General features: G+C 38.3%; 41 protein-coding genes and 3 tRNA genes (1 of these 44 running past the window's edge). 11 read left to right on the top strand and 33 right to left on the bottom strand.

Annotated features, from left to right (window positions below):
• The coding region (locus RM541_RS00005) for a hypothetical protein (RefSeq protein ID WP_311498209.1) at positions 1–180 on the top strand (180 nt) is incomplete at its 5' end.
• A gap of 196 nt (positions 181–376) precedes the next feature.
• Here RM541_RS00005 and RM541_RS00010 read toward each other — a convergent pair.
• From RM541_RS00010 to RM541_RS00125, 24 genes are all read right to left on the bottom strand, one after another.
• The gene (locus RM541_RS00010) at positions 377–1,138 is read right to left on the bottom strand and encodes an SDR family NAD(P)-dependent oxidoreductase (protein WP_311498210.1); all 762 of its coding nucleotides are present in this window, start codon (positions 1,136–1,138) and stop codon (positions 377–379) included.
• Between the two features lie 7 nt (positions 1,139–1,145).
• Positions 1,146–1,982 carry a 5-dehydro-4-deoxy-D-glucuronate isomerase gene (gene kduI, locus RM541_RS00015; RefSeq protein ID WP_311498211.1) on the bottom strand — a complete coding sequence of 279 codons (837 nt, stop codon included), beginning with the start codon at positions 1,980–1,982 and terminating at the stop codon, positions 1,146–1,148.
• Positions 1,983–2,186: 204 nt separating this feature from the next.
• Complete coding sequence (locus RM541_RS00020) at positions 2,187–3,512, bottom strand: sugar porter family MFS transporter (RefSeq protein ID WP_311498212.1); 1,326 nt, start codon at positions 3,510–3,512, stop codon at positions 2,187–2,189.
• 31 nt (positions 3,513–3,543) lie between these two features.
• Entirely contained in the window at positions 3,544–4,806 is a 1,263-nt protein-coding gene (locus RM541_RS00025; RefSeq protein WP_311498213.1) for a glycoside hydrolase family 88 protein, read from the bottom strand.
• Positions 4,807–4,850: 44 nt separating this feature from the next.
• Complete coding sequence (locus tag RM541_RS00030; RefSeq protein ID WP_311498214.1) at positions 4,851–6,779, bottom strand: glycoside hydrolase family 127 protein; 1,929 nt, start codon at positions 6,777–6,779, stop codon at positions 4,851–4,853.
• 6 nt (positions 6,780–6,785) lie between these two features.
• Positions 6,786–8,150 (bottom strand): right-handed parallel beta-helix repeat-containing protein, encoded by a 1,365-nt coding sequence (locus tag RM541_RS00035; protein WP_311498215.1) that lies wholly within the window; start codon positions 8,148–8,150, stop codon positions 6,786–6,788.
• Between the two features lie 60 nt (positions 8,151–8,210).
• On the bottom strand, positions 8,211–10,217 hold the full coding sequence (locus tag RM541_RS00040) for a glycoside hydrolase family 97 protein (protein ID WP_311498216.1): 2,007 nt from the start codon (positions 10,215–10,217) through the stop codon (positions 8,211–8,213).
• Entirely contained in the window at positions 10,214–11,848 is a 1,635-nt protein-coding gene (locus RM541_RS00045) for a hypothetical protein (protein WP_311498217.1), read from the bottom strand. The genes RM541_RS00040 and RM541_RS00045 overlap by 4 nt, the downstream gene beginning before the upstream one ends.
• Positions 11,841–13,460 (bottom strand): glycoside hydrolase family 43 protein, encoded by a 1,620-nt coding sequence (locus RM541_RS00050; protein ID WP_311498218.1) that lies wholly within the window; start codon positions 13,458–13,460, stop codon positions 11,841–11,843. The genes RM541_RS00045 and RM541_RS00050 overlap by 8 nt, the downstream gene beginning before the upstream one ends.
• A gap of 21 nt (positions 13,461–13,481) precedes the next feature.
• Positions 13,482–14,675 (bottom strand): BT3233 family polysaccharide utilization protein, encoded by a 1,194-nt coding sequence (locus tag RM541_RS00055; RefSeq protein ID WP_311498219.1) that lies wholly within the window; start codon positions 14,673–14,675, stop codon positions 13,482–13,484.
• 3 nt (positions 14,676–14,678) lie between these two features.
• Positions 14,679–16,091: a glycosyl hydrolase family 28 protein gene (locus RM541_RS00060; RefSeq protein ID WP_311498220.1), complete on the bottom strand. Its 1,413-nt coding sequence runs from the start codon at positions 16,089–16,091 to the stop codon at positions 14,679–14,681.
• Positions 16,092–16,219: 128 nt separating this feature from the next.
• On the bottom strand, positions 16,220–18,964 hold the full coding sequence (locus RM541_RS00065) for an endo-acting ulvan lysase-like protein (RefSeq protein WP_311498221.1): 2,745 nt from the start codon (positions 18,962–18,964) through the stop codon (positions 16,220–16,222).
• A gap of 247 nt (positions 18,965–19,211) precedes the next feature.
• A complete protein-coding gene (locus RM541_RS00070) occupies positions 19,212–19,538 on the bottom strand; it encodes a hypothetical protein (protein WP_311498222.1) in 327 nt (108 codons plus the stop codon).
• Positions 19,539–19,701: 163 nt separating this feature from the next.
• The gene (locus RM541_RS00075) at positions 19,702–20,979 is read right to left on the bottom strand and encodes an alginate lyase family protein (RefSeq protein ID WP_311498223.1); all 1,278 of its coding nucleotides are present in this window, start codon (positions 20,977–20,979) and stop codon (positions 19,702–19,704) included.
• A 55-nt stretch (positions 20,980–21,034) separates the two neighbouring features.
• On the bottom strand, positions 21,035–22,648 hold the full coding sequence (locus RM541_RS00080) for a DUF4979 domain-containing protein (RefSeq protein ID WP_311498224.1): 1,614 nt from the start codon (positions 22,646–22,648) through the stop codon (positions 21,035–21,037).
• A 12-nt stretch (positions 22,649–22,660) separates the two neighbouring features.
• A complete protein-coding gene (locus RM541_RS00085; protein ID WP_311498225.1) occupies positions 22,661–24,415 on the bottom strand; it encodes a RagB/SusD family nutrient uptake outer membrane protein in 1,755 nt (584 codons plus the stop codon).
• A gap of 29 nt (positions 24,416–24,444) precedes the next feature.
• The gene (locus RM541_RS00090; protein WP_311498226.1) at positions 24,445–27,651 is read right to left on the bottom strand and encodes a SusC/RagA family TonB-linked outer membrane protein; all 3,207 of its coding nucleotides are present in this window, start codon (positions 27,649–27,651) and stop codon (positions 24,445–24,447) included.
• A gap of 263 nt (positions 27,652–27,914) precedes the next feature.
• Positions 27,915–32,009, bottom strand: coding sequence for a hybrid sensor histidine kinase/response regulator transcription factor (locus RM541_RS00095; protein ID WP_311498227.1), 4,095 nt, complete (start codon positions 32,007–32,009; stop codon positions 27,915–27,917).
• A gap of 1,014 nt (positions 32,010–33,023) precedes the next feature.
• A tRNA-Arg gene (locus RM541_RS00100) sits at positions 33,024–33,097 on the bottom strand.
• Between the two features lie 65 nt (positions 33,098–33,162).
• Entirely contained in the window at positions 33,163–33,438 is a 276-nt protein-coding gene (locus RM541_RS00105) for an ATP-dependent Clp protease adaptor ClpS (RefSeq protein WP_311498228.1), read from the bottom strand.
• Between the two features lie 53 nt (positions 33,439–33,491).
• On the bottom strand, positions 33,492–34,334 hold the full coding sequence (gene prmA, locus RM541_RS00110; protein ID WP_311498229.1) for a 50S ribosomal protein L11 methyltransferase: 843 nt from the start codon (positions 34,332–34,334) through the stop codon (positions 33,492–33,494).
• Positions 34,335–35,087 carry a triose-phosphate isomerase gene (gene tpiA / locus RM541_RS00115; RefSeq protein ID WP_311498230.1) on the bottom strand — a complete coding sequence of 251 codons (753 nt, stop codon included), beginning with the start codon at positions 35,085–35,087 and terminating at the stop codon, positions 34,335–34,337. It abuts the gene before it with no gap.
• Positions 35,088–35,242: 155 nt separating this feature from the next.
• Positions 35,243–36,337: a BT_3928 family protein gene (locus RM541_RS00120; RefSeq protein ID WP_311498231.1), complete on the bottom strand. Its 1,095-nt coding sequence runs from the start codon at positions 36,335–36,337 to the stop codon at positions 35,243–35,245.
• A gap of 16 nt (positions 36,338–36,353) precedes the next feature.
• A complete protein-coding gene (locus tag RM541_RS00125; protein WP_311498649.1) occupies positions 36,354–36,896 on the bottom strand; it encodes a DUF1599 domain-containing protein in 543 nt (180 codons plus the stop codon).
• 91 nt (positions 36,897–36,987) lie between these two features.
• On the opposite strand from RM541_RS00125, the gene folP reads away from it, so the two are divergent.
• Both folP and cdaA read left to right on the top strand, forming a co-directional pair.
• Positions 36,988–37,812: a dihydropteroate synthase gene (gene folP, locus RM541_RS00130; RefSeq protein ID WP_311498232.1), complete on the top strand. Its 825-nt coding sequence runs from the start codon at positions 36,988–36,990 to the stop codon at positions 37,810–37,812.
• A 37-nt stretch (positions 37,813–37,849) separates the two neighbouring features.
• Entirely contained in the window at positions 37,850–38,623 is a 774-nt protein-coding gene (gene cdaA / locus RM541_RS00135) for a diadenylate cyclase CdaA (RefSeq protein WP_311498233.1), read from the top strand.
• Between the two features lie 78 nt (positions 38,624–38,701).
• Here the strand turns inward: cdaA and RM541_RS00140 are convergent, their stop codons facing one another.
• Together RM541_RS00140 and truA are read right to left on the bottom strand one after the other, a co-directional pair.
• Positions 38,702–40,468 (bottom strand): ABC transporter ATP-binding protein, encoded by a 1,767-nt coding sequence (locus RM541_RS00140; protein ID WP_311498234.1) that lies wholly within the window; start codon positions 40,466–40,468, stop codon positions 38,702–38,704.
• Entirely contained in the window at positions 40,469–41,212 is a 744-nt protein-coding gene (gene truA, locus RM541_RS00145) for a tRNA pseudouridine(38-40) synthase TruA (protein ID WP_311498235.1), read from the bottom strand. It lies immediately after the preceding gene.
• A 115-nt stretch (positions 41,213–41,327) separates the two neighbouring features.
• Here truA and RM541_RS00150 point away from each other — a divergent pair, with 115 nt between their 5' ends.
• On the top strand, positions 41,328–41,816 hold the full coding sequence (locus RM541_RS00150; protein ID WP_311498236.1) for a metallophosphoesterase family protein: 489 nt from the start codon (positions 41,328–41,330) through the stop codon (positions 41,814–41,816).
• A 260-nt stretch (positions 41,817–42,076) separates the two neighbouring features.
• On the opposite strand, the gene rpsT is transcribed toward RM541_RS00150, so the two are convergent.
• The 4 genes from rpsT to proS form a co-directional block, all read right to left on the bottom strand.
• Positions 42,077–42,325: a 30S ribosomal protein S20 gene (gene rpsT / locus RM541_RS00155; protein WP_311498237.1), complete on the bottom strand. Its 249-nt coding sequence runs from the start codon at positions 42,323–42,325 to the stop codon at positions 42,077–42,079.
• Between the two features lie 32 nt (positions 42,326–42,357).
• A tRNA-Glu gene (locus RM541_RS00160) sits at positions 42,358–42,429 on the bottom strand.
• A 68-nt stretch (positions 42,430–42,497) separates the two neighbouring features.
• Positions 42,498–42,569 (bottom strand) — tRNA-Glu (locus RM541_RS00165).
• A gap of 77 nt (positions 42,570–42,646) precedes the next feature.
• Positions 42,647–44,125 (bottom strand): proline--tRNA ligase, encoded by a 1,479-nt coding sequence (proS, locus tag RM541_RS00170; RefSeq protein WP_311498238.1) that lies wholly within the window; start codon positions 44,123–44,125, stop codon positions 42,647–42,649.
• 111 nt (positions 44,126–44,236) lie between these two features.
• Here proS and RM541_RS00175 point away from each other — a divergent pair, with 111 nt between their 5' ends.
• Both RM541_RS00175 and RM541_RS00180 read left to right on the top strand, forming a co-directional pair.
• On the top strand, positions 44,237–45,400 hold the full coding sequence (locus tag RM541_RS00175; protein ID WP_311498239.1) for a hypothetical protein: 1,164 nt from the start codon (positions 44,237–44,239) through the stop codon (positions 45,398–45,400).
• 93 nt (positions 45,401–45,493) lie between these two features.
• A complete protein-coding gene (locus tag RM541_RS00180; protein ID WP_311498240.1) occupies positions 45,494–46,981 on the top strand; it encodes an OmpP1/FadL family transporter in 1,488 nt (495 codons plus the stop codon).
• Positions 46,982–47,047: 66 nt separating this feature from the next.
• Here RM541_RS00180 and RM541_RS00185 read toward each other — a convergent pair whose 3' ends face one another.
• Positions 47,048–48,850, bottom strand: coding sequence for a T9SS type B sorting domain-containing protein (locus RM541_RS00185; protein WP_311498241.1), 1,803 nt, complete (start codon positions 48,848–48,850; stop codon positions 47,048–47,050).
• 191 nt (positions 48,851–49,041) lie between these two features.
• Between RM541_RS00185 and folE the strand changes: the two genes are divergently transcribed.
• Genes folE through RM541_RS00210 form a run of 5 tightly spaced genes read left to right on the top strand, consistent with a single transcriptional unit; the run spans position 49,042 to position 52,857 of the window.
• Positions 49,042–49,719, top strand: a complete 678-nt coding sequence (gene folE / locus RM541_RS00190) for a GTP cyclohydrolase I FolE (RefSeq protein WP_311498242.1) — start codon at positions 49,042–49,044, stop codon at positions 49,717–49,719.
• Positions 49,720–49,756: 37 nt separating this feature from the next.
• Positions 49,757–51,241, top strand: coding sequence for a cysteine--tRNA ligase (gene cysS / locus RM541_RS00195; protein ID WP_311498243.1), 1,485 nt, complete (start codon positions 49,757–49,759; stop codon positions 51,239–51,241).
• 4 nt (positions 51,242–51,245) lie between these two features.
• Positions 51,246–51,485 (top strand): membrane protein insertion efficiency factor YidD, encoded by a 240-nt coding sequence (yidD, locus tag RM541_RS00200; protein ID WP_311498244.1) that lies wholly within the window; start codon positions 51,246–51,248, stop codon positions 51,483–51,485.
• 56 nt (positions 51,486–51,541) lie between these two features.
• On the top strand, positions 51,542–52,363 hold the full coding sequence (gene lgt / locus RM541_RS00205) for a prolipoprotein diacylglyceryl transferase (protein ID WP_311498245.1): 822 nt from the start codon (positions 51,542–51,544) through the stop codon (positions 52,361–52,363).
• A complete protein-coding gene (locus RM541_RS00210) occupies positions 52,360–52,857 on the top strand; it encodes a DUF192 domain-containing protein (RefSeq protein WP_311498246.1) in 498 nt (165 codons plus the stop codon). Before lgt ends, RM541_RS00210 begins: the two co-directional genes overlap by 4 nt.
• 759 nt (positions 52,858–53,616) lie before the next feature.
• Here the strand turns inward: RM541_RS00210 and secDF are convergent.
• Complete coding sequence (gene secDF, locus RM541_RS00215; protein ID WP_311498247.1) at positions 53,617–56,646, bottom strand: protein translocase subunit SecDF; 3,030 nt, start codon at positions 56,644–56,646, stop codon at positions 53,617–53,619.
• Positions 56,647–56,812: 166 nt separating this feature from the next.
• Positions 56,813–57,671 carry the 3' portion of a malate dehydrogenase gene (gene mdh / locus RM541_RS00220; protein WP_311498248.1) on the bottom strand. The gene runs 68 nt beyond the window's last position, so the window shows 859 of its 927 coding nt (coding positions 69–927); its start codon lies off the right edge, out of view — the gene reads right to left on this strand; the stop codon is at positions 56,813–56,815.

Here is a 57,671-nt window from a genome sequence, read left to right on the forward strand (position 1 = left end):
CTTTTAGTTCCCATTTTAAATCAAATCGAATCAAATAAAAGGATTCCCCAAAACCTAAAAAACCGCGCTAATCATAAGATTTGCGCGGTTTTGGTGCTAATTGACATTAGCTTTAGTGACCTTGCCAGGATTCAAACTTCCTTCTGTTTTTCTAATTGCGGCAGGGGAAACAGCTGCTAATGATTTAAAGGTAACCTTTCAATTATCTTTAAATTTGAACTTTTTTGGTCCTGATTGACTTCATTTCAATAAAAGTACGCATTTTTATAATGACAAAATATTGGTTTCATAAAAGGATTAGACTTTTCCAAAAGAAACTGAATTTTACGTCATTGACAGCTTTATAACTTGTTTAAAACTTGTTCTTCTAAAATATTTATCTACCCATCCAGCCACCATCTACGGTAAGGATCGCTCCGCTCATATAATCGCTGGCTTTGGAAGCCAGAAAAATAATAGGGCCGTGAAAATCTTCCGGCTCTCCCCATCTTCCTGCAGGAATCCGCGATAAAATAGTTTCGCTCCGCTCTTCATTATCGCGCAAAGCCTGGGTATTATCGGTAGCGATATATCCGGGCGCAATAGCATTTACCTGCACGCCTTTGGACGCCCATTCGTTGGAAAAAGCCATGGTAAGCTGCCCGATGGCACCCTTGGAAGCGGCATAGCCGGGAACGGTAATCCCACCCTGGAAGGTAAGTAATGAGGCCGTAAATATTACTTTCCCACTACCCCTTTTAATCATTTCCTTTCCAAACTCCCGGGTGAGGATAAATTGAGAATTTTGATTCACCTCTATCACTTTATCCCAATATTCATCGGGATGCTCTGCAGCAGGTTTGCGCATAATGGTTCCCGCATTGTTGACTAAAATATCAATTTTCGGATGTTCCGATTTTACTTTTTCTGTAAAGGCGTAGAGGGACTTCCTATCGGAAAAATCACATTGGTAGCCCTGGAATTTGCGGCCTTTAGCCTGTACCGCTTTTTCGATTTCTGAACCTTCGGTTTCTAAACTTGCTGAGACGCCTAAAATATCAGCTCCGGCTTCTGCCAAAGCTTCGGCCATCGCAAATCCGATTCCGCGCTTACAACCGGTAACCAGTGCTGTTTTTCCCTCTAAATTAAATAAATCCATATATGTTTTATTTCAATTCGTCAACCGCTACTTTATCCATATCGCCATAGTCCAGGTTCTCCCCGGCCATACCCCAGATAAAAATATAATTAGAAGTTCCCGCCCCGGCGTGAATAGACCATTCCGGTGACAGCACTGCCTGGTGGTTTTTCATAAAAATATGCCTGGTTTCATCAGGTTGCCCCATATAATGGCTGATGGTTTGCCCTTCTTCCAGATCGAAATAAAAATAGGCCTCCATTCTCCTGGTATGGGTATGTGGTGGCATGGTATTCCAAATGTTTCCTTCCACAAGCTCGGTCATTCCCATTTGCAGTTGGCAGGTTTCCACAATACTGTTTACAATCAGTTTATTTAAAATCCGCTTATTAGCATATTTCGCATCCCCAAGCTCAATGACCTCAGCATCTTCCTTACCTACTTTCTTCGTAGGATAGGCATGGTGCGCGGGAGCGGAATTGAGGTAGAAATAAGGCTGCTCGTTTCCTGATTTCTCAAAAACAACTTCTTTCTTCCCCTGCCCTACATAAAGAGCTTCCTTATAGGCCAGCTCATAAACTTCTCCATCCACAGTCACTTTTCCGGCACCACCAACATTGATGATCCCGAGTTCCCTGCGGTCCAGGAAATTTTCTGATTTTAAATCGTCTATAGTCTCCAATTTTACAGCTTTATCTAGGGGGAAAGCTCCTCCAACAATAAAGCGGTCGTACATGGAATAAGTAAGGTTAATCTTGTTATTTCTGAAGAGTTCCGGGATTAAAAAATGCTCCCGTAGCTCTTTTGTAGTATATCTTTTTACATCCTCCGGATGGTGTGCGTATCTAAATTCTGAATTGGTCATAATAGATTATTTATCGTCTAAGGACTAAGTTGGCCAAATATGTTTAATAACGGTATAATTTATATGGCTAAGGCTATAAAATATAGTTAACTCTTTTATGCCTTAAACTTCAAGTATTCCTGTTTAAGTACCCTATTTCTAAAAAGGATACTATTTAGTATCTTCTTTATTAAATTTTGCTATCCAATTTTATCATTATTATATTCATTTAAGCATTTGATATTCAATCTCTTCCAAAGATTTCCCTTTAGTTTCGGGCATCATAAGGTGAACAAATAATAATTGCAGAATCATAACACCTGCAAAAATGAAAAACAGCATCCATGGCTGCATGACGTCAAGTAAAACGGAACCAAAGAGAGTTACTAATGCCGCAAAAACCCAATGGGTGCCGCTTCCCCATGCTTGTCCGAATGCACGTATTTTGTTGGGAAAAATTTCTGAAATAAATACCCAGATTACCGCCCCCTGTCCAACTGCATGAGAAGCAATAAATGTGAGGATAAATATTAATTTAAGAATAGCGGAAGAATCTGTAAAAAATAGATAGCTTACCATCCCGAGACTAATGATATAACCAAAAGAACCAATATACATTAACTGCTTTCTACCAACCCGGTCTATTAGATAAACTCCTACAAAAGTAAAAAAAAGATTTACTACTCCAATAGCAATGGAGCTAAAGAGGGAATCCTCTGTTCCAAACCCTGCTTTTTCAAGAATTTCCGGCGCATAATATAGAATGAAATTAATACCCGACAATTGATTGAAGAATGCTATTAGAAATGCCAAAATTAGGGGAAATTTATACCGCTTAGAAAATAGAACTGCTTTTTTATCTTTATTGGATTCATAATCTTTTTCTATACTCTTTAATGTTTGCCGGGCCATTTCCAAAGAGGTTGTCTTTGTCAATACTTCCAGAGCTTCCTTTGGTTTATTTTGATGCAGGTAAAGCCATCGTGGACTTTTTGGAACGCCGAAAACCAAAATTGTATAAAGAATTGCCGGTATAGCCTCCACACCAAGCATCCACCTCCAATCATTATCCCCGCCTACTCCTTCCAGTAAATAATTACTTAAATAAGCGATTAATATTCCAAATACAATATTGAACTGGTATAAAGATCCAAGGGTTCCCCTATTTTTTGGGTTGGAGATTTCAGATATATAAGTAGGTGCCGCAATCGAAGAAATCCCAACCCCGAGTCCTCCAATAAATCGGAAAAAAGAGAAAGTGTAAGGATCAGGGGCCACTCCAGAGCCCATTGCCGAAACAAAGTAAAGAATTCCAATGGCGATTAAGGTATTTTTTCTGCCGAATTTATCTGTAGGGATCCCGGCAAACAAAGCCCCCACAACTGTTCCCCATAGAGCCATTGACATTATAAAGGTCCCATGAAACCAACTGGAAGTATTCCACAATTCTTTAATAGGTAAATTTGCACCCGATATAACTACGGTGTCAAAACCAAACAGAAACCCGGCCATCGCCACGGTAATCGAATAATATAATAGTCGCTTGTTCACTCTTTCAGATTCTTTGTTAAATTAAAAAATTTTATCCGTTACTGTGCTGAACCACTTCATTTTGAGCGGCCATTTTAGCATTAATCTTTTTTAGCCTGCTCACGGCTTCTGCATAATAATAATCGGCATAAATAATAGAATAATCTATCTCACTGCCGCTTGGAAAATGCCCTGTAGAATGAAGAAGTGCAGCGGAATTTTCTTGTCCGCTCTGATAATTTTTTGAAAGTTCTGCCATTATAGCCTTCGCTTTGGACAAATATTCTGAAGATTTTTTCGGATCTTCCACATATTGTGATAATTCCAATAAGGCTGAAGCTACTACAGCTGCTGCTGAAGCGTCCCTTGGCGCATCCGGAATTTGAGGTGAATCAAAATCCCAATAAGGAATCAAGTCCTCAGGCAATCTTTCTAGATAAACATTAGTAACCTTTTTGGCAAAATCAAGATACTTTTTATCCCTGGTTTCACGGTACACCATCGTATAACCATAAATAGCCCAAGCCTGCCCCCGGGCCCAAAGACTATTATCAGCATAGCCCTGGTGTGTTACCTTTTTTATAGGCTCACCGGTTTCCCTATCATATACCACCACATGATAAGAGGTATAATCCGACCTGAAATGATTGGCCATAGTCACATCTGCATGGCTGACCGCCATATCATACAGGCTGCGCTCTCCACCATTTTTAGACGCCCAGAACAACAGCTCCAGGTTGATCATATTATCCATTATAGTATTATGTTGCGGCCATTCCATATTCGGAACTTCACGTGGCCAGGATAAAATGGTACCCACGTTGGGATTAAATAGAGTGGCCAGTGTATCTGCTGCTTTCAGGATCACATTTTTGTATTCCGGATTTTTTGTTAGCCTGTATCCATTCCCAAAGCTGTTAAAAACCTGAAACCCCAGATCGTGGTCTAATGCCTGTTCTACAGAAAGCGGGGTCAAATAGCCCGTATATTTATCTGCTGCCTTTTTCCACTTTTCATCCCCGGTTAATTCATAAATATACCAAAGTTCTCCAGGCCAGAATCCGCTAGTCCAATCCTTATAATTGACATATTGCCATTCTTTACTCCCTGAGGCAATATTTCTGGGAATTGATTTATTATCATCCGGAATGAGATTTAAAGCTTTTTCAGCCTGCTCTGCACAATAATTTATCTGCATCTGAATATCTATTTCGTTTGAAGAAGCCATTTTATCAGCATTCCTATTAGATCCACATGACATGGCAAAGGCAGCTATACCTACTACCGCTATTAGATTTACAACTCTTTTTTTCATACTTTAATTTTTAAATGATCCTTTTGATATATAAGCCTGCAGAGTTATTTGTTATCCCAATAGATTATGTATCTCTCCCCATGTATGTTGGCTATTGGAGACAGCGTAATACCTTGGTCTTTAATTAAAAAATTTAATTTATTTTCGCTGATACGTTCAATCTCCCTGGATAATCTGTTAATATTCAGATCTACCTTATTAGTCAGCTCAGTTGGTACTTTATAATCGTAGGTGTAATAATCGTTTCTCACGTCAGGATTGGAATATGGCGCCGGCTCAGTCATATTTTTAGTACCCATTCTACCTGCCAAAACAACCGGACCATATGTAAAGGCTAGTATATCGGGATCATTTGGTGTAGGAACAGCTTCTAACTCCATTCCAAAACTAATTTCAATTTTATCTCCATCTTTCCATTCTTCAGAAATTTGAATAAAACTTCCTTTTTTAGCATGAGAAGATTTCTTTTTACCGTTGATTCTAACAGTAGCGTCAGTAGCCCAACTAGGATAACGAACCTTTAAATTGATTTTTTTTGGTTCATTAGTTTCGATGGTTAATTGCGTAGTGTTTTCTCGTGGAAAATTATTCTCCTGTATAAGAGAGATTCCCTTTTCCTCCCAGTTTAATATGGAAGGTATAAACAGATTGACATACAAGCTTTCATCATCATGACTATAGATGAATTCACCATATTTGGCATGATTTTCAAATCCGGTACCAACGCAACACCAAAAAGATTCGTCCCGAGTACTATACACCTTATGCGCACCAGGAAGCATTGGTAAAAAATAGGCTGTATATCCTGTTACAGGATCCTGCTGTCCTAATATGTGGTTATACAGAGCTTTTTCATAATAATCCAAATACTTCACGGTAGGATTTTGAGCAAATAAATGCCTTGTTAACTTAAGCATATTATACACATTGCAGGACTCTCCCGTATAGCCAGTTAAATGTTCTGAAATTTTGTCTGATTCGAAGAATTTCTCTTTATCGCTATTACTTCCTGTAACAAAAGAATGATGTTCTACTACAGTATTCCAGAAGAAATCAGCAACTTCTAAATATTCATCATTGCCTCCTAATTCCGTAGCGCGTGCAAGACCAATAAGTTTTGGAATATAAGTATTGGCATGCATTTTATTGAGATTATCCTCCTTAGCTTTAAGAGGATCCAATACTTTGTCATCATAAAAATACTCTGCCAGCCATTTATGGTCCGGATTTTTTGTAATAGAGTACAAGGTGTAGAAAGAATCATTCATTCCTCCAAATTCATTGCGCAACATCAAAGCTCGCTGTTCTTCACTTAATGGCTTTAGTTTATTGTAAGCCCAGTTAGCCATACCTTTTACCACTTCTAATGCTTCCTTATTTCCGCTGTACAGGTATTGATCAATTAAGCCTGCAAATAACTTATGAAGTGTATACCAAGGTGCCCAAACTCTTTCACCACGAATATTTCGATTGATCAAATTTTCCGGGTAAGCGCTTAGATAACCAGTGTCTCCCAAAGTAATCTGAACTTCATGTAAGCCAGCGATCAGACTGTCTCCTTTTTTCTTAAAGTCTTCATTACCTGTTGAAGCATAAAATAAACCTAGACTGGAAAGCATGTGTCCTATGGCATGCCCTCTTAATTCACAATCCATCGATTCCCAGCCCCCTAATGGTTGGATTTCATAATGTCCTCCTTCATATCCACTATATACTCCGGCATTTGTCCGAAAACTGTGAAGTAATCGTTGAACCGGAAAAGACATAATCCACTCACTTTCCCTTTTCATGTTTTCCTTAAATCGGCTCTCTTTCAGCACCACATCAGATAAATCAAAAGCCTCGACTTCTACATTTTTGGTATCATTAAGCTGAAGTAATTTTTCATGTTGTCCTGGATAGTGGGATTGGCCAAATATTTGTAGTGAATTAAATATCAGCAATAATTGAAGTACCTTAAAAACTCTGTTCATAATCTCTTAATTAAAATTTAATATTTTATTTTTTCCCATATTACCTTCAACTTTTCCAATTGAATGAATACTGGTTTCTTTTGTTTGAGCACCAATAATAACAGGCATAGATGTTGCATTTATAAGCTCCAAGTTCTCAGTTAAAGCCTCTCCATATGGGGACATTGCTTCCCCGTGTTCAGGATGTTTATATCCAATAAGAATGGGCAATAGCTTCTCATATTTCTCATCATCTTTTTTCCTTAATCTTACCTTATTATTTTTTCCCTGTATGGTAGCGAGAGCATGAACTTTTTTGTCAGATTCTGATGGCATTACTGTAAGATCTACAGAAACGTTGCTTCCTTCCAGAAAAAGCAAAGGACCATATTTAGCGTCTCCCTTACAATTTTTAATTACGGCATCATCTCCCACCCAATAGGCACGCTCAGTTCCAATAGTGGTACAATTTTCCAGGTATACTCCATTATCAGTTCTTAATTCGAAACCACCTCTCATATTTTTGACCGTGCAGTTTTTAAACGTTACGTTCTTTATTCCTCCATAGGTTCTAAAACCATCTTCGGAAAGAGATTTCATATAGCCTGGGGTAACTACATATTCCCCTTCCCGGTTTGGAGTCCAGGTACGAAACTTTACATCATAGGCCGGCCCTGAAGTTTCTTCCAAAATATCATCAGTAGCACGCATTACCCCCTCTACATAGCAGTTTTCAAAATGAATGTTTTTCGCGTCTTTTTGAATGTAATAGCCGTGCCCAAAGGACCGCATATAAAGTTTACAGTCAAATAGCTTTGTATTACTACCTGTAATAAGAATACCGCTATGCTTCTGGTGACTAATTACATCTGGACCTCCCTTTCCAAAAAGATCACCATATCCATAGGGAAAGGAACCTTTCACCACTAACATAGCTTCCTTTAAGGTGTTACCTTCACCTGCAATAGTAAAGGCTGATCCACCAGGAGAAGTTCCTTCTCCTTTATAGACCAAGTTTAAGCCTTCAATAAAGTTGCTATTCCCTAAAACTAAAAATTCACTATTATGAATAGGAGCATTGTACATGGTCCGGATTTCGGTATCTATCTCAATAGTGACCCCGCTGAGATCGAATACATTGTTGTCTCCCGAAAAGGTCAAAAACTGAAAATTCCCTGCCTTCTTCCTTTTTTGAATTGAATCGGTCGTTAGATAATCACCTAGTTTATACAAGCCAGGTTCCATCCGCACAGTATTACCACTTTTCCCCGCATAATGGGTCAGTTCCTGAAGGCTGGAGATCTCGATCTCCTGAGCTTCCAGTAAAAAGGGAAAAAATAAAAACACGATTAAAAATTGGAATATTGACCATGGTTTATTTGAATCTTTCATTTTAATTATCTTTTCATAATTTTATTTCAACTTCCTGCAGGTATTGAGAATTCTCATTTTCTACAATATCTTTTTTGGTAGTTTTTTAAAATTTTTCTGATTATTTCGGCTGAGTTTTTCTAAATGTACTGCTGCACCACCACTTGCTTTTAGATCAAATTTTAACACATCATCAGCACTAACTTTATATCTGAGAATATTCACCGCTGTTCGGCTTTTTACCTTCTCATCATCTACATAGATATGTGCTATATAATCCTGTTCTTTCTCGATAAAATCCAAAGGAATTTCCATCCTTCGACCATCATTATTGGTTATAGTCCCAATAAACCAGTCAGAACCAGACCTTCTTGCAACAGTAGCATATTCTCCAATCTTACCATTTATAACTTTGGTTTCATCCCATACCGTTTTTACCTTGTCAAAAAATTCTATTTCCTTTTCTCCCTGATAGTGCGATGGTGTATCATACCAGTACATATATTGAATTGGACTGTAGTAAACCGCAGCCAGTGCAAGCTGATGCGCATGAGTGGTTTGAATTCTATTATTGTAATAAGCGATAGTATAATCACCAGCTCCTGCAAGGTACCTCGTAAAGGGAAGTATAGTATTATGAGTGGCATCAGGCATTTCTTCATTCCCTCTAATTCCCTCCTGTGTCATTAAATTGGGATATGTACGGCTAAAGCCGGTAGGACGATATTCATCATGGATATCCACCATTAATTCATATTCCGCAGCTTTTTTAACCGCATCGTGCATCCAACGAGTCCAGTGATTAGATCCAACCTGGACAAAGCCGAATTTTATTCCTTTAAGTCCCCATTTCCTATAAATGGAAAAAAGAGTATCCAGATTCTGTTTGGCAAGGGCCCTTTGGTTAACATAGACAAATACACCTATACCTTTCTGAGCACCATAGTATATAACTTCCTCTAAATCAAGATCTCTGTTTTCATCGATAGTAGTAGCATCAGAGCTAACCTTCATTTCTGGACCATACCATCCGGCATCAAAATGCACGTATTGCAAGTTCCTTACAGCTGCAAAATCAACAGCTGCTTTACCTTCCCCTGTTGTTAGATTTGATCTAAATGCCTTACCCGGCTTGATCCACCAGGTATCTTCAATTTGATTTTCAGGATTAAGATTCAGAATGATTTCATTATTCTCAAGCAGTTGTGCGGGATTTTCGGCAGCCATGAAGACACGCCAGGGGGTCGAGTATGGTGTAATTACATCAACCACATCATACATTGACGTTTCAAGGGTATTTGGCTCTTCTTCACTCAATTTAAATTTTGTTCGTGAATAGTCTACCATTCTGGCTTCTGTTAGAGATGCCACTAGCCCGTTTTCAAGTTTAAGGGTTAAGGGCCTTTCACTTTCATCCGGCCAGTTCTTTAAAGGTAAATATTCATATGGCCCCTGCGCCCAACGCTCATACCAGGCCATTGTTCCTTCAGGCAGAGCGAAATTAGTCTGCTCTCCGGTAATATGAAGGAAAAGTCCATTATTGGTTTCGGGAAAATGGTAACGGAAAGCGATTCCTTCATCATACGCTCTTACCACAATATCCATCTCATAAGTTCTTCTACGATCATATGATGTTCCTGCATGTCCCTCTTCTTCCTCAGATTCATCTTTTCCGTATTTCTCAAGGTGAAGAATCAATTCATTATAATTATTCCTAATCTGACTGTTTTCACCATACACAGGCTTCCAAATAGTATCCGTTTTAGATTTTGTTACATTTTTAAATTCGAGGTTGAAACTCCATATTTGGGTTGTATCATTGGTTATTGCTAAAGCAGATTCAAAAAGCTGATTTTCAATAAATACACCTAATTCAGACTCTAATATTACCGGCTTATTATTGTAATTAATCTGGTAATACATTTGTTTTTTATTAGGAGCAATTTCTTTTTGATAGAATTTAAAGTTAAAAGACCCATCCGGAGAACTAAGCTCCTGCTGGGAATCAGGAAGTATTTCCTGAGCCTTTAAGGGCATGCCGCATATCAGAAAAAATAAGACAGATTTAGTGAATATTGATAATTTCATATTTTCTTAATTAATTGGAATTTTCTGGACACAGGTTTTGCAGAGTTCCACTCTCCTTTTACTCCATATTGCCAGGCTATCACTTCCACTTCAACAGGAAATTGTGTTCTGGGAGGTAATTGGGTAAATATTAATTTACCATCAACCACATAAGCAGGTCCTTTCTTTACATAAAATTGTACAGGTAGTCCTGAACTTGCGAAAGCATTTAAAGCTATTGATTTTACACTCTCAAGCTGATCTGGAATTTCTGTAAATTCGATTTTCTGTGAGTTTCCTGTATCGTTTATAAGCGGAAAACGTACTTGAATTTGTTGAACGGCACTTTTATAAATACTATCACCTTCGTTATTGGCCAGGAGCCAAATATCATTGCTTCGCTTTTTATTACTGAATCCCAATTTGTCAAAATGAATTTGAAAAATAGAGTCATTAATTTTCTTTACCGGCCCTGTAATCTTATCTATTTTAATTTTTGTTGAAGCATGATTGAAGACTTCAGAAGTTCTGGTTGAATCTGAAAAAAAAGCATTTATTCCAAAACTAATTCCATCTTCCATTGGAATAAATTCTAATTGATAATTAGCATGAGACTCTTTTGGTTTAATGATTTCACCATTGTACTTAATGCCCAGAAACTGCTTTTTTTTACCTCTTGCCTTATTATAATATTTTTCAGTTTCATTGGCCATTTCTTTATCAAAAGCCCAGGAAGCAGTTGCTTTATTTCCTTTGAATTGAGCGTAAGTGGCCGATTTTGCTATCGGGAGACTGTCCTTTCGCCACCGGTCCATTAGCCATCCATCCTCAGGATTAATCGATTTTAATTCTTCATTTCCCAATCGATATTCTGAAGCTTTCTCAATATAATCTGCAACATAATTTACGAGCATATCTGAATAATCAAAATGCCCATGACCGGCATCTGCAAACCAGGTGATCACACTTCCAGGATTTTCCTGCTGAAACCTAAATCCGGGTTTTATTCGATCTTCCCACCATTCAAATTCACCCATAATAAACAGCCCGGGAATCCCATCAATATTTTTATTTTCCCAGTCAACATTTTCACCTCCGTAGCCTGTTAATGTTGTTTGAGGAGCATCTCCGTGAATTGAAATTATCGTCAGGGTTCTTTCAGGAAATGCTACGGCAAAATTCCAGGGAAAGGTCGCCAGTGCTGAATGTCCCAGGGGAATGACAGGAACCGATTCAAGCTCGGTATAACCAGATTTTCTAGCCAATTTCCTCATAAGCTTTTTAAACAAGTCGGGATCTTGTGAATGGAAATCGAACTTTTGAGAAAAGATAGGCGTAACCCATATTTCAGCAAAATCCAGTTCCCTCATTTTATTTCGAAAATCAGGATGCTCCAGAACTCCTTCTTCAATCATATTATTCTGAGCAAGTACAACTCCTTTCACTTTTTCACATCCTTGAGGAATATATAAGAAAGCTTCGGGCGGTTCATTAGTTTCAGGAGAAATAAATCCGTCCAGGGTAACACTCCACTGCCAGACTCTGTTGTTAATATTTTTATTATCTGATGATGCAGTATTTTTAACTGATTGCCCCCCCTGGCAAGACAACAGAAAAAGAAAACTAATATATTTAAAGATAAAACTACTCATTGGCTGTAACTTTAAACCAGTTAAAATCTGCATATCCTCCCATTCGTACATCTTCTTCACTTACGCTGAAGATTCCCATTTTGGCACCAATCCAAAGATCCCGTTCGGCTTTAAAAGATTCTCCTATTGAGGTGAAATCCTCACCATTTTCACTGTAGCTAAAATGGCAAATAGCATCGGGAGCATTTACTTTCATCTGCAAATAAACATCATTGGACTCCAGGATTTTTTCTTCAATTATTTTCTCAGGATTCCCTTCATTGGCCTCTTTTGTTATTACCTGTTGCACCCAATACTTCCCATCGTGATAGGAGATCCCCACATAGGCATATGAGCGCCCCATCATAATAAGCCCTGCAGTTTTACCGGGAGTATCCCATTCGGTGGTAAGTTTGACTTTTGTTGTTGCTGTAAAATTGGGAGCCGGAAGCTTCTGCATTAAAATATTAGGCATGTTCCACATGTTAGGCTCTTCCTTTTTACCTATAGAGAACAGTCTTAAATAATCTGTTCCGGGTATTTGCGCACTCCATTTAACAGAAGGATTGGCATACCATTGCCACTGCAATCCAGGTTTTCCATCCTGAAAACTATCATTTGCTGAGGGAATTTTTACTTCCTGTTTTTGCACAGGTTTTTCAAAAGTCGACACAGGTTCTCCAATACCATTCCCATCAAAGTCTTTCCCCATTTGCGGCCAGCCATTTTCCCATTTCATTGGCTGAAGCATTAGAACACGGCCGTAAACCCCCTCATCCTGAAAATGTACAAACCATGAATCTCCATCGGGCGCAGTTACCCAGGCCCCCTGATGTGGACCATTTATACCTGTACTTCCCTGTTCCAACACAATTTTTTCTTCGTAAGGCCCGTAAATATCCTTGGAGCGCATAGCCAGCTGCCAACCTTGTTCTACACCACCGGCCGGGGCAAAAATCCAATAATATTCACCTCTTTTATATAGTTTAGGTCCTTCTACCGTATGATGCCGTCCGTGCCCATCGAATACATTTTTACCTTCAGTAAGCACCTTAGTACCTTCAAGATTAATTTCTCTTAAGATCAGTATACAGTTTATGCCAGCACGACTACCTGCCCAGGCATGAACGAGATAGGCTTTATCTCCCTCCCAAAGTGGACTTGGATCAATAATTCCTTTTCCTTCCAGTACATGAACTGGATCAGACCATTCCCCATAAGGGTCATCGGTCTTTACCATGAAAACACCAAAATCGGGATCTCCCCAATAAATGTAGTATTCATTATTATGGTACCTAATGGTAGGAGCCCAGACTCCCTTACTATGTTGGGGTTTGTTATAGACATCCTCCGGAACTAGTTTATCTACCGCATAATTGATTATTTCCCAGTTAACAAGGTCTTTTGAGTGTAGAATGGGTAAGCCGGGAGTAGCATTAAAGCTACTTGCAGTCATAAAAAAGTCATCTCCTACCCGAATCACATCGGGATCGGAATAATCTGAATATAGAATGGGATTTGTATAAGTACCATCTTCCTGATCTGATTGCCACACTTTATTCTCTTGAGAAAATCCTAAATATCTTCCAACGAGTATAACGGTTAGCAATATTATTAGAGTTTTAATATTCATTTTTTATACTTTCTCGGTGTATTATTCAGTAATTACCACTTCTAACGGACTCGATATAATTCTTGATTGCTTCTTTACTAACTCTTGCCAGTTTTCGAGAGTCTTGATCTGATCGCTTTTTTCCCATCCGAAACCTGCATAATAGGTTATCTTATCCCGGGGTTGAGTAAGGATTAATAAATTGCTTTGGTCCTGCACTTTACTTACTGCAGCGAAAGAGGAATCAATAATTTTTGGGTTTAGTACCAAAGCCTGTCCAACATATGAACTGTCAATAACTTCCCAGTGTACAACCCAACCCTCTTCCGGATTCAATTCATATTTCCCTTCATTTTCATGTAAAGTGATTCCGACAGCATAATTAGGAAGGGAATCTTCCGCTGATAGGTCAACCTCAAATTTTGAAAAATTTGTACCCAGATCCAGGGTAATGCGTTTTGTTTCGGTAACATTATAAGGGCTCCACTCTGCATAATCCAATTCAAATACCGTTCGTAAAGGTCCATCGGCAATGGTTCTATAATCAGTATAATTTTGAGAAACATATAGACTGTCATCTTCCCACACTCCGCTTCCACCGGTACCACGGCTTCCGCCTACGTGATAAGGATCGTAGCCTTCTCCATGATCTATATGGTAATAACCGGGATTTTTTAAATGTTCTGCATACCACTTATCAATAATAGCTTTTTCTGTTCTCTTTAACCAAAGATCAATTCCGCTGGAAAGCGTACTTCCCGGAACCCCTTCCAAAGCCTCCTTTTGGCCGGTTGGACCATAAGTTCTGAAGGCTACTTTATCATTTTCCCAGGTATAATCGTCGGTACGCTCAGGTACAAAACGGGAATAGGCGATAACGTCACTTTCCGGAGCAGATTTGGCACTATCCAATACAACCTCGTACTCTGCCATGGAACTGGCTTCGACTTCTGCTGGAAAAAGCAACTCATCAGGATTACCGTCCTGGTCATAATCTATCCACTGTGATCGTATATACTGTTCAGCATCTCTTTTCCTTATTCGAAGGTTATCCATTGATCTGCCTTTAAGAAAATTCTCAAGTTTTTCATAATCTATGGATACAACTTCATTTCGAGGAAAATCCAAGTCATTTGAAACTTCAATATTTAGCGCCTTATTTTCTGATTCCTGGTTACAACCTGCCAGTGAAACCATTACCGTAGCTATAATTAAAAATTTAAAATACTTATTCATTTTTTATTTTTTCTGAAATTTGATATTTTCCGTGTATTTGCCGATGTGTATATCTCCATCTTCAGCATTTAAGATCATATCCCCATTAATACTTAAATTCTCGATACTAACATTTTCAACCTGATACTCATCACTGAAACCTTCAATTAATGATGGGTTGGGACTAGGCCCGGTATAGGTAATATTTTTCAGCCTGATATTTTCAATATCACGACCGGGAGCGTGACTGTATTTTTTATTAAATAAAACTCGGAAGTTAAAGATTTGGCCTTCCTGAATATTATCAATTCTAATATCCTCATAGGTTATATTTCGGATAAGATTCTTATCACTACCAGTAATTGCCATCACACCCTGATAATTCCTGTCATCCTCATCCTGCTCGAGAACATCTATGTTTTTGAAAGAAATATTCTCAATCGTATCCCCCTGCTTTTCCGCATTACCGTGAAGGCCAATATTAGTAGGATGGGCTATATCTGCCCATAACATTGAATTCTTGATTTCATAATTTCTGGCACTCCCATAAAATTCCCATCGATGGGCATATATGGCAATACAATCATCAGAATTACGCATAAAGACGTCATCAATTGTAACATCTGAACAGGACATTAGATCAATTCCATCACTCCAACCATTGCTACTAAAAGATTTAATATTACTAATAGTTAAATCATCGGACTCTCCACCATAAATAGTATAATGCCTGGGGTTTATAAAAATAAGTCCGTCAACGGTTACATTGTTAGAATGTCTTATTTCCACCCCCCTTTCTGGCTGCATAATTATCCCCCGGCCCATGATCTTGACATCCTCAGCTTTATCTATTAAAAATTTAGCTTTAACAATCGCACCTCCGTCTACATATACAGTTTTTCCGGAAGGAATATTATAAACATCTCCAGGCTGATCTTGGGGTTGATGTACACCCGGACCAAAATATATTACATCCGGATCTTCGGGATTTGGCTTATTGGTTTCTATAGAATTTGCAAAAAGATGTAGATTATGAAGCTTGTCACCATTTATTTCTAAAGAGATCTTAGTTGGATTCTCTAAGGAAAAGGTAATTATTTGTCCTTCTGCCTCCGATTGAATCCCCCTACTTATTGGTCTTATTTTTGCTTCATGGATAAGGCCATTATTCTTTCGCACTTTGACTTCTACCCTCCCCTCAAAATCAAAATAAACCATAGATGCTTTTGATTTGCTATCCAGATCTACCTCTACTTCATACTCAAAAAGATCTTGCCATTCACCTCCATCTTCTCTTACCTGAACTGTAAAATCATCATTTTGCGCTGAATATTTATATCCTCCGGGAACGTCATAGATTACAAGGTCCTGGGACCATACTGATACTGTAAAAAGCAATATTATAACCGATAAAGAATATGTAGTAAACCTGTTCATGAAAAAGATTTGAATTTTTGAAAAGAAGATGAATTATATTTAAATTTTATCCTCTTAATATTATGTTCCTATATAAGCAGCAATTAGTGGCAGCATTAAAAACCTATATGTACTATTCAGATATTTCATTAATCTGTCGAAATTTTAATTTGCTGGTAAGGAAGCACCGGTAAATCGAATATTATCTGTTTGGTATCCTTGTTGTATTCGCCCTTATAGGTATTTCCTGCGTCATCTACAAAAATGGGATTCTTAAGTTCCTTTTTAGAAAACATAGTAAGCTTTACCGGGACATCTGAGGAAAAGAAAAATGTATTGTCTATCTTACTAAGCGAAGCGGCTCCATTTGAATGAATTGTCTTAATTCCATAATCCCCAGAAGTAATTTCACTTCCATTCCCTAAAAACAACGTAAAATCTCCCCCTTTTCTACTGACAATCCCGTATGTCCCTTTTAAGGACATATCTTCATATTTAAAAATATCCTCTTTCGAAATATTGGATAAAATAAAATCTTCCCTATCTGAAACACTTGTTACATGAATCCCAACTTTTTCAGCTTCTCCGAAATAATCAACTTTTTTAATACCGCTAGTGTTATTTTCTGCAGGTTCATAAATTACCACAAATGGTTGCGTCCAGGCTTGCCCATTCTGTCTGATTACCAGGGTTGGAACAGGCAGATCATTATATTTTTCAGGAATTGGTCCATGACGGAATGCGGTACTTTTAGGACCTTTTGCAGAAAATATTTCTCGATTGGAATCACCTTTGGCCCAGAAGTTCATATTGACAATCCTGTCCTCCAGATCAAAAGTAAATTTACCCTTAAGGTCATTAACAGTTTGAACTGAATTCTTATCCCACATGTAATCATAAGCCATAAGATCACCATCTCCAAATGCCATTTTGGAAGTTGGCTGCATATTCAGTTCCCCTCCGTCTGCCGTTTGAATTTCTATTGATTGCCCCAAATTATGGTAGAAATATTCATGTTTTATATCATTACCATTATTCTGTTTGGACCTGAATACATCGATATAATATCCACCATTTTCCGTTTCAATTATTCCCATAAGCCTACGTTGGTCGCTACTGGTCTCCGGTTCCAGAAAACTGACATCAGAGAAGGTGTACCCAGGCAAAATCCCCTGCTGCTCACCACTATCAGGATAATTCGAATTTAACCGGAATGGGTGGTTGCTTTTCATCTCCGGATACTTTGACCTTCCATTTACAATTACCGTATTATGTGCAGGGAATTGTGTGTAATACTCCGCATACTCTATGGAAAAATAACTGCTGCCGTGGCCCATTTCGGGAGCCAGGGGCATTCCCTTGCCATACAATTCCATGGCAATTCCATTGGAATGCATATGGTTCCCCAAAGAACCAATCTGGCTAATCATCAAGCTATTCCTACCTTCTCCACTTCTTTGTACCAGCCAGCTTGTATTTTGGGCATAGAAAAGCGGTGAAATGAAGTCATTCATTTTGCCAGCCCTAATTGTATCAGACACCTTCAATGGATCTTCCGCAAAAAGATCCTGAATATTTCTTCCCACAAATTCCCCGGAATAAACTTCTTTATCAAAAAATGTTTTGAGCATTTTTGTGAAGTAGATCTCCTCTTCCGGCTTATCGAATTTTCGAGCGTTTTCGATCATATACAGAGTTGGATCGGGATCAATTTTACTATAATGTCCATCACCAAAACCAACTTTAAATCCGTTAGGAAAAAGATATTGAACCGAGTTTTTGACTGCCTTTTTTAGAACCGGCACTTCTTCAATGAAATCAATATCAAAATTATGATCAAAGAATTCTGCAAAATGTATAAAATCATTGAGCACTGTGAGTGAATAACCCGGACTTTCATTCCATATCCCGGTTTCAGGATCATAACCATGTTCTACCAGTTTGGTCATAGACCATTGGCGAACACTGGTCTGATTCATAATCTGGTCCAGGTAATATTGCGCTCCTTTACCATCATCATATTCTGAATCATTTTCAAGCACTAGCGCTATCCTAGACACATGGCCAGCCTGAAATAAATTCCAGTTATTGAAACTTACTCCATTTTTAATGATCTGATCTGCCCATTTTTTCAAGGCATCACTATAAAGCTTTAAGTTTTCAGGGTGATTTTGTTTTACATAACCATATAAAAAATCATAAGCTTCCGTCACCTCAGCTACGTGATGTTCCTGAATCACTTCAAAAGAAGTAAGGCCTACCAGGGTTTGGTGGTGTCCATGGCTTAGATCTATAGGTTCATTCCTGTAATAAAGGCCTTTCAGATAAGTGTCCAGTACCCCATAAGCAAGTCTTGCATACTTCTCTTCTTGCGTAAACCAGTACATAAATGCTGCGTCACGGGAAATTTTTAGAATATCACGATTTATGGACTCCAGGTTTCGCGAGGTTGAAACAATAGAAGTCCATTCCATTTCACCGGTTTCCTTATTGATATAATATAAGCCTTTGGGATCGTCCATATAAGGCTTTATATCTTCTAAAGGAGGTCTGCTATAATTTGTAGTATGGTCCCTGGTTCCTGGGAATTTTACCGTTGGTACCGGCGCTTCCCCTTCCGCATGGTCAAAAACCCCTCCTCTAATGTATACATCTGTAGCTTTGGAGTTCCAGTACATTTGCAACCTTGAGTATAACCAGTCCGGCTCCTCTTCCGTGTATTTCAGGTACTTTGCTAATTTATCCTTTGTTCCTTCAACTATTTGCCTGGCGCAATCTTCATTTTTTATTAAGTGATGTAGCTCTTCCCTGCTCATTTCATTTCCATAGGCCCTGGGATGGTGATCTCCTATGTTTTCAGGAACAGGCAGTTGCGCCATTAATATTGATGGCATAAAAAGGATTGATATAATTTGGAAAACTTTTCGCATTATTTTTCTTTTACCAAGATTGCTGCTCCACTGGAAGCCGTTAGACTAAGTTCTTATTCTGAGCCTTTTTAAATAAGAAATTTTATTCAAATAACGTTACATTGAAGTGACAAGCTTATTCTTTTTATCTTTTGAAGAAGTATACCTCGTACGTAACATAACTTAGCATAACAGCTTCGGCTAGAATTACGTACAAGTTATTTTCCAATTCTTAGGTAAGTGGTAGAGCACTTGGCGAACCCCATCCATCCCAATCTCTTTTTTCATACATCCACCCCCATTTAGGTTTATCTTTAATGGCAAGAGCCCATTCAGACTGATGATTATCTAATTTGATATCAAAGCCAGATTTACTTATAACCTCCTTATTTTTATAGTCAATCGTGTAAAATATTTCACTTAATATCGAATCTAAAGTGACCTCAAAAAAAATATTTTTATCAGGAGAGCGAAGAGTAAAATTATCATTTTGAGCTTCTACATTGGCACAAATGATTAATGAGAAAATCAGTAATAACTTATTATATTTATTTCGCATTAATATTTAAAATTAAAATTTTTATAAAAAAGGGAAATCAGATTGCATTGGACTTAAGTTGAGGCACTTAAAATAATTCAATACCTTTGTATATTCTTATCTGGATTTTAAATGGAAAGCCAGAATATGACTAATTCTTTCTGGCCTTCCTTTTAAAATTTCATTATTCCAAAGTGTACATAAGTGTTCCGAATCCAAGTGAATCAAAACCTCCACTATTGGGTCCATAATCTCCACCGCCACCTTCTGTTCCATAAAAGTCGATTGCCTCTTTAATATAGTCCACATCTACTCCTTTTACTTTAGCGTAATGATAGTAGATGACAGACCAGATTGGACGTTCTCCTCCTCTTCCCTCACTACTAATCTCGGTATGATTAACATCATCACAATTATTATAGGGTTCGAAGGGTACATCTTGTTGAAGCACATTATACTTAGCTGTATATTCCGCACCCTTTAAAATACGATTATCCTGATAGCCAAATAAATCCACTCCCTGGTTATATGCCATTTGAGAAATTTCACCCATATAACCCACACATAATAAGCTGTGTCCCTGATCTCTACCACTTTCCTGCAATTGACCCAGATCTTCCTCTTCATGCACATAATAAACAGCTTTATTAAGATTTCCATTTCCGGCGCCGGTTTTTAAGTAATCTATGGCGAAATCAAATAATTCCTGGTCATCGGTTAATACTCCAATTGCTAATACTGAGGCAAGATTGACCAAATCCCAGTTTGCCCAATAATGACTTATACAAGTATCCCAATGAGTATCCAAAAATGCTTTATTTACTGAATAAAAAACTTCTTTCATCCATGTTTGGTAGGTTTTGAAATCTTCATCCTCCCAACCTTCGTAATCCCTTACTATTTCCGCGGCATTCGCAAATTGGTACCCATAGATTCCTGCTCCAAGTGCACGATTGGAATCACCCACCACCTCCTCGCAGGTTGCGGCCCAAGCATTTAGTATTTCCACAGCTTTATCAGCATACGCATCATCTCCACTTACTTTCCATCTTAAGCCAAGTTGATATGCGGCGGCGGCATCGTTCATAGCCCTATTATAATTGTCTGCCTCTGGAACTTCCCTTGAATTTCCTCCCCTTATTAATCTTTCGGTAGGATTTGGTGTATATGATAATTGTGAATGGGAATTAGCGGTCAACTTATTCCATCCTGATATCCAAGGTTCAGCCCCGGCTTCTACTTTTTCTTTAACTCTGGCAAAGTCTTCCTCAGTGTGTAATAATCCCGGATGTTCAAAGTTGGATTGTTCATCTGGATCGGGTTCAGGCTCCGGATCAGGATCTGTTTGCTCTTCCTGGCCAACAGGAGGAATATCTCTTATGAGTTTGATATTGTCATCTGCTGTACATGCTGAAGTGCATATGAAGCAAAAAATCATTAAAAAATTAAAAAATCGTATCATTATAGTTTGTTTTGATAAAGGGAACCCAGACGGACAATCAGGATTCCCAATTATGTTAATCCAAGAAATCATCTAATTCCTCCACACTGGAGAAGGTCCTTATCCAATCAATTTCATATCCTGTTTCCTCGGCAGAAGTGATATCGGCAATTTTCAGTTGGAATGACGCTAACTCCTGCGCTTCTGTAAATCCGCCTTCAACAGCGAGGTCGTAATAAATTACATTTTGACCCACAAAATCTGTTAAATATGCATTGTTCACAGCTCCCATAAATCTATCGAGTTTTATATTACCTGTTCCAGGTTCAGGCGCTCCCGTACCTGTAAAAGACATTTTAATTGCCAGGATCGGGAAGTCCGGGGAATATCTCCATATACCGGTAGGTTCACCTAATGGAAAAGTTCCTCCTTCCACGTACTTCAAATCAGCTCTGCGCTTATTAGTCCCCTCGAATTGAGAAGCATCAAATGAGACTTTCAATTTACCGTCTTCTATTACGTTTGTAGCGTTTTGCAATCCTACCCAATAATTTTCGGGATTTGGATCATCAAATTCATAGATGAGTTTTCCAGGTGGTAATTCTGCATAATTTTCAAGTGCTTCAAGGCTTTCAAAAGACTTTACCCATTCTACGGAATAGCCTTCTTCATCTGTTGTAATATCTGCTATTTTAAACTGAAGTGTAGTGAAATCTGTTACCTCATTTAATGGCAAATTATTATCTGAACCAAAGGTGTTTCTAAGGTCATAATAATAAATATCCCCCTGAATCACACCTTCCCAATTATTTGATCCACCTTTATAAGATCCAAAATTGGTATCTAAAATAAAGTTTCCGGATGAAGGCTTATTTATCCTAATTGCTAAAATAGGGAATGATCCCACCTGAATAGATGCGCCTTCTTCCAGTTTCAAATCAGCACGTCTTTTACTTCCTGCCCCAAATTGAGAGTCATCGAATTGCACATTAAAAGAACCACCTGATACTTCATAACTGGAATTATGAGTTGCTACCCAACCTTCTGCATTGCCATCTTGCTCAAATTCATAATCTAAGCCAATAAGAGGATAAGAGAAAGCTTGTGAACTCAAGGATTGTGTACCGATATTTACGTTTATTGGACCACTCATTCCTCCTTCCGGTACAATCACCTGAATCTCTGTATTAGTTCTCGAAACTACCTGCCCTTCTATATTTCCTCCAAAAAATACACTAACTGATTCATTTTCCAATTCGAAATTTTCACCGTAAATAGTCACAGTTTCTCCTGGTACTGCAGTGGACGGTGCGATTCTATCTATTTTTGCTGAAGGCATTAAGGTGAATTCAGTCGAGGTAGAATCGGTATTTGTCCAAACCTTAATTCTTATAACACCACTGGAAGCCCCAACCGGAACTTTTGTTATGATTTCAGTATCTTCAACACTTACTACTTCTCCTTCTGCTTCACCAAAGAACACAGTCACAGCGTCGGGATAGTAGCCAAAATCAGCACCGGAAATTGATATTTCTTCACTTATTCGTGCTTGGGTTGGTGAAAAACTTTCAACCTTAGGAGCTGGATAAGTATACTGCGTAAGTTCTTCGTTCTCACATGCCCCCAGTATTATTAATAATACTATAGACACAGGTAAAAAATCTTTGATTCGAAATTTATATGTTTTCATGTTAGCTATATTTTAGTATCCTGGATTTTGTACCAATTCCGGGTTTAGATTAATCTGGACAGCCGGTAATGGATAAAGGTAATTTGCAATAGTAAAGTTCCTGTTTGAAGAAGGATCAATTAGAACTGCATCCCGAATACCTTCTGCTGTTTCTACAGGAATTTCTCCATAGATGTACTCACTAGGATCATACAAAGCAGGATTACTTTCATAAATAGTTCCCTCTATCACAGTACCAACTATAGGGTCGTTTAGTTCTTCTTCAGCAATTCCCCATCTTTTCAGATCATTGTAACGATTATTTTCTCCAAATAATTCAATAGCCCTTTCTCTTCTAATCTCCTCAAGCATATCAAGGTTGTTCTCCGAGACCAGTGCATTCGTAAGGTTTGCTATACCGGCCCTATTTCGTAAACGATTGATCGACATATTTAGGTCTTCATCAGAGATATTACCATCTCTTTCATACAGGGCTTCCGCAAGAATTAAATAAACCTCTGCAAGACGTAGTTGAGGATAATTCATTGACTCCTCGTTAGCCGCTCTGTAAACCCCGTAATTATATGACCTAAATTTTCTGCCAAATATTCCCATAGGTGAACTAGTGCCACTGGAACCAGGTAAAACTACTGTGCCATCTTCCGGGATTCCAGCTCCAAAATAAGCCTCCATTCTATAATCACGATTTTCAAATTCATCTGAAGTTTCAAAATATCCCTGGAATAAAGGTGATTTTTCAATAGGTAAGCCATCTTGAGCCAAAAATAAATCCATCATTTTGCGGTTTGGTGCCAATCTATCGTAAACCGTATGGCTTACATTTGTACCTCCTTGTCTTAATGTAAAATCGTAGACACTTTGAATTATAAATTCACGGTTTGTTGATTTATCAAGGCCAGCTGGATTAGAACCTGCATCCTCAAGATTAAACAGGAACCAACTAGTAAGGTTATCCAATTCGTCATTATAATTCCAAAGTTCGTAGGCCCCACTTTGGATTACCGCTCGACTGAGATCAATGGCTTCGGATAGGTAATTATTAACATTATTACCTTCTGGACCTTCTGATCCTTCAAAATCTGTAGCTGTTCCTACATACTTCTCCCAGGTTGCTTCATATAATAACACTTTAGCCTCGAATGCCTGCGCTGCCTGCTTACTGATCTTTCCTTTATCATTCGACCCAATATTTTGTTCATTCGGAAGTCCGGTTATAGCTACATCAAGATCTTCAAGGATTTGTGCGACAACATCATATCTACTATCCCTTGCACCGTACAATTCCGGAGAATCCAAATCAAGCACTTCAGTTACAATTGGTACTCCACCAAAGCGTTGCAACAACACAAAATGGTTCCAGGCTCTGAAAAAGTGTGCCTCTGAGACATATCTTTGAATTTCAGCCTGATCACCTTCATACTCCTCTGCTTTTTCAATAATTATATTGTTATCTCTTATATAAGAATAAGTGGAGGACCAATATGGATCATTATTACTTACAGTAACAGATCCCCTACCCTCTGGTTGTGGCAATGCTGTAAGATCGGATCCAAAATCCATAAAATTAAAAATGTTACTTTCATTTGTAGGTCTCCAGCTAATCAACTGGATATAGAAATTGTTTGTCGCAGCATCAAAATGTTCCGGCTCTGAAAAATAAGCCGACTCGGTCACAGTATCCAGTGGCTCCAAATCCAAAAAATCTTCAGAACAACCAATTATACTGAATACCAGAATAATAATTGGTAAATTTTTTATTCTCTTCATAATCATATCATTAAATGATTTAATTTTTATTAAAAAGTAATATTAACTCCAAGTGCCCAGGTTCTGGTGAATGGATATATAGCATTTGTACTTTCACCGGTTTCTGGATCGTATCCATCTTTTATACTCGTTATTTCAAAAAGATCATTTCCGGAAAAATAAAATCGCACCTTTTCCATACCCACAACTTTTGTATAATTAGAGGGTATGGTATAACCTAAAACAATATTCTTTAAACGTATATAGCGATTATTTTGCAACATAAAATCATTGTTCCCCCAATTCCATCGAGCTCTATTAGTATTTGTTGTTAGACGGGGATATTCAGAAGTGGTGTTATTCTCTGTCCAGGTTTCTCCCAGATAGGAGACGTTCTGATTCGTATAAAGGGTATAAAAAGGATAAGCCAGGTAACCGGTTCTAAGTACATTCTGATCCAGAACTCCCTGGAACATTGCATTAAAATCAAATCCTTTCCAATTAGCTCCCAAATTTATTCCAAAGGTGTAGTGGGGAGCCGCATCACCCATGAATTTTACATCACCTGATTCTCCTTCCCCACCAATATCATCAATATAACCATTACCATCAAGATCAATCCTTCTGGTATCTCCGGGACGTAAAGCCTGAGTTGCATCTGATTCTACAGGAATCTCTCCCTGGGTTTCTGAAGCAAGACGGTCATAATAAGTATTTACAGCCTCCTGATTTTCCAAAAATCCATCCGTTTCATAAAGGAAATAGGAATTTAAAGGGTATCCTTCTACAGTTTCCACTAATCCCGCCTGAATGGCAGTTTGACCTTCCATTTGTACGAGTTCATTAGTATTATTGCTCATGTTAGCTGAAATATTGTATGAGAAATCATCTCCTAATTTGTCATTCCAGCCAACAATTGCTTCCCAACCTTGAGTTTCAAGTACGCCACTGTTCGATCTAGGAGCTGTTCCACCCAACAAATCCGGATACACAACCGGCACCAGCATCCCGTCATTTTCTTTTTCGAAATATTCGAAAGTGGCAGATAGTCTATTCTCCAGGAATCTTAGATCTATTGCAATATTGCTCATTTTTACTCTTTCCCAGGTCCTAGTATCAGAAGTTAAACCTGAGACTTGTGATGTACTTTGAAGTTGCGGACTTAGCCCGAAAGGCATTGAACCACGGCTAATACCGGAAACATAATCATATAAACCAATGCCTTCCTGGTTCCCCATTTCTCCATAACTTCCTCTAAGCTTAGCAAAGCTAATTGCCTCCAGGTTGGACATAAATTTTTCCTTAGTGATTATCCACCCAGCAGAAATACTACCAAAGTTTGACCATTTATAACCAGGCGCAAATCTTGAAGAACCGTCCCTCCTGCCAATTAATTCTATTAAATATTTTTCTTGAAAATCATAATTAAATCTTGCTAAATAAGAATAAAGCCCCCAATGCGATTGCCCTCCTCCATTTCTCATATTATCTTCTGGAGCTACATTTAGATCATAAACCCCCAAATCTTCCAGTCCTGTTCTCTCCGCATACAAATTTTTATCATCCTGTAGATCAGCAGTAACCCCTATTAACGCAGATATTGTATGATTTTCAAAGAAAGTATCTTCAGCATACTCCAAAAACGCTCCGTAATTCTGATAAGTCCTGTCATAAGTTCTAACTGCATAAAGAGGAGTTGAATTAATTCTTTCTGGAGAAATTTCACCTGCCCATGTATAAGGCTGCACCGTTAAATAATACAGGTCATCTCTACCCAACCTTTTATTAAAAGAAGCAGTTCCTCGTAGGCTTAATTTATCGAAGATATCAAATTCTCCATTTACAAAAATTCTCGTAAGATCTTCCGTAAAGTCCCTTCTTCCACCATCTGTAGTTGCCGCTGTTGAGTTACGATTACCTGCTATACCAAAATTGGCATACCATTGCCCATAAGGATTGAGGGCAGGAAAAAATGGAGGATCAAAAGATACCGCATTCACACCAAGGCCTGAAGAAGGCTCCGATCGAACCGATCTCTGATAGTTGACTCCTGTCTGTAAAGAGAATCGATCAGAAACATCAAAGTCATAGTTAAATCGAACATTGTATTCCTTCTGGCCGTCATAAGCAGTTTTTAGAGCACCTTTGTTATCAGCAAAAGAAGCGGAAAGCCTATAATTAGTTTTTTCTGTACTACCTGAAATACTTAAATTTTGTTGATGAGAATAACTGTTTCCGTAAAGTTCATCAAATCTGTTTGCATCTCCAATGAAGATATCTCCCCAGAACGGAGTCCTATATATTCCTTCAACACCCTGTTGCAGCCTCTCAAGATTTTCGCGATTCGCCCATCCCCAGTAATCTCCGGTTCCATCCTCCGCAACCGCATCAAGCCATAATGTCGCATATTCTTCCATGGAAGGGGCTGGTGGACGAATTCCGATTGTATTCAATCTGAAATTCCCCTTATATTCTACTGTCATTTTTCCCTTTCCATCTTTAGTTGTTACCAAAATCACTCCATTAGCTGCCCGAGAACCATAAATAGAGGCTGCACCGTCTTTTAGCACACTAACAGATTCAATATCATCGGGGTTCATATTGTAGAATTCTCTTAAACCAATTACGGGCACCCCATCAATTACCACAAGCGGTTCTCCTCCGTTGACTGAAGTCGCACCTCGTATTTGAAGAGCTACATCCTCATTTCCAGGGCGAGGCGAAGACCTAGTTACGGTTAAACCAGGTGTCTGGCCTTGTAGAGCTAAAGCCGGATTGGTAACGGCACGATCCTGAAAGGCTTCACTATCCACCTGCTCAATTGCACCGGTTAGGGATTCTCTCTTTTTAGCGCCGTATCCTACTACTACCACCTCATTAAGCGCATTTTCATCAGTAAACATATTTACATCTATGGACCTTCTGTTTCCTACGGTCTCTTCTATTGTTTTAAATCCTAAAAAACTGAATACAAGAGCAGACTCACTAGAAGGAACAGTAATGCTATAATTTCCATCAAAATCAGTCACTGTTCCAACCGTAGTGCCTTTAACCATAACATTCACTCCAGGGAGTGGCATACCATCGGCCTCTGAAATAACTGTTCCGGTTATCTCAATTTCTTGCTCCTGCACGACTAATGGAGCTGCTTCAATTACCGCTCCGAAAGAACTGGGAAAAGATAAACATAAGAGCAGGAAGAAAATTCCCGATCTAATAGCATTAGAATTGTTAGTTAATAGCTTTCTTGCTTTCATAAATTTTAAGCTTTAAATGAAATTTTAGATCCTTTTTACAAATCGAAATCATCTTGATTTTAGTCAAAGATGTTTGATGATTCTGTTTATCAGATTATTAATAAGGTTGGTTCAATTTCAAAATATCATAAGTATTAAACCTTTTATTAATTTTATCTTAACAATGATAGCGAAATCGATATAGAGATGTAATAAATTATGATTCAAAGAATATAAATTACCGTTCTTTACCCTAATAGCAAGGCCTACAGGTGGAACAATTTTTATTTTTTATTCTGCGGAGAGTTGATTTTTATGAATTGGGTAGGAGTAATATCAAATAATTCTTTAAAAGTTTTGCTAAAATAAGCTGATGAATTGAACCCACTCATGTATGCTATTTCTTTAATAGAATGACCACTATTACGCAGTAAATCGGCAGCATATTTTAAGCGGACTGTTCTTATAAAATGACTAGGATTCTGACCGGTAATAGAATTTATTTTTCTATAAAACTTCGACCTTCCCATTCCCAATTCATTTACAATATCTTCCAGAGAGAAATCAGGATCACTTATATTTTCCATAACAAGCTTGGTAGATTTATCCAGAAAAATTTCATCAAGAGTATTGGTTGTTAATTCTTTTGAAGGAAATACCTCCGAAAGAGATTTAAATTTTGCTTTAAGTCTTTTCTTCGCCTCTAATAAATTTCTAATCCTCGCTCTTAAAACATGAATATTAAAAGGTTTGGGGAGATACTCATCGGCTCCTGTCTCAAAACCTTCAATTCTATCTTCTTCCAAACTTCTAGCGGTTAAAAGAATAACCGGGATATGGCAAATATCAATGTCGGTTTTTATTAATCTGCATAATTCAAAACCATCTTTCTTTGGCATCATCACATCGCTAATTACCAAATCGGGATAAAATTTTTGTACCTTATTATATCCTATTTCACCATCCCTCGCTTCTTTGATAATAAAATCGAATTCTAATTCATTTTTAAGATGGGTACGGAGCTCTTTATTGTCTTCAACAATCAATATAACCGGCTTGTTGCAATCATTGGAACTCTCCTGGATTGATTCTTCTTTTGAATGATTATCTGTAATAGACAATTCATATTCTGCAGCCTTTAAAATAGTTTTACTGATCTCCGACAGATCGTAATTTCCAAAATCCCCATTTTTAGCATGCCGTTTAAATTTTTTACTTACAGGCTGCACCGGAAGATTTACAATAAAACGGGAGCCTTTTTTATATTCGCTTTTAACATCAATAGAACCGCCGTGCATCTCCACCAAGGCTTTGGTAAAGTTGAGACCAATACCCGTTCCTGTTTTAGTTCTGTCTACATTAAAGAATCGGGAGAATACTTCATTAAGATGCTCTTTTTGAAAACCAATTCCAGTATCTGCAACAACAATTTTTATAAATTCCTTTATTTTTGGTGCTCCCATTAAAACTGCTGAAAGACCAGTTTCCTGTGAAGTCCTCTCAATATTTAAATTAACACTTCCCCCGCTGCTGGTGAATTTTAGAGCATTAGAAATAAGGTTGGTCAGAATCTTTTCATATTTATCCGGGTCAAAGTACATTTCGTATTCTGAATAAGAAGAATAAAATTTCAAACAGATACCCTTCTCCTCGCCAATAGCACGGAATAGTTCAAAAACATCACGGCTAAAGCGCACAATATCAATCCTGGATACCTGTAGAGGGTCACCACCCTCATCTATTTTCCTAAAATCAAGAAGCTGGTTAATTAAATGGAGTAATCTCCGGGCACTTCGTTGAATGGTTACGGCCGATTTTTTCACCTGATCCGGATCGGTATAACTGGAAAGGATCTTATCTACAGGATTCAATATAAGGGTCAGTGGGGTCCTGAACTCATGACTTACGTTCGTAAAGAATTTCATCTTCATGTGATCCAGTTCTCGCTCTTTATTTCTTCGAATTAGAATAGTATAGTAGTAGAAGAAAACAAATATTAAACTTAAAGCTAAGATGCAGTAAATTAAATAGGCCCACCATGTAAGCCAAGGTGGTGTTGAAATAGAAAACGGCAAAGAAGTTGTTTTTGCATTCTCCCAGTTCCCATCAATGGCGGCCATAACCTTAAATTCATAATTTCCTGGCTGAAGGTTAGAATAACTTGCCAGCCTGTTTTTTCCTGCAGAAATATAAGCCTCGTCCAATCCTTCTAATAAATACTGATACCTTACCCGCTCTGGATTTTCAAAATTAAGTGCTACATATTCGAAAGTAAGATAATTTTCATCGTACTTCAGTTTTAACCCCCCCGAGTTAATTAAGGGGCGATCTAATATTACTCTTCCACCTATGGTGTCCCCCACCCTAACTCTTTTATTAAAAAAAGAAATGTTGTTAATTATCGGCTCATATAATTCCTGATGAACACTTATCTCCTTCGGATTAAACATATTGAAACCATTGATTCCACCGGCAATAATAAGACCGCCACTGGTTCTTTCTATGGATTTACTCTGAAACTCCAATCCTTGTATGCCATCATGGACATTGAAATTCTGCAGACGGTTTGTTTGAGTGTTGAGATAAGAAAGCCCTCCTTTTGTTGTAATCCAGATGTTTCCCTGAAGATCCTCTTTAATTCCGACCACCAGGTTGTTAGGCAATCCATTTTGTGTGGTATAGGAGTGAAGCAAATTTAAGTTGGCATTCAATTCATAAAGACCAAGATCGGATCCGATCCAAATACGACCATGACTATCTTCCGTAATATAATTTATGCGGTTATTATTGATACCTTCAATTTCATGAAATAAAATTTTATCAGGAATGTATTCTTTTAACGAATTCAAATTTACATACTGAAGCCCCTGTGCTGTCCCAACAAATAGCCTGTCTTTTGAATCAATAAAAAGGGAAAACACAAAATCACTGATAAGAGAATTTTCCTCTGCCGAAGTATTGGTATATTGATAGAATTGCTCACTTTGAGGATTAAATACGTTTAGTCCTGCTGTTTGGGTACCCAACCATACCCTGCCCATTGAATCCTGCACCGCACACCACACCGTATTCTGGCCTATGGAATAAGAATTATTAGGGTCATAAGTAAATCTTTTAAATTTTTCTGTTCCCGGATTAAAATAGCTAAGGCCCCCATCCCAGGTACTTACCCAAATCCCTCCATCATTGGCTTCCGACAGGTATAGAATCTTATCTGAACTTAAACTATTAAGATCATTGGGTTCATTTCGAAAATGCCTATAGGAATCGCTCGCCTCATCAAAGAGATTTAACCCCCCGCCATCAGTACCTATCCATATTCTTCCCTTTGAATCTTCCAAAACCGATTGCGCTATTTTGGAACTCAGCCCGTTCTTCCTGCCAGATTGATAAAAATAATGCCCAAACGCTGATTTAGAAGGATTCAGTTTGTTAACACCTTTATTATAAGTAGCGATCCAAAAAATTCCATCTCTGTCTTCCAGCACTTTGGAAGGCTGATTATTTGCAATGGAGAAAGGGTTACCTGGGTCACTTTTAAAATGCTGTAGCAGTTTTCCCTGTTTATTTATAAGATATAAACCATGACCATCGGTAGAAATCCAGACTTGACCATTCCTATCCTGATAAATATCGAAGATTGGAATATTATCCTTTGCAGGAGAAATTTCATGGAGGGACTGTTCTTTTGGCGACCAGATAAAAAGATTGGATAAATTATTGCCCATCCAGAAATCCCCCTCATTTGTTATGAGCATCTTTTTAGGCAGGTGATCTAACCATTCTTCATTAGAAAGAGGAATAGTTATATTGCGGAATTTTGATGTTCCAGTATTATAAATGCTCAGATAATTTTCCTGGTTTAAAAAAAATATTTCATCCTGATAACTTTCAATTCCAACTACATTAATATCCGATGCCAGACCTTTCCTATTCTTATTAAAGAAATTGATTTTCAGACATTCTATTACAGGAATTGAAAATTGAAATTCGCAATTTTTCTTTATGTGGAATTTACCATTGCGTGTTCCTACCCAAACTGAATTGTCTACCTCACTAAAAAGTAAAGTATTTATAAAAATTGAATTCTGAGTTTCATAATCTGTCGACAGGCCCAAGTCCACCTTATGGAATTTCTCGGAATATTTATCATAAATACTTAGCCCATTACTGGTAGCAATCCACAAAAAACCCTGATTGTCCTCTACAATAGCATTGATCCTGTTACTACTAATAGAATAGGGGTTTTCAGGTTCTGGGCGAAACGTTTCAAATTCGTACCCGTTATACTTGTTTAGACCATCAATAGTTCCAAACCACAAAAAGCCCTCAGTATCCTGAAAAATCTCCATGCAGGTACTGCTGGAAAGACCTTCCATAGTATCAAAGTTTTCAAATTTCAAATTAGAATACTGGGCCTGAGCAACATTCCAAATGAAAATAAAAACTATATAAAAGAAATAATTTTTCAGCACGTAGTACCCCTCCTTTAGAAATAGAATGGCTGGTTAAAATTGGACAGTAAAGTTAAATATCTCTTAACAAAGAAAGAGGTTTTTTTATTCGAAATGAAATTTTCGTTGATAAATTTAAAATAGAAGAAGCCACTTAAATGCTTTTAAATGGCACAAGAGACTGCTTAATTCTTCTATGAAAACCATTTAATAGCTAATATGAAAAAATAAAAATATTAAAGCCTTAAATTAAAATCTTCCTCACTACAACACTCCCTTCCGTTCCTCCAGGGAGCAGCGCTTTGTTGTATATGATCCCGGACAGAAGTGAAATAGTAATAGATTATTTATAAATGACGTGCTCTGTACATCTAGAATACAAGTACCTTTCCTCTTACCCCGGGCTATGCTTTTCCACTTAAGTCCGCCAAAGTGAATTCCCATGTTTTATTTTAATTCCGCTTCCTGCTTCTGTTTGTATTCTTCCTTTTCCCATTAGAACTCCTGCCAGGCCTTCACTGCCACTACCTTTTTTTGTGATGCGAAATATCAAAATTTAGAAGTTAGTCCGGACTGCAAAAGCCGGTCCCTACACTCCCTATTTATAAGTCCTCCCTAATTCTAAATTTTGCAACTGTATTGCATCAAAAAAAGGAAAACGTTCAGGATACAATAAGTAAATTAAAAATCAATTATAAACCTAAATCTTACCATTATGAAAACGCTTAGAAACTAAGTGCAGTTAATTGGAAACGTGAGAGAAAATCCTAAATCCCACAGGTTCGAAAATGGAAATCTTGTGGTTTGGTTCTCCCTGGCTACCAATTACAATCCCTTGATAAATCAAAACGAATCAAATTAAATGATTCCCCAAAACCTAAAAAACCGCGCTAATCATAAGATTTGCGCGGTTTTGGTGCTAATTGACATTAGCTTTAGTGACCTTGCCAGGATTCAAACCTGGAACCTCCTGAGCCGTAATCAGGTGCGCTATTCAGTTGCGCCACAAGGCCTTTTTGCGGGTGCAAATATATAGTTTATTTTAATTTCTGAAAAAGAATAAATGACATTTTTTAAATCAAACTATTTCTGCACTTAAACCGGCATCCAGAATTTTGGAGCACCTTGGCTCCAAATCATCGTAAGGCCCGGTCTTAACTGTACATTTCCCCTTATAATGAACCAAAAGAGAACATTGCTCTGCCTGCTCGGGAGTGTGGTCACAGGTATAGATCAGCGTTTCAATTACATGATCAAAAGTGTTATAGTCGTCATTATAAAGTACAATCTCATTCTCCTTTTGGGTCTTTGTTTTTGTACTTCGCTTTTCTAAAACTTCTTCTTGCGTGCTCATCTTCAATCTGTTATTAAGTAAAAAGATTTAAGGTGCAAATATACACATTCCATCTAAAAATCTCGCAGTGAAAACTTTACAGCCACCCAATTATTCTTTTCTACATGGTTGACGTAGATTAATCCTAAACCTTCACAGGTTTCCGCGATCACCTTAAGATCTTCAGTATAAAAGCCACTTAGATAAAGCTCTCCTTCAGAATTTAAGGATTTGACATAAACTGGCAGGTCCTCCAAAAGTATATTTCTGTTGATATTTGCAATAATTCGGTCGTACTTTTTATTTCCCAGAAGTTCTGCCCCACCTTCTTCTACATTAATATGTTCACAATCGTTCCGCTGAATGTTTTCCAGAGTATTCAGGTAACACCAATTATCAATATCTACAGCATCTATTTTATCTGCTCCCTTCATGGCCGCCAAAATAGCCAGTACACCCGTGCCGCAGCCCATGTCAAGAACAGATTTACCTTTCCATTCATTTTCCAGAATGAGCTTTATCATCATATGGGTAGTGGCATGATGTCCAGTGCCAAATGACATTTTTGGCTCTATTACAATATCATAATTAGTATCTGGTTTTGGATGAAAGGGCGCCCGCACACTGCAAATATCATCCACAATTATCGGACTAAAATTCTTTTCCCATTCTTCATTCCAGTTTTCACGTTCAATTTCTTCCCGGGAGTAGGTGATTTGAAATTCTTCTAACTGTAATATATGTACGCCTGCAAAGATATCTTCTTCAAACTCTTCTGCAGGAATATAGGCAGTGATACCATCTTCATTTTCAATAAAACTCTCGAACCCAAGATAGCCCAGCTCGGCTATCAGAATTTCTGAAGCCGGCTGGACAGGATCTATTGTGAATATGAATTCAAGATAATTTGATGCCATTTAGAAAGAGTTTACCAGTGCAATAAAATCAGTCGCCTTAAGGCTTGCCCCGCCAATAAGTCCGCCATCCACGTCTTTTTTGGCGAAAATTTCTTTTGCATTATTCGGCTTTACACTTCCGCCGTAAAGGATTGATACATTCTCTGCAATTTCTTCGCTAAAGTTTTCAGCAATATTTTTTCTAATAAAAGCATGCATTTCCTGTGCCTGTTCAGGAGAAGCAGTCTCTCCCGTACCAATCGCCCAAACCGGCTCATACGCAAGAATAACCTTACTCCATGCATCTTCAGAAATCTGGTATAGACTTTCCTTAAGTTGCTTTTCTACCACTTCGAAATGCTTATCACCTTTACGGTCCTGAAGTTCTTCTCCAAAACAGAAAATCACTTCCATATCATTCTCTATAGCCGTATTCACTTTCTCTGCAAGAATTTCATTCGTTTCATGAAAATGTGCTCTACGTTCGCTATGCCCTAAAATAACAGTAGTAACACCAATACTTTTAAGCATAGATGCAGAAATTTCTCCAGTAAAAGCACCGCTTTTACTCTGGTGCATGTTTTGAGCCGCCACTTTTATAGGTGTATCTTTTAAAGCTTCAAATGTGCTGTAAAGATTAGTAAAAGAGGGGGCTACCATTATTTCTGCTTCAGGTTCTTTAACCAATTGCATTTTAATATGGGAAATAAGTTCCTGCGTTTCAGCAAGATCGTTATTCATTTTCCAGTTTCCTGCTACTATTTGTTTTCTCATAATATTTTGGTTAAATCCTTTTTAGGATAAATTGGACTTAGTTATCTTCAGTTTTCCTTAATTTCACAAATATATCGATAAGAAAAAACATAAGCACAAGGCTTTGCATTTAAGCTATTCTTTTTATCAATATTTTATCAGAATCTGCATTTGATTTATAAATCTATATCGGCCGCATCAAACCAATGCTTCTTCTGGGTAATTGTGCCCTTTCTCAAAACCAGCAACCCGGGATTGGAACGCACAATGGTTTTCAATGCAGTTTCGTCTCCCTGGTAGAACTCAAAATTCAGGTTATATTTTTCACTTATTTGCTGCTGAAGTTCCTCTCCGGAAGAAGTCACTCCCACAACTTTATAACCTTTTTCTAAAGCTTCGTCGCTTAGTTGCTTAACGGCCGCGTATCCATCAAGTTCTGTGCTTCTAAGATTATAAGCTACTATAAAAAAGACTTTTTCTGCTTCCAGTATTTCTGAAGTAAAATTCTCCCCGTCTTTCTGAATATAGAAGTCGTGGATTGGCGGCTCGTAACCCTCCTGCACAATTTCTGTTTCCACTCCAATAAATTCTCCCTCCTGCTGTGGATATTGCCCGTTAGTGGTAATTACTACTTCTTCTCCCTGATGAATGAATTTCCAGTTATAATCATAAACCGCCTCCGGCGCACCTTCAGGAACTTTCATCCCATCCTGAATATTCGCGCCAATTTTATAGGCCCTGAAATCGAAGACCGGAAGGTGCATTAGCACATGATAGCAGAAAATAAAACTCAGCATAAATGACAGGAAAATAATCCATCTATGTGATGCCGGTGCAAAAACCGGTGTTATCAGTTTGCGTTTAACAAATAAGAATACAATAAGGACAAGTAGGATCACATCTTTTATAAAAGACTGCCACGGAGTTAACGGAATAGCATCTCCAAAGCAACCACAGTCGGTTACCTTATTGAAATATGCCGAATAAAAGGTGAGGAACGTAAAAAAGACGATCATAAGGAGCAGGCTCCAGGTCGTAAATTTTGGCAGGTAACCAATAAGCAGCATAATTCCCAGCACCAGCTCGAAAACCACAAGAAGGATCGCAATGACCAACGCAAACGGAATAAGCACTTCAATATTTAGAACGCCCTGACTAAAATATTCCTGCAGTTTAAAAGAGAACCCAACGGGGTCATTAAGTTTTATAAATCCTGAAAAAATAAATAAAACACCTACCACCACCCGGGCGATTCCTACTAGTAATTTCATGTAATTTGCTTTTATGCTACTCCGCTTCCTGCATCAAAATAAGCGCAAAAACCGAATAATTAATCATATCCTGGTAATTGGCATCTATACCTTCGCTCACCAGCGTTTTTCCTTTATTATCCTCAATTTGTTTGACCCTTAGCAGCTTTTGCAGAATAAGATCTGTGAGGGAACTAATGCGCATATCACGCCAGGCCTCGCCATAATCGTGGTTTTTGTTCATCATTAAAGCCTTAGTCTCCGAAATTTTTTCATCGTATAAGACAGCAGCTTCATCAGCTTCCAAATCGGGTTGTTCTGCAATTCCTTTCTCCAACTGCACAAGGGCCATAACCGAATAATTTATGATCCCGATAAATTCAGTTTTTTCATCTTCATCTACTTTGCGCACTCCGTTTTCCTGAAGTTTCCTAATCCTTTGAGCCTTTATAAAAATCTGGTCGGTAAGAGAAGGCAATCTTAAAATGCGCCAGGCACTTCCGTAATCTTTCATTTTATTTACAAAAAGGCTGCGGCAGGTTTCCACCACCTCATCATATTGTTTCGAAGTATCCTGCATAAAAGAGTAGTAATTTGCGTAAATTTCGGGCAAATATTCCGATTAGTCAAAGTTAATTTCATTCCGTTCTACACAGGCTAAATATATAAAAATGACAATAAACTGCAGGGGAAACCTCATCGACCTTTCAGCACCCAAAATTATGGGGATAATTAATATTACGCCCGACTCATTTTTCTCCGGAAGCCGTACCGAAACCGAAAAGGATATTCTGAAGAAAGCAGAACAAATGCTCAATGAAGGTGCAGATTTTCTCGATATTGGAGGCTACAGCAGCCGCCCCGGAGCCAAAGATATTTCAGTTGAAGCTGAAATTAAACGTGTAATTCCGGTAATTGAACTACTTCTGAAGAATTTTCCCGATGCAATTCTTTCCATAGACACCTTCCGCAGTAAAGTAGCCGAAGAATCAATTAAAGCGGGTGCTCACATTATTAACGATATTTCTGCAGGCAGCCTCGATAAAGATATGATGCCGATAATTGCCAAATTTCAGGTGCCTTATATTATGATGCATATGAAGGGGACACCGCAAAACATGAAGGAAATGAATCAATATGACGATCTAATTCAGGAAATTCTGCTTTATTTTTCAGAAAAAGTAAAAAAGGCACGTGATTTAGGCATAAATGACCTCATCATTGACCCCGGATTCGGTTTTGCAAAGAATATTCAGCAAAATTTTGACCTCTTATCCAATCTTGAAGCCTTCAAAATACTTGAATTGCCAATTTTGGCAGGTCTTTCACGAAAATCACTAATTTACAAAACCTTTAATACCACTGCAGAAAATGCTTTAAACGGAACAACAGTTTTAAACACTATTTCTATTCAAAAAGGGGCGAATATATTGCGTGTTCACGATGTAAAAGAAGCCGCCGAATGTGTGAAATTGCTCTCGCGTATTAAAAAGTAGTTGTATATTTCATATTTTTACAAAAACCCAGACAAAATTGAACATTCTTGATCTTCGTATTCTCGATATCGTAGATATTGTTTTTGTTGCACTCCTACTCTATTATTTATACAAACTCGTTAGGGGAACAGTGGCGGTAAATATCTTCCTGGGGATCGTGATTATTTATCTTGGCTGGTGGCTCACCCAGCTTCTTCAAATGGAGCTTTTAAGCAATGTGCTGGGAGAATTTATTGGCGTGGGAATGTTCGCCCTTATTGTGGTTTTTCAGCAGGAAATCAGGAAATTCTTGCTAATGATAGGTTCTACAAATTTTACCCATAACAACAGGATTTTCAGGAACTGGCGCTTTTCCAGGGACGATGAAGAAACAAGTACAAATGTAGAAGCTATTGTAAAGGCCTGTGAAGCAATGGGCAAAAGCCTTACCGGCGCTTTAATCGTGATTCAGAAAAGTACCAGCCTGGATTTTGTAAAAAATTCCGGGGACGATATGGATATAAAGCTCAACCAGCCAATACTCCAGTCAATTTTTTATAAAAACAGTACGCTTCATGATGGTGCAATTGTTATTGAAGACAACAAAATCACGGCAACCCGTGTAATTCTTCCAGTCTCCAACGACCGTTCTATCCCGCTTCGCTTTGGTTTGCGCCACCGTGCCGCAGTTGGTATTACTGAAAAAACCGACGCCCTTGCTCTTGTAGTGAGCGAAGAAACCGGACAAATTTCTTATATAAAAGATGGGGAGTTTGTAATGTTCGAAACAAACAACGAACTTATTGAAAAACTAAAGGAAGATCTTTCTTAAACTAGCAAAAAATTACGTGTTTGCTCTTGATTCTTGCAGCGTAGCGTTCTTTATTCTTTTTCCGGAATTAGTACTGGATCAAACCGCCTCTTCCGCTTTAAATTGGACCTCGTACAGGTTCTTATAATACCCGCTCTCCTTTTGTAGCAATTCCTGATGAGTTCCCATTTCCACGATTTCGCCCGCTTCCATTACCATAATTTTATCGGCTTTTTTGATCGTTGCCAGCCTGTGAGCGATTACAATAGAAGTTCTTCCCTGGGTAATCTTATCTGTTGCATCCTGGATTAACTGCTCGCTATAAGAGTCTACAGAAGAAGTGGCCTCATCCAGCACAAGTATACTTGGATTACTCACATAGGCACGAAGAAATGCAATAAGCTGGCGCTGTCCTGAAGAAAGCATTGCTCCTCTTTCTTTTACATTGTAATAATAGCCATTTGGAAGTGTTTCTATAAACTCATGGATACCTATACGTTTTGCAGCATTTATAACATCTTCTTCAGTAATGTTGGGATTTTCCAGCGTGATATTATTCATAATAGTATCTGCAAACAGGAATACATTCTGAAGCACCACCGCAATTTGCGATCTTAGGGATTTCAATTTGATTTCATTAATATCCAGTCCGTCAATACAAATTTGCCCGCCATTAATTTCGTAAAACCTGTTCAGCAAATTAATAACTGTAGACTTGCCTGCACCTGTTGCACCAACAATAGCAATGGTTTCCCCGGCATTAGCTTTAAAAGAGACTCCTTTTAACACCTCTTCATCATCAACATAAGAGAAGCGCACCTCTTTAAATTCAATATCCCCCCTTAAATCCTGAACTTCTTTTGTCCCTTCATCCTTAATAGTAGATTTGGTATCCAGCACCCCAAAAACACGGTTTGCAGCCACCATTCCCATCTGCAAAGTATTGAACTTATCTGCAATTTGCCGCAGCGGCTTAAACAACATCTGGGACAATTCTATAAACATGATAATTACCCCAAGGCTAATCGCATCACTTTCTATAGCACGCAGTCCACCGAACCACACGATTAAACCAATGGTAATAGAAGTAGACATTTCGGCAATTGGGAAGAAAATCGAGTTGTACCATACGGTTTTTACCCAGGCCTTCCGGTGCTTATTATTAATATTTTTAAAGTTTTCGTACTCCTCTTTTTCACGGGTAAAAAGCTGAACGATTTTCATCCCCGTGATACGCTCCTGCACAAAAGTATTTAGGTTAGCAACCTGAGTTCTCACTTCTTCAAAAGCAATCTTCATTTTCTTCTGAAAAACACGTGTCGCATACATGATAAACGGAAGCACGGTAAGAACAAGCAAAGTCAGTTGCCAGCTTTGATAGAACATTACTCCCAGGATCACTAGCATTTTTAATAAATCACTAATGATCATGAAAAGCCCCTGACTAAAAATACTGGCAATGGTCTCGATATCACTAACGGCACGGGTAACCAGCCTCCCAACGGCAGATTTATCGAAATACTTCATTTTAAACTGAAGCATATGCTCAAAAAGGTTTACCCTTAAATCTCTTACTACTTCCTGTCCCAGCCAGTTAGCAAAATATATAAATCCAAACTGAAAAAGTACTTCGGCGAGTAAGACACCGCTCATAAGCAGAATATAGTAAAGAAGCTCGCTATAATCCTGCGGAACTATTGCCTGGTCTATTGTTACTTTTAATAAATACGGCCGTAAAACAGAAGCTACAGAAAGAAGTACAGCAGCAACCCCTACAAGATAAAAAGTCTTTTTATAAGGATCTGTATACTTAAGCAAGCGCTTAAATAAATTAAAATCGAAAGCATTTCCTGTTTTTGACGCCATTTACGCTACTGCTATTTTGGGATATTTTATCTCGGTTAAAAACAAACCTTGTGCCGGGACTGAGGTTCCTGCCCTTCCCCGGTCTTCACTTTTTATTATTTGATGCAGATTGTCTACGGAACTTTTCCCCTGTCCAATCTCCAATAAAGTGCCCACAATGGCACGAACCATATTCCGTAGGAATCTGTCGGCAGTAATATGAAAAACCAACATATCTCCGGATTTTTTCCAAACTGCCGACTTAATTTTACAATTATAAGTCTTTACATCGGTTCTCGATTTTGAAAAACACTTAAAATTGGTATATGTGTTTAAAATTTCTGCCGCTTCATTCATTTTTGCTATATTCAATTCCTTTTTTAAGTAAAAAGTCTGATCCATTACAAACGGATTTTTATGCTGAATAATTTGATATTCATAACTTCTGCTCAAAGCATCAAAACGCGCATGTGCATCTGGTCGCACCTCAAAAATGTCAATTATCGCTATATCCTTCGGAAGCATTGAATTCATTTTAAACCTGATTTCCTCAGTATTCAGAATTTCTTCAGCATCAAAATGAGCGAATAATTGTTTTGCATGCACACCGGCATCTGTTCTTCCCGCACCAACAATTTCAACATTTACCTGAAGCAGCCGTGTTAAAACCTCTTCAATTTTTTCCTGGACAGAAAGAGCATTCGGTTGCCTTTGCCAGCCGTGATATGCAGTTCCCAAATAAGCCAGTTCCAAGAAATACCTCAACCTAAAAATATTATTTTTTACATTAGCGAAATGCAAAGATAAGGCAATTATTACAGCTGTAATCCCCCAAAGCTTTAGCTTTCTAAATGAATAAATAATCTTAATTAATCCCGGTTTGAAAAAAATACTTTTGCTAAGCGACACCCACAATCATATAGACGTTAGAATCCTCCATTATGCCGGTGAGGCCGATGAAATATGGCACGCAGGAGATATAGGAAATGTAGGAGTTACTGATGAACTTAAAAAAATAAAACCAATCGTTGCTGTATACGGAAATATTGATAATGCCGAAGTACGAAAAGAGTTTCCATTGAACCAGCGCTTTATGTGCGAAGATGTAGATGTATGGATCACACATATAGGTGGTTATCCTAAAAAATACTCCCCCGCAGTAAAAGAGGAAATAAAAAGGAATCCGCCAAAATTATTTATCTGCGGACATTCCCACATCCTGAAAGTAATGAACGACAAGAAACTTGGACTGCTTCACATGAATCCCGGAGCCGCAGGCAAACAGGGATTCCATAAGAAAAGAACAATGCTTCGGTTTAAAATCGAAAAAGATAAAATTTTTGATCTTGAGGTTATTGAACTGAAATAAAAGCATTTGCTAAAAAAACTTCAATAGATAAAGTTTAATAATGTTTTAAAATGGCAATTATTAAATCTTGATAAGGCATTATATACCGTTGCCAACACTTTTACGGTACACTACAGATCTGTTCTAAATTATTTTATCAATAGAAGTACAAACGCATCAGCAGAATCTTTTTAAGTATCGGAGTATTTACCCATACAGAATAAAAAAATGCTTTCTGTTTTCACAGAAAGCATTCCCTATAAATTGAACACTGGTAAAATTTAAAGCGCAGCTACATGTTTAGTCAATTGAGACTTAAGATTTGACGCTTTATTGTCATGTATAATATTTTTCTTCGCTAATTTATCTACCATAGATACTACAGAAGGCAATAATGCTTCAGCTTCCTGCTTATCAGCTTCTTTCAACTTCTTGATAGCATTCCTTGTAGTTTTGTGCTGGTAACGGTTTCTAAGACGCTTAGCCTCATTACTACGTATCCTCTTTAACGATGACTTGTGATTTGCCATTACAAATTCTGTTTAAATTATTTTCTTAAAAGTAGTCCGTAGGGGAATCGAACCCCTGTTACCAGGATGAAAACCTGGCGTCCTAACCCCTAGACGAACGGACCATAAATTATTTCAAATATCGACCTTTTAAGGTCTGCCTCTGTACAAATAATTATTCTTGTACCTCTTGTAGTCCGTAGGGGAATCGAACCCCTGTTACCAGGATGAAAACCTGGCGTCCTAACCCCTAGACGAACGGACCGTTTTTTGTTTAATTGCGGATGCAAAAATACAACTATTTTTGAATGGCGCAAATGTCAAACAAAAAAAATTCAAAATTTAATACGCCTTTGCAAATAGTACTCGCTGGGAAGAAGGTTTTCCTGTCAATACACAACTCCCCTCTTCTTTTTCCTTATTGAATGGCACACAGCGTATTGTGGCTTTTGTGAACTCCTTTATTTTGTTTTCTGTCTCTGGTGATCCATCCCAATGAGCGGAAATAAAACCTCCTTTTTCTTTTAAAACTTTTTTAAACTCATCGAAAGAATCTACTTCAGTAATATGAGAATCCCTAAAGGACTTAGCTTTTTCAAATAAAGCATTCTGCATCTCTGTCATTAACCCGCTTACCTTTTCTACAACCTCATCCTGGTTTACAAATTCTTTGGTAAGAAGATCTCTTCTGGCAAGTTCCACTGTTCCTTTCTCTATATCCTTTGGGCCAATAGCCAGCCGCACCGGCACACCCTGAAGCTCATATTGGGCAAATTTCCACCCCGGCTTTTGCGTGTCACGATCATCATATTTCACAGAAATACCTTTAGCTCTTAAATCTGAAGCTAATTGATTGGCTACTTCAGAAATTTGATCCAATTGGTCGTCACTTTTATATATTGGCACAATCACCACCTGTATCGGTGCAAGGTTTGGAGGAAGAACTAGTCCGTTATCATCACTATGGGTCATGATAAGTGCACCCATTAGTCTTGTAGAAACTCCCCAGGAGGTAGCCCAAACATGCTCAAGCCCGCCCTCTTTAGAGGCAAATTTTACATCAAATGCCTTTGCAAAATTCTGACCCAGGAAATGTGAAGTTCCCGCCTGTAAGGCTTTGCCATCCTGCATAAGAGCTTCAATACAATAAGTTTCTTCTGCACCTGCAAATCGCTCATTTTCGGTTTTACTCCCTTTAACTACAGGAATAGCCATGAATTCTTCAGCAAAAGTGGCGTAAATATTATTCATCTGCATTGCCTCATCTAAAGCTTCCTGCTTTGTAGCATGTGCGGTATGTCCTTCCTGCCATAGAAATTCTGCCGTACGGAGGAATAACCTTGTTCTCATTTCCCATCGAACAACATTTGCCCACTGGTTAATGAGAATAGGCAAATCCCGATAGGATTGAACCCAATTTTTATAGGTGTTCCAGATAATAGCTTCTGAAGTAGGTCTCACTACCAACTCCTCATCCAGCTTTGCATCAGGATCTACCATTAGTTTTCCGGGTTCGTCGGGATTATTTTTTAGACGATAATGCGTTACTACCGCACATTCCTTTGCAAAACCTTCGGCATTTTTTTCTTCAGCTTCAAAAAGGCTTTTCGGTACAAAAAGCGGAAAATAAGCATTTTGATGCCCTGTTTCCTTAAACATTTTATCCAATTGAGCCTGCATCTTCTCCCATATCGCATATCCATACGGTTTTATAACCATACAGCCACGCACAGCCGAGTTCTCTGCGAGATCGGCTTTTACAACCAATTCATTATACCATCTTGAGTAATCCTCACTTCTGGTAGTTAGTTTCTTCCCCATTAATCAGTTATTTGGCACAAAACTTGTGTTTGTTATACACAGGTTAAATCCCCTGTTAGTTAGCGCAAAACTAACTATTTTTGTAATGTTCAACAATAAAATACAATGCTAATGATACGCAATAACAAGAAATATCGACAGTTTTCCTTCTTCATGGCCCCTGTATTTTTGCTATTGTTAGCATCCTGCGGTTCTTACGAATATACAGGTTACGGCAACGATGGCATTTATGGTGATGCGAATCCTGATGTTCGCTATGACCGCAGGACTGAAAGTCGACAAGATCGCTATATAGAAGAGCCAAACAACAATAACAGCAGTGAGTATTATAAAAATATGTTTGCTGAAAAATCTCAGATGTACAATGATGTTCTGGAAAACGGCGCCATATTTACTGATGTAGAATCTTATTCTTCTACAGAAGGTCAGGATGAAGAGTACTATGATGATTCTATCGCCTACACTGGTGGTTATGCACCATGGGGAGGGGATCCTGATGAATATACTGTCAACATTTATAATAATGGCTGGCATGGCGGATTTATGAATCCTTACCGTTGGGGCTGGGGTAACAGATTTGGATATGGGTATGCCGGATATGGAGGATTTTGGGGAGACCCCTACTGGGGAGGATGGGATCCTTTCTGGGGACCAGGATTTGGACATCCATTTATGGGAGGTTATGGAATGGGATTTGGACACCCTTTTATGGGTTACGGAATGGGCTACGGCTGGGGTTATTCCGGTTTTTACAATCCCTATATTTACAATCGTGGCATTTTTAACCGTGGCTGGTATGGATCTCCATATTACGGACGATATGATAACAGGCGCGATGTTGCCTATAACGAAGGAAGAAGAAGCTCAAGACAATCTTATTCTGACAGGAGTACGAGAAATTCTTCTGTTAGTACAGCACGTTCAAGAAACTCCTCTTATTCACGAAGCATAAGGGAAATAAGAAATAACAGATCTGCAGATTATAGCGGTTCCCGCAGCAGATCTGTAAGATCTTCTAGTGACGACTCTAACGTCTATAGCAGAAGTGCCACCAGATCTACTCCTGTAAGAGTAAATACCGAATCATCAAGAAGAAATAATTCCTACCAAAGATCCTCCTCCCCTACCAGGAGTAGAAGTACGCAAACAAGATCTTCCACCCCTACAAGAAGTAGCAGCGGAAGTGTACGCAGCTCCAGCAGCTCAGGAAGAAGTAGTTCTGGCACCAGAAGTTCTGGTGGAGGACGTTCTTCTTCAAGAGGAGGCAGAGGATAGGATAATATAATTTCATCAAAATTCTTTTACATTCGACCTTACAGCAAAAGACTGTAAGGTCTTTTGTAATACCTATTTAAAAAATTCCATACTATGAAAAAGTTACTTTTAACGATTTGTATTGGCTTGCTCTCGCTCTCATACGTAGCAGGACAAACTACTGCAGATGCTTACAGATATTCTTCAGAAGAATTAACCGGGACAGCACGTTACCTTGCTATGAGCGGAGCCTTTGGTGCTCTTGGCGGTGATATGTCTGCACTAAATATAAATCCCGCCGGTTCTGCGGTCTTTTTGAATAGTTTTGCAACCATTACTCTGGATCACCGTAACTCTGAAAATGCGGTTAATTATTACAATGGATTAACTACAAGTGAAAGATCAGACTTTAATTTTTCACAGGCTGGTGGTGTATTAGTATTTCAGGGAAACGACGACAATTCATGGAGAAAATTTACTCTGGGTATTAATTTCTCTGAAACCAATAACTTTGATGATAACTTTATTGCCCAGGGAACCAGTAATGCTTCAATAGATGAATATTTTTTAGGCTATGCTGAAGGTTTTCCTTTAGATTTACTTGAAAACAGGGACTACTTATATCTTGGAGAAATAGAAGGATATGGTGCACAACAGGCATTTTTAGGATATCAAGGATATATTATAGATCCGGTTAGTACAGATCTTGACAATACTTCTTACACCTCGGCTATTGCAGAGGGTAGTTTTTCTCAAAATTACGCTATGGCATCGACAGGGATGAACGGGAAATTGTCTTTTAATTTCGCAACACAGTATCAGGATTTCCTTTATTTGGGGTTAAATTTGAACAGCCACTTCTTAAACTATGAGAGTTCTTCGATTTTTACTGAATTTAATAACAATTCTGGCAGTAATACTACTTATGTCGAGTTCGAGAATAATCTTAGCACAACTGGTGATGGGTTCTCTTTCCAGCTCGGTGCCATTGCTAAAGTAAACAAAAGTGTAAGATTAGGTGCTTCTTACGAATCGCCTACATGGTATAACATAAGAGAAGAAAGCATGCAATATCTGGAAACGGATAATGATGTGGAAGGCACAACCGTAGTCAATCCTGATGTCCTGAATGTCTACCCGGATTATACTCTAAAAACCCCCGGCAAGTACACTGGAAGTCTTGCAGTGCTATTCGGGGGCAGTGGATTAGTTAGTTTTGACTATTCTTATAAAGATTACACTACGATGGAATTTCAACCTACAAATGATCCCGATTTCCGTATACAAAACCAGGACATTGCGAATAATTTTCAGGCAGCTTCAAGCTACAGGCTTGGTGGCGAATATAGAATCCAGGGCTGGAGTTTACGCGGCGGATATCGCTTTGAAGAAAGTCCATATAATAATGACAGCAACTTAGGAGAAGTAACCGGATACTCTGGAGGTTTGGGATATAATTTTGGATCGGTTAAACTGGATCTTGCCTATAACCAAACAGAGTATTCAGAATCCAGAGAATTATATAATGTCGGATTCACCAACACAGCAAATATCGACCGTGATATTTCTAATTTTGTAATTTCCCTAAGCTTCGGTTTATAACTAACACAGTTTAAGATAAAAAAGGTCTAAAAAAGTGAGGCTGTCTCTTGTTTTTTAGACCCTTTTTTATCTTACAAGACTAAAATTACCGCTGAATTCTCCTTTATTACCGGTAAGCTCATCCACAAATATTATTTTAAACCAGTAATCATCAGCGGGAAGGTCTTTTCCGTTTGTTGTCCCATCCCATCCTGGTCCTGAAGGAGATATCTGCTTCAACAACCTTCCATACCGGTCAAAGATATAAATGACCCTTATTGCTAAATTGCTTTCTTCATTTTGATTAATCAAGGTCCAGGTGTCGTTATAACCATCGGAATTTGGTGTGAAAAAACGCATGTAACCTACAATGCTAAAATCATCGGAACTGGTAATACCGCAGCCATTGATTTCTCTTGCCCTAACCACATGATTTCCCGGCTTTACATTCTGGAATACGGCACCAGATTGCCATCTTCCGTCATCGAGTTGGTATTCATATTCTGTTGCTTCGCCAACACCCTGTATAGCTTCAGCCGTTACAATAGTCCCACCTGTAAAATCATTACCTTCAATATTAATAAGCACTTCAGAAGGTGCTGAAGTATATCGGAATTCAGTCTCAAAATTTCGGCTGCATCCGGTTTCATTATCAGTAAGGAGCAGCCTGTAACTCTGTAAAGGCGGAACTTCAGAAAAAGAGAGAAAGGCTTCATTAGAAACTATTCCGCTATTATTCCTCCATTGATAAGAATATCCTGTTCCCAGTTCACTCCCAATCACTATTTCACTTTGCAAATCTCCATTAGGGTTCAGGCAAACCTGAGTTATTTCATCAAGATTTACTTCAGGAAAAACCGTTTGATCAAACCCAAAGGAAACCAAACCTGATCTGCAGCCACTCTCTACGCCTACAACTTGCGCAAAAACTTCCTCGCCTTCTTCCCAAATGTATGCTGCAGGAGAATTAACCGGTATATCTTCCTGTCCTGCTGCTTCAGAATCATAGAATCTTACACTGTAGTTTTCCCGGTTTGAATTACCGGATAAAATTTGTGCAGATGCTTCAGTTAAATTTACAGGCTCACCTTCCTTCGAGCAGATCACAAAATCTGCAGGTAAAGTAGCCACAGGCTCATCATAAAAGGTGACGTCTACATCATCCTCTGACGTCTCATCACCTTCAGAATTAGTTACTACTACTCTATAATTTCCGCTCGACAAAACACTTAAAGTAGGACTGGTTTTGCCCGGAAGAAGATCATAGGTAGCAGAATCATCATTGTAAACAAACCATTCATAATCTGTCGCTCCCTCTGTTTCGCCATCAAGAATAACTTCCTCTTCACCACAACCTATCCTATCATCTCCTAATGTGCTCTCCAGAATACTACAATCTGTCGCACCAGCACCCGTCTGGGAAGAATTTGTTTGCTGCAGGCTAATATAACCCGGGGACTCCGAAAAATTTGTGATAAGAACAATATAAATATCATCGGCCTTGGCGTTGTTAATAGTCATACCCTCTACAGCTGATTCTGAAAAACTACAATCAATGAGGTTCTCCCTGCTTAAAGCAGCATCATTACAATAATCTTCATCTTCATTAAAAGGGCCCCACACGGCAAAATCTACATCGAGATTTGTTCCTGAACCATTTTCATATTGAAATTGCGAAATTTTAAATTCAAGATTTCCTGAATTTTCTATCTGAAGATAAAACCAGGCTGGGTATGGTTGTGAAAGCAGGCATCCGTAATATGGACCTGCTTGTCCATTGGCCAGAGAACCACTTGAAAAATTTGAATTTGGAAAAACCAGTTCCTGATCTCCCGCACAAAAAGGTTCAACATCCTCACACAAGCTCCCCTGGCCGTAGGATTTTGCCATAAAAAATAAGCATATCGCAAATAAATGTATTAAAAACTTAGGTTTCATTAAATATTGGCTCTGCTGCAAATTAAAGAATAAAATCCTAATACTTTTTATTAGGCTTTCAATTAACTATTCTCCTAAAAGCTTATAAATATGTATCTTTGCAAGCTAAACTCCCGGTTTACGACTATTATTGTAAAAATAGGATGAAAATAGATAAGATTTTGAATGAAATAGATGAATTTGGAGAAGCGCACGCAAGTAGTAGTGCTGAAACTCCTCTTCGTGATGATGCTTTTGAAATAAGTGACCTTGAAAAAATTGAACTTATTAAAAAGGATGTAAACAGCATCATGAAGACTCTTGGTCTTGACCTGACCGACGATAGCCTAAAAGGAACACCACAGCGAGTGGCAAAGATGTTTGTTAATGAAATTTTTTCTGGTCTTGATCCAAAGAGAAAGCCTAAAGCATCAACTTTTGATAACAAATACAAGTATGGCGAAATGCTTGTTGAAAAGAATATCACGGTTTATTCTACATGTGAGCATCATTTACTACCTATCGTGGGAAAAGCACATGTGGCATACATCTCCAACGGATCGGTTGTTGGTCTTTCTAAAATGAACCGTATAGTAGATTACTTCGCTAAGCGCCCACAGGTACAGGAGCGTCTCACTATGCAAATTGTTCAGGAATTACAGCGCGTACTTGGAACCAAAGACGTTGCCTGTGTAATAGACGCAAAACATTTATGCGTTAATAGCCGGGGCATTCGGGATATCGAAAGTAGCACGGTTACCAGTGAGTTTGGAGGAGCGTTTAAAGAAAAAGAGGTCAAACGTGAATTTTTAGATTACATTAAACTGGACACTACTTTCTAACTAGCTGTACAATTATTATTAAAACAACAAGGTATCTATGGCGCTTTTCCAGGAACAAAGCTTAAAGATTTACAACTCCATGACGGGTGAAAAGGAAGAATTCACTCCTATTAATGAAGGTAATATTGGAATGTATGTTTGCGGACCAACCGTTTACAGTAATGTGCACCTTGGCAATTGCAGGACTTTCATTTCTTTTGACCTTGTTTTCAGATATTTAAAACACCTGGGATATAAAGTACGATATGTCAGGAATATAACAGATGCCGGGCATCTGGAAAATGACGCTGAAACAGGGGAAGATCGCATAGCCAAAAAAGCACGCCTTGAGCAAATCGAACCTATGGAGGTTGTGCAACGCTACACTATTGATTTTCACAACATCCTTGAGAAATTTAACAACCTTCCCCCCAGCATCGAACCTACAGCCACCGGTCATATTGTTGAGCAAATTGAAATCATTAAAACTATAATTGAAAATGGTTTTGCTTACGAAGCAAACGGATCAGTATATTTTGATGTCCTTAAATTTAATGAGAAAAACAATTACGGCAAATTAAGCGGCAGAGCCATTGAGGATATGATCGCCAATACAAGGGAACTTGCTGCACAGAGCGACAAGAGAAATCCGCAGGATTTTGCGCTTTGGAAAAAAGCAGAACCACAGCATATAATGAGATGGCCTTCTCCCTGGAGTGACGGTTTTCCTGGATGGCATCTGGAGTGTACTGTTATGAGTACAAAATATCTGGGTGAAGAATTTGATATTCACGGCGGCGGAATGGATTTGAAATTCCCACATCACGAATGTGAAATTGCCCAGGGAGAAGCTGCAACAGGAAAAAATCCCGTTAATTATTGGATGCACGCTAACATGCTTACCTTAAATGGTAAAAAAATGGCCAAAAGTACAGGTAATAATATCTTGCCTAACGATATTTTCAGCGGAAATAATGATATTCTAGATAAAGCTTTCTCGCCAAACGTAACCCGGTTTTTTATGCTTCAGGCTAATTACAGGAGCATTCTCGATTTTTCCAATGAAGCCCTTTCGGCAAGTGAAAAAGGCTTTAAAAGATTAATGGAGGCCTATCATTCTATAGAAAATCTTCCTGTGAGCAACTCATCATCTTTTTCTTTACAAGACTGGAAACAGTCGTGTTATGATGCTATGAACGACGACTTCAACAGCCCTATAGTAATTGCGAAATTATTTGATGCCGTTAAGAATATCAATAACATCAAAGAAGGAGCATCCACTATTACTTCAGAAGATAAAGAAGCTTTAAAGAAAACAATGTCGGACTTTATGTTTGATGTACTTGGATTAAAAGATGTGCTGGAGGAGAAGAATGACTCTACAGATAAACTCTCCAGTACTATTGAACTTCTTATAGGCCTGAGAGCTGAAGCCCGTGCAAATAAAGATTTTGCCACGAGTGATAAAATCAGGGATCAGTTACAGGAGATGGGCATCCAGTTAAAAGATGGAAAAGAAGGCACTACGTTTTCCTTAAATTGATACTGTGAAGCGGTGGCTGGCATACCCATTTATAATCCTGGTAAAATTTTACCGGAAATTTATTTCGCCACTAACCCCTGCCACGTGTCGCTATACTCCTACTTGTTCCCAATATACACTCACTGCCCTTGAGAGGTTTGGAATGTTTAAAGGCGGATGGATGAGTTTAAAAAGGATATTTAGCTGCCATCCCTGGGGAGGTTCCGGATATGATCCCGTACCTTCAAAATCTGCACATAAATGATATGGCAGAAACGTTCAAATATGTATATTTACTCTCCTAACAAATAAATTCCCTTCATGTTATTCAACGCCATACAATGGAATCCTTCAGAAGGCCTGGATCTAGGTTTCTTTATGCTTCACTACTACAGTTTAATGTTCCTAATCGCCTTTGGATTGGGATGGTATATCATGAAAAGCATATTTGTTAGAGAAAAGATTGAAATTGAGAAACTGGATTCCCTCTTTATATACACCGTTCTGGCAACTCTTATTGGAGCCAGGCTCGGCCACGTTATTTTTTATGACTGGGATTACTTTCAATATCACCTGCTGGAAATTTTTCTGCCGGTAAAATTCGAACCCGAATTTCAGTTTACCGGATTTAGAGGCCTTGCCAGCCATGGAGCGGCGCTGGGTATAATTGCAGCAATGTTCCTGTACAAAAAAAGGATATTAGATAGACCTGTTTTATGGATACTAGACCGGGTTGTTATTCCTGTAGCCTGTGGAGGAATATTTGTAAGAATCGGGAACTTTATGAATTCAGAAATTGTTGGTAAACCTACGAATTCTGATTACGGAGTTATTTTTCAAAACTTAGGAGAGACATTTCCGCGGCATCCCGCCCAGTTATACGAATCGGTTTGTTATTTGGCAATTTTCGGATTCCTTTGGTATTTGTACTGGAAGACAGAAAAGAGATTTAAAATCGGATATATCTTTGGAGCTTTTCTTGTACTTCTCTGGACGGTTCGTTTCTTTATTGAATTCTTAAAGGAGCCACAAGTAGAGGAACGTGCAGTATGGCTGCTTAATACCGGGCAATGGCTAAGCATTCCATTTATATTGGCTGGATTTTATTTCATGTTCAGATCCACTAAGAAACGTATGTTATGATTGGCAGGAATTATTTTCTTATTTTTTTCTTCTTCGGAATATTATTTACCGGGTGTAAAAGTGATTCTGAACAACCTGAAAGTATAGAAACAGAACCTATTGTTTTTACCAAAGAAGCGGAATTATACCTGATTAAGCCTGAAGGAGACACGATTCAGAAAATTGATATCGAACTTGCCGATGATGACTACGAAAGGGAAACAGGTCTAATGTACCGGGAAAGTATGGAAGAGCACCAGGGAATGCTTTTCGTTTACGACATAGAGTCTCCCCGTATTTTTTATATGAAAAATACTTATTTCCCCTTAGATCTTATCTTTTACAACAGCGACAGTACCGCGGTAAGTTTCCAGGAGAATGCGCAACCTTTAAATGAAGATCATCTGCGATCGGGAGAAGCCGCACAGTATGTTCTTGAGATCAATGCCGGCCTTGTGGAGAGATGGAATATTGAAGAAGGTGATACATTTTCTATAGTAAAAACAGAGGAATAACAATCCATTCCGATATTATCCTTACCATCTTAACACCTTACCTCCTCCAGTCCTTTTAAAGCATGCCTGAAAATGACAATTTTCGGCCTTAGAGCTGTTTGGAATCAGGTAAAGCAAGAGGTAAATATTATCTTAAGAATAAATTCAGATTAAACTTTAAGCAGTACTGCCTGAAAATGCCAATTATAGGCCTTAGAGTTCTTCGGAATCAGGTAAAGCAAGAAGCAAATATCACCTTCAGCAAAAATTAGGATTAAACTTTAAGAGTGCTGCCTGAAAATGACAATTTTCGGCCTTAGGAGTATCCAAAATCAGAAAAAACCTGATGCAAACATTAGCTTCAGAATCAATTCAGAGTGAACTTTGAAAGGGAGGCCTGAAAATGACGATTATCGGCCTTAGAACTATCCGAAATCAGCAAAAATCCAAAGCAGACATCAGCTTCAGAATAAATTCAGAGTAAATTTTGAAAGGGAGACCTGAAAATGACAATTATCGGCCTTAGAACTATCCGAAATCAGAAAAAACCTGATGCAAACATTAGCTTCAGAATCAATTCAGATTAAACTTTAAAAGGAGACTTGAAATTGACAATTATCGGCCCTAGAGTTGTTCGGAATCAGCAAATATCACCTTCAGGGTCAATTCAGAGGGAACCTCGAAAGGGATAGCCTGAATATGACAATTATCAGTAGTTTTATTACAAATAAAAAGGCTCTCCATATGGAAAGCCTTTTTTAATTTTATATTTTCAAGAATTTAAGCTGTGGTAGTAGTTGTACCTGCTTTCTCTGTTTCATCTTCATTTTTATTTTTCTTCTCTATCTTAGATTTATCTGTTACACTGTCAAACATGATTGGTGTAGCGATAAATATAGAGGAATAGGTACCAACAATAACCCCAACAATAAGAGCAAACATAAATCCTCTGATGCTTTCTCCTCCAAAGATAAAGATTGCAAGCAACACTATCAAGGTAGTAAGCGAGGTGTTTAAGGTACGGCTTAAAGTACTGTTAAGTGCACTGTTAATGGTTTTACCCAATGGCCAGCTGGTATGCTCATTTACAAATTCCCTGATCCTGTCAAATACTACCACGGTATCATTTAGCGAGTAACCAATTACCGTAAGGATTGCAGCTATAAAAGCCTGATTAATCTCCATACTAAAAGGCATTACTTTATAAAGCAGGGAGAAAATACCCAGAACAATAAGAACATCATGGAAAACAGCGGCTACCGCACCAAGACTAAACTGCCATTTTCTAAATCGCAACAGAATGTAAAGGAACACCACTATAAGAGATCCTAAGACAGCCCAAAAAGACGCATTTTTAATATCATCTGCTATAGTAGGTCCAACTTTCATAGACTGCATGATCCCAAGAGATCTATCTCCAGAACCAGCGGTAAAATCGTCATATGACATATCTGTTGGCAGGTAATTTTGTAAAGCTTCATATAGATTTTGCTGAATCTCTTCATCTACTTGTGCTCCTTCATCATCTACACGGTAGTTTGTGGTAATTTTAAGCTGGTTGTTTGGACCAAATGTTTTTGCCTCAGCACTTCCAAAGACAGCAACAAGATCCTGTTCAACTTCAGTAGGATTAACATCCTGATCAAACCTCACTGTATACGTTCTACCTCCTACAAAATCAACACCCTGGTTAAGTCCCTGTACAAATAAAGACCCGATGCTAATAATAACAAATATAGCAGAAGCTACATAAGCAATTTTCTTTTTCCCCAGGAAGTCTATATTCATATTCGTGAACAACTTCTTAGTAGCTCCGGTTGAGAATGACAGGGATTTTCCATTTTTCCCATATCCGTCAATAAAAAGCCTGGTAATAAAAATTGCAGTAAAAAGAGAAGTTGCAATACCAATTAATAATGTGGTAGCAAAACCTTTAATGGGTCCGGTACCTAATATTAATAATATAAAACCAGTTAAACCTGTAGTTATGTTCGCATCGAGAATAGAAGATAGCGCATTGCTAAAACCATCCCGAATAGCATCTACCTGCGACTTACCTTTAGCAAGTTCTTCTTTAATCCTTTCAAAGATAAGTACGTTAGCATCTACCGACATACCTATTGTTAACACAATACCTGCAATACCAGGTAAAGTAAGTACGGCTCCCAGACCAGCAAGAATTCCAAAAATAAACAGGATGTTTACCACTAGAGCGACATCTGCAAATATACCCGCCTTACCATAATAGAAGACCATCCATAAAAGAACAAAAATAAGTGCTATAACAAAAGATAGCACTCCACTGTTAATGGCCTCCTGTCCTAATGAAGGTCCTACTATTTCACTCTGAATAATTTCTGCTGAAGCGGGAAGTTTACCTGCACGTAAGACGTTAGCCAAATCCTGACCTTCAGTAATTGAAAAATCTCCTGAGATCTCACTTCTACCTCCGGAAATAGGTCCAGTGGAAACACCGGGAGCAGAATAGACAATGTTATCCAGTACGATAGCAATATTACTTTGCTGATTTGAAGCCTGACCAGTCATTTCCTCCCAAATCTTAGCTCCTGTACCGTCCATTTGCATAGAAACGGCTACATTACCTAACTGGCCGTACGTTTGCTGTGCATCTGTAATTACACTACCACTTAAAGGAGGCTCCATATTACGATTACCTCTCAAAGCGTAAAGACCAACAGTACCTGTTTCTTCGTCTGGTACACCCCATACAAATTTCGCATATCGGTGCTCTGCCGGCAACAAAGATCGAACTCTGGGTCTGCTCAAATAATCATTAACCGTCGCCGTATCGGCAACTGCAAAGGTAGCGAGTACCGGGCTTCCCTGGAAACCTGGCGATTTTATAAGTTCGAATAATGGATTGTTTCCGGTGGCTACTTCTGTAGTATCTTCAGCATCTGCAAGAAGTTCGCTAATATCTTCATCTGCGGCAGTTGTAGTATCCGCAGTAGTTGTATCTGTCGTTTGAGGCGCATCTTGTTCGTTAGACACGATATCTGCCAAAACATTGTTTGCTTCAAAAAGGAAATTCCCTAGTTCTGTGTTTTTGTAGACATGCCAGAATTCCAGCTGAGCTGTACTCTGCAACAGATTTTTAACCCTGTTCACATCCTTAGCTCCCGGCAATTCAACAAGTATTCTACCGGAATTTCCAAGCCTCTGAATATTTGGCTGAGTAACTCCAAATTTATCAATACGTTTCCGAAGTACTTCAAACGCCGAAGTAATAGACTCATCAACACGACGCCTAATGATTTCCTCTACCTCCTCATTCGACAGGTTAGGATTAATTTCATCACTAAGGGCTTTATTAAAGAAAACATCAGGAGAAGCTAAACGTGCATCAGGAATATCATTAAACTCTTCAAAAAAGAGATCAATATAATCTTCCTGACTATCTTCCTGAGCTTCATCGGCCCGATTTATAGCCTGATTAAATGAAGGATCATTTGTATTATCTGCAAGACCTTTCAGGATATCTCTAACAGAAATCTGAAGAATAACATTGATCCCACCCTTAAGGTCAAGACCTTTGTTCAATTCTTTTTCCTTTGCACTGCTATAGGTAATCCCTGCAATTATTTCTTCATTCCCAATAGAATCAAGATATCTCTGCTCCTCGGCATCTCTTAACTCAGAGTAATCCTCTACTTCTTCACTAACTCTTCGTTCTGCATACTCTTCAGCATCGTTTTCAACTTTATTACTTATAAAGGTAAACGACAACTGGTAAAGACATACCAGTCCAAATAAAATTGCAAAAACTTTGATAAGTCCCTTATTCTGCATTATTCCTTAAATTATAATTAAATAGGTCTATTTTAAAAACGGACAAATATAGGGTTTCAAAAATGAAATCCCAATATTTTTTTTTTGAATATTTTAACTTTTAAGCATAGGAAAGGCCACTAAATCAGTGGCCTTTCCTGCTTAAACTATTCTTATGAAGTTCGTACTAGATCTCCAGTAAACTGTTGGTCTTCTTTACACCTTCAGCACTTTCTTTAATTTTGTTCTTTTCTGCCTCGTCAAGCTCGATTTCTACTATTTCTTCTAATCCGTTTTTTCCAAGAATAGCAGGAACACCTATACAAAGGTCATTAAGTCCATATTCCCCTTCCAACAAAGCAGAACAAGGGAACATTTTCTTTTGATCGCAGGCAATTGCCTGTACCAAACCAGACACTGCAGCCCCGGGAGCGTACCATGCGCTTGTACCCAGTAATTTCGTTAAAGTTGCACCTCCTACTTTAGTATCTTCAGCAACCTGGTTCAATCGCTCTTCAGATAAAAATGCAGTTACCGGTACGCTATTTCTGGTCGCCAGCCTGGTAAGAGGCACCATACCAGTATCACTATGTCCACCGATCACCATTCCATCAACATCAGACGGAGGACATTCCAAAGCTTCACTTAATCTATATTTAAATCTTGCACTATCCAAAGCTCCTCCCATTCCGATAATTCTGTTTTTCGGAAGATTGGTAGTTTTATGAACAAGGTATGTCATTGTATCCATAGGATTACTAACTACTATAAGAATCACATCGGGAGACTGTTCAATTAGTTTTGATGACACTTCTTTAACGATTCCGGCATTTATACCAATTAACTCCTCCCTGGTCATCCCCGGCTTACGTGGGATACCGCTGGTAATAACAGCAATATCACTACCTGCTGTCTTTGAATAATCGTTTGTACTTCCGGTAATTTTAGTGTCAAAACTGTTTAATGTAGCAGTCTGCATAAGGTCCATAGCCTTTCCTTCTGCAACCCCTTCTTTAATGTCCAGTAAAACAACTTCTGAAGCAAAA

It is taken from the genome of Autumnicola psychrophila, from assembly GCF_031846645.1.
GTDB classification, from domain to species: Bacteria; Bacteroidota; Bacteroidia; order Flavobacteriales; family Flavobacteriaceae; genus Autumnicola; species Autumnicola psychrophila.

What these genes read in the sequence shown, in the direction of transcription:
- RM541_RS00120 (WP_311498231.1), bottom strand. Translation starts at nt 36,337, where the DNA reads ATGAAATTACTAGTAGGAATCGCCCGGGTGGTGGTAGGTGTTTTATTT.
- RM541_RS00210 (WP_311498246.1), top strand. Translation starts at nt 52,360, where the DNA reads ATGATTGGCAGGAATTATTTTCTTATTTTTTTCTTCTTCGGAATATTA.
- RM541_RS00090 (WP_311498226.1), bottom strand. Translation starts at nt 27,651, where the DNA reads ATGAAAGCAAGAAAGCTATTAACTAACAATTCTAATGCTATTAGATCG.
- secDF (WP_311498247.1), bottom strand. Translation starts at nt 56,646, where the DNA reads ATGCAGAATAAGGGACTTATCAAAGTTTTTGCAATTTTATTTGGACTG.
- cysS (WP_311498243.1), top strand. Translation starts at nt 49,757, where the DNA reads ATGGCGCTTTTCCAGGAACAAAGCTTAAAGATTTACAACTCCATGACG.
- RM541_RS00070 (WP_311498222.1), bottom strand. Translation starts at nt 19,538, where the DNA reads ATGCGAAATAAATATAATAAGTTATTACTGATTTTCTCATTAATCATT.
- RM541_RS00105 (WP_311498228.1), bottom strand. Translation starts at nt 33,438, where the DNA reads ATGAGCACGCAAGAAGAAGTTTTAGAAAAGCGAAGTACAAAAACAAAG.
- tpiA (WP_311498230.1), bottom strand. Translation starts at nt 35,087, where the DNA reads ATGAGAAAACAAATAGTAGCAGGAAACTGGAAAATGAATAACGATCTT.
- RM541_RS00085 (WP_311498225.1), bottom strand. Translation starts at nt 24,415, where the DNA reads ATGAAGAGAATAAAAAATTTACCAATTATTATTCTGGTATTCAGTATA.
- RM541_RS00180 (WP_311498240.1), top strand. Translation starts at nt 45,494, where the DNA reads ATGAAAAAGTTACTTTTAACGATTTGTATTGGCTTGCTCTCGCTCTCA.
- RM541_RS00025 (WP_311498213.1), bottom strand. Translation starts at nt 4,806, where the DNA reads ATGAAAAAAAGAGTTGTAAATCTAATAGCGGTAGTAGGTATAGCTGCC.
- RM541_RS00095 (WP_311498227.1), bottom strand. Translation starts at nt 32,009, where the DNA reads ATGGAAGGTCTTTCCAGCAGTACCTGCATGGAGATTTTTCAGGATACT.
- RM541_RS00055 (WP_311498219.1), bottom strand. Translation starts at nt 14,675, where the DNA reads ATGAATAAGTATTTTAAATTTTTAATTATAGCTACGGTAATGGTTTCA.
- RM541_RS00140 (WP_311498234.1), bottom strand. Translation starts at nt 40,468, where the DNA reads ATGGCGTCAAAAACAGGAAATGCTTTCGATTTTAATTTATTTAAGCGC.
- RM541_RS00060 (WP_311498220.1), bottom strand. Translation starts at nt 16,091, where the DNA reads ATGAACAGGTTTACTACATATTCTTTATCGGTTATAATATTGCTTTTT.
- lgt (WP_311498245.1), top strand. Translation starts at nt 51,542, where the DNA reads ATGTTATTCAACGCCATACAATGGAATCCTTCAGAAGGCCTGGATCTA.
- proS (WP_311498238.1), bottom strand. Translation starts at nt 44,125, where the DNA reads ATGGGGAAGAAACTAACTACCAGAAGTGAGGATTACTCAAGATGGTAT.
- RM541_RS00040 (WP_311498216.1), bottom strand. Translation starts at nt 10,217, where the DNA reads ATGAAATTATCAATATTCACTAAATCTGTCTTATTTTTTCTGATATGC.
- prmA (WP_311498229.1), bottom strand. Translation starts at nt 34,334, where the DNA reads ATGGCATCAAATTATCTTGAATTCATATTCACAATAGATCCTGTCCAG.
- RM541_RS00035 (WP_311498215.1), bottom strand. Translation starts at nt 8,150, where the DNA reads ATGAAAGATTCAAATAAACCATGGTCAATATTCCAATTTTTAATCGTG.
- RM541_RS00125 (WP_311498649.1), bottom strand. Translation starts at nt 36,896, where the DNA reads ATGCAGGATACTTCGAAACAATATGATGAGGTGGTGGAAACCTGCCGC.
- rpsT (WP_311498237.1), bottom strand. Translation starts at nt 42,325, where the DNA reads ATGGCAAATCACAAGTCATCGTTAAAGAGGATACGTAGTAATGAGGCT.
- kduI (WP_311498211.1), bottom strand. Translation starts at nt 1,982, where the DNA reads ATGACCAATTCAGAATTTAGATACGCACACCATCCGGAGGATGTAAAA.
- RM541_RS00065 (WP_311498221.1), bottom strand. Translation starts at nt 18,964, where the DNA reads ATGCCATCAATATTAATGGCGCAACTGCCTGTTCCTGAAAACATAGGA.
- RM541_RS00010 (WP_311498210.1), bottom strand. Translation starts at nt 1,138, where the DNA reads ATGGATTTATTTAATTTAGAGGGAAAAACAGCACTGGTTACCGGTTGT.
- RM541_RS00075 (WP_311498223.1), bottom strand. Translation starts at nt 20,979, where the DNA reads ATGATACGATTTTTTAATTTTTTAATGATTTTTTGCTTCATATGCACT.
- RM541_RS00030 (WP_311498214.1), bottom strand. Translation starts at nt 6,779, where the DNA reads ATGAACAGAGTTTTTAAGGTACTTCAATTATTGCTGATATTTAATTCA.
- folE (WP_311498242.1), top strand. Translation starts at nt 49,042, where the DNA reads ATGAAAATAGATAAGATTTTGAATGAAATAGATGAATTTGGAGAAGCG.
- RM541_RS00045 (WP_311498217.1), bottom strand. Translation starts at nt 11,848, where the DNA reads ATGAGTAGTTTTATCTTTAAATATATTAGTTTTCTTTTTCTGTTGTCT.
- RM541_RS00175 (WP_311498239.1), top strand. Translation starts at nt 44,237, where the DNA reads ATGATACGCAATAACAAGAAATATCGACAGTTTTCCTTCTTCATGGCC.
- RM541_RS00080 (WP_311498224.1), bottom strand. Translation starts at nt 22,648, where the DNA reads ATGAAAACATATAAATTTCGAATCAAAGATTTTTTACCTGTGTCTATA.
- RM541_RS00185 (WP_311498241.1), bottom strand. Translation starts at nt 48,850, where the DNA reads ATGGCAAAATCCTACGGCCAGGGGAGCTTGTGTGAGGATGTTGAACCT.
- folP (WP_311498232.1), top strand. Translation starts at nt 36,988, where the DNA reads ATGACAATAAACTGCAGGGGAAACCTCATCGACCTTTCAGCACCCAAA.
- RM541_RS00050 (WP_311498218.1), bottom strand. Translation starts at nt 13,460, where the DNA reads ATGAATATTAAAACTCTAATAATATTGCTAACCGTTATACTCGTTGGA.